This is a genomic window from Microcoleus sp. w1-18aA5, assembly GCF_036701705.1.
Taxonomy (GTDB): Bacteria; Cyanobacteriota; Cyanobacteriia; order Cyanobacteriales; family Microcoleaceae; genus Microcoleus.
The window spans coordinates 56,866-102,796 of sequence record NZ_JAUPTE010000015.1 but is presented as its reverse complement, the minus strand read 5'-3'; the positions used below and the strand labels follow the sequence as shown (position 1 = coordinate 102,796).

The window sequence follows — 45,931 nt, the reverse complement described above, 5'->3', positions numbered from 1 at the left end:
GGACATTTTGACCTGAACCCTCAGTGAGATTAATCTGTTATTCTATCAGGCCTTACACTAGAATGAAATAGCCCTGCCCTCGCTATTACTTCCGGTTGTTCGCCGCAAACTTGAAAAAAGAAAGGTTCAAAAGCGTGAATTATCCCAGCGCGACGCAACAATTCTAAACGGTATTGCGAGTCTGGTAAATGGCGGAGGGCTTTTTCAACAGCAGCTAAATCTGGTTGGCGGCGCATGACAGCAACGCAAGGAATTTGCAGCCGCGATGCTAACTCAGGAAGGTCAATAATATTGAAGCCTCCGAAAGCAATTCCGTCTAGCAAAACCAGATGCAATTGCGGCAGAAATTTGCCTCCGAGGAGTAGCCCAGAAATAGCATCCGTGGCATCTAATCCGTCTGGGAGGACTTGTCCCCAAACCATTCCTTCAAATCTAGTTCCCCCACAGACTATGCCCGCGATCGACACCAGACTGCCACTTCTACGAGAAAACGGAGCATCGTCAAAGCCAATAACCTTAATTGTGCGATCGAGCCTCAGCAAATCTGCCAGTTTCAACTTGGGGAATTCCGTAAGCTAAAGTTTTTGACATTAATTTGACTTCTAGATATAGTATCATATACGTTAAAGACCTCATTACTAAAAATATTTTAGACAATTGGTAAAAAAATACGTAGCAGCGATCGACCAAGGAACCACCAGCACCAGATTTATCGTATTCGATCGCCTGGGACAGATAATTTGTCGCAACCAACAAGAACACCAGCAAATATATCCGCAGCCAGGATGGGTTGAACACAATCCCGATGAAATTTGGCAGCGCACCCAAAGCGTGATTAAAAATGCCCTCGAAATTGGCAATATTGACCCGGAAGATATTGCTGCACTCGGTATTACCAACCAGCGCGAAACTACAATTGTTTGGGACAGAAAAACTGGCAAACCTTACGGCAATGCCATTGTTTGGCAAGATACCCGCACTCGCTTTATTTGCGATCAATTAGCTGAAATTGAGGGCAAAAATCGATTTCAAAAACGATGCGGTTTGCCGCTGACAACTTATTTCAGCGGGCCGAAAATTAAGTGGATGCTGGACAATATTCCAGGATTGCGGGAAGCGGCAAATCAAGGGGATGCGATTTTTGGCAATGTCGATACTTTTCTGATTTGGCACCTGACGGGCGGCGCGCACATTACCGATGTTACCAACGCCAGCCGCACGATGCTGATGGATTTGCAAACCCTCGATTGGGATGCCGAAACTTTGGAAATAATGGCAATTCCCCGCCAGATGCTGCCAGAAATTCGCCCTTCGAGTCAAGTTTTTGGAACTGCAAAAGGATTGCTTGCAGGTGTTCCAATTGCTGCTGCTTTGGGGGATCAGCAAGCCGCTCTCGTCGGGCAAACTTGTTTCAGTCCGGGGGAGGCGAAAAATACTTACGGTACGGGCTGTTTTATGCTGCTGAATACCGGTGAGGCGATCGTCCCCTCAAAAAACGGGTTACTAACAACAGTCGCCTACAAGATGGGGGAATCGCCCGCTGTGTATGCTTTGGAAGGCAGTATTGCGCTTGCCGGGGCTTTAGTGCAGTGGCTGCGGGACAATTTGGGTATCATCAACACATCTGCAGAAGTAGAAACATTAGCAAATACAGTTGAAGATAGCGGCGGAGTTTACGTTGTCCCGGCGTTTTCTGGACTCTACGCACCCTATTGGAAAGACAGCGCCAGGGGAGTAATTGCAGGTTTAACTCGCTACGTGACTAAGGCACACATTGCCCGCGCCGCATTGGAAGCTACAGCGTGGCAAACGCGAGAAGTATTGGAGGCGATGAATCAGGATTCTGCTGTGCAGCTTTTGTCTTTAAAAGTAGACGGAGGTATGGTGGTAAATCACACGCTGATGCAGTTTCAGAGCGATGTTTTGGGAGTGCCTGTGATGCGGCCTGTGGTAGCAGAAACTTCTGCACTCGGTGTGGCTTATGCGGCCGGTTTGGCGGTGGGTTTTTGGAGTCAGCTAGCCGAATTGCGGGACAATTGGGCGGTGGATTGTACTTGGGAACCGAAAATGCCGATCGCACTTCGCGAGCAAAAATATCGCTTTTGGAAAAAAGCAGTTTCCCGCACCTTCGATTGGGAAGAATGAATCGCTGAGTTAAGTCCAAAATGCGTATTTAGTGATATCATTAAACCCAGCACTATTTTTTACCTGGCCAATAAATGATTTCGCTAAAGAACTTAAAAAATTTTCTCACCGCCTTTCTATTGATACTGACACTGGCATTTGTAGAAATCGCTACTAATTCCCAAATGGCGATCGCAGATACAGCTACAAATACCACAACCGCAGCCGAAGTATTCAGCACCAACTGTGCAGGCTGTCACATCAACGGTGGCAACATTATCAGGCGCGGCAAAAACTTGAAACAAAAAGCTTTAAAAAAATACGGCATGGATTCCATCGCCAACATTTCCAACTTAGTAACCAACGGCAAAGGTATTATGCCCGCTTACAAAGATCGTTTGTCAGAACAACAAATTATCGATGTTTCAGCTTACGTACTCTCCCAAGCTGAAACCGATTGGAAATAAACCAGATTATGTACATGGTAAGACCAGGTTTAGCGCCTAACTTCAGGAAACCAAGCCGAGGTATAATGTAAGGGCTGGTTTAGCGCGTAACTTGGTCATCGATGAATAATCTTTATACAAAACCTGCCTGCTTCTTGTCTTTTATTGTTCATCCCTTAATCATCTCAATACAAACCTGTCCTTTTTGCGGTTTTTTGCTAAGAAAGTGTAAATTATTGGAGGTATTGCAAGTTGAAAAAATATTATTGTTGGCGTAAAACTTTAACTATTATTAGCTTGTGCTTTTATCTAATTTTAGCGGTTAGCCCGCCCGCTTTCGCCTCGATTCACAAATATCCAGAAACTGCTGAGACAGTAATGTTCCGATCCGTACAAAGCCTGCGCGATACAGACGATAAAGCATGGCAAGTTGTTTTGTACAAGCGAGTAAAGTCGGGAGTAGTAAAGTCTTTAAATCTGAGAGTGGTAGGATTTCCGGGAACAGAATTGCAGCACCCGGTTCCGCTGAAAGTGGCGGCGGGCAAGCGGGAAATGGGCAAGGCTAATGATATTTGGAACGAGTCGGGTTTGCCAATTAATGTCGGAGAATACGATTTTAAATCAATAATTGCACAATTGGAAAGCAATCAACCTTTGCTGTTGAGTTTGCCCGTGAAAAATCAAAAAGAAACAGAATTGCTGGTTCCTCCTTTTGCTGTGAGACAATGGCGGCTTTTGTCTGACAAAAACTAAAGATACCAATTTAAGCGCACTCTACATTTAAAAGCCATACAATTTCCCATGTCACAAATCGCTATGTTTAAATATGCCTTAAGGTAGATTTAACGTATTTGAAGAATAATTTGGTCTGGCAAAAACTAAAGATACCAATTTAATAGCACTCTACATTTAAAATCGCTACGATTTCATCAATGTATCAAAAATAACTTTATTTACATAGACCTTAAGGTAGATTTAACCTATTTTAAGGGTAATTATGAAACAAACTAAAAGCTGAGTTAGTCGAGTGACAAAACTTCAGTGTTTTAACGTAGGTGTATTCAGGGTAAATCTACTATGACTTTAATCAGTAAAATTGTCCGCAAAGCTTTGGCAACAGGTTACTTAACGGTTGAGGCAGAAGAACAGTTGCGACAGCAGTTGCAGATGACTAAGTACGGTTTAGAAGATTTTGAGGCTTTTATTAATTTGCAAAAAGAGGTGATGGAGGGTAGGGTGAAACAGCAAGCTTTGGAATTGTTACGATCGCGCAAATGTTCTGCGACGGCTTGAATCCCGTTCGATCGACCTTTTGGATCAAGGGGATAAAAAAGTTACAGCATCTTCTATTTTTATCCCTAACAGGGCTTACGCATGTAAGACCGAAGGAAGAAACCGGGTTTTTTACCTAATCTCTGGCTGAAAACGAAGAATTTTCGTAAAAACACCCGGTTTCTGACCACCGGTGCGTAAATCCTAGCTCATTAGAAATTTCCGGCGCGATAGAACTTGACAAAACTACAACAATCCGCAATAGTAGTAGATTGTCTGTCTAAATCCGGCTCGGATCAGGTTAAGACATTCCAAAAGCTGGAGAGCAGTCAGCAGTCAAAAGTCCACAACGACCAATGACCAATGACTCATCAGCTACCTGTACGGCAATCTCAACAACCATCCCATGACTTACGCAATCATTGAAACCGGCGGCAAACAATTTCGGGTAGAACCAGGCCGCTTCTACGACATCGAACTGCTTCACGTCGAAGCTGAATCCAAAGTCACCATAGACAAAGTATTTCTGATCCAGCACGAAGGCGAGGTTCATATCGGCCAGCCTCTACTAGAAAATGCCACTGTAGAAGGAACGGTTCTCCGGCATTTCCGGGGCCGCAAAGTCCTCGTCTACAAGATGAAGCCGAAAAAGAAAACTCGGAAGAAAAAAGGGCACCGTCAAGAAACAACTCGCTTTATGATTGACTCGATTAGCGTCAACGGTACAGTCTTGGCCGCCAGAGACTTAACTGCAGCAGTTGTTGAAACCCCCCAAACCGCCGAAACTGATTCAGAATAAAAAATAGTAAATACAGTTGAGGATATTATGGCCCACAAGAAAGGTACAGGCAGTACACGTAACGGACGCGACTCTAATTCTCAGCGTCTGGGTGTCAAAAAGTACGGCGGTCAAGTTGTCAAAGCTGGCAACATTTTGATCCGTCAACGCGGCACTAAAGTTCACCCTGGTAATAATGTTGGTATCGGCAGAGATGATACTCTGTTTGCCATGATTGACGGTGTGGTGACTTTTGAAAGAAAAGGCAAAACTCGCAAGAAAGTCAGCATTTATCCTGTTGTAGCAGCACCTGTGGCTGAGCCCGTGGCGGAAGCTGTCGCAGTTTAATTGCGATATTTTGGGGCGTTGCTTAAGTCTCTTTTGTTTGTCTCAAAGTCTCGATCCCCCCTAGCCCCCCTTAATAAGGGGGGGACAAGATTTTTCTTAAAGTCCCTCTTAATTAATGGGATTTAGGGGGACAAGATTCTTCTCAAAGTCCCTCTTAATTAACGGGATTTAGAGAGACAATATTCTTCTCAAAGTCCCCCTTAATAAGGGGGACTTAGGGGGACAAGATTCTTCTCAAAGTCCCCCTTATTAAGGGGGATTTAGGGGGATCTAGACTTGACTGGAAGCGACAGTCCTAGGTTCTGTCAATTGGTGAAAATTTAAGGCTTAATTTGTCACCAATTTGTGGCTAGCCTCCTCCGACAATTGTGACAACTTCTAAAATGTCGCCCTCTTGCATCTGTGTAGTTTCCCAAAATTGTTTGTGCAGAATTTCGCCGTTGTACTCCACAGCCACCAAGCGCGGGTTTAATCCCAATTGTTCTAGTAATTTTGGTAACGGTGTGTCGATCGCACAATTGCGGGTTTCTCCGTTAACTTGCAGCGCAATTTGATTTATCATAAGTAAAATATCAGTTTTCAGGGCGGGTTTTGTAACAAAATTATATTTTATGCACAGATTTCCTGTGCTAAACCCGCCCTACGAATCGCAAATAAACCTAGCTTTTCCCGTGCAAAGCTTTCTGAGCTTTCAGATTCTGCATCCGAATCAACTGCGAGATGAAAAACTGCGTAACTAAAGTAGGCTGTTCTGCTTCCATAATTGCGCGTACTATGGCAACCCTTTGAGCTCCGGCATTCAATACTTCATCGAGGTTGTTGATATCAATTCCGCCGATCGCAAACCACGGAATCGGCGACTTAGTAGCAGCATACCGCACATAGTCCAAACCCGCCGCCTGTTTATCAGGTTTAGTAGGAGTGGAGTAAACCGGCCCAACTCCAATATAGTCTGCTCCCTCTTCAATAGCTCGCTGCATTTCCTCGCCATTCGTAGTAGAACGACCGATGATCCGTCCCGGGCCGAGCAACTTGCGCGCTTCCGCCACAGGGAAATCTCCCTGTCCTAAGTGTACGCCGTCGGCATCTGCTGCGATCGCAAAATCCACGCGATCGTTCACAATCAGCAAAGCATCGTAGCGGTGACAAAGTTCGCAAAGCTTGCGCGCATTAGCCAGCTTGGCGCCGTCGTCTGAGCTTTTGTCGCGGTACTGCACCAAAGTCAGCCCGCCTTGCAAAGCAGCTTCCACGACTCCCATCAAGTTGTCTCTCGGGGAAGTTACAAGGTATAACTGCGATCGAAGTAACTGCTGGTAGCGCCGGTAAGCCAGCAAATTGCTTTCGAGAGTATAAACCCGATAGCGCATCTGCTTAAAAGCCGCGCCCATATTCCGATCGTAAATTTTGCCATACTCTTCGAGTACCCGCAGAGCTTCTTCCACCCGACAGAAATTCGCCTCCAGTAGCTGCTGAATGCTCGAACGCTGCTCTTCCTGCGGGTGAGTCAACTCCGTACCCGGATCAGCCGGCGTATCCCTAGCACTGCGAAGTTCTGCGACGTGCCAAGCAGCCAATTCTTGACGCAGTTGCTTGCACTCGCCAGCTAAATCGGCGTTGTTGAGACCAAACCTGCACCATTCTTCAATAATTCTCAACCCTTCGCGCGATCGATCTAAATTTGCATCTAAAATCCGGCAGAGGGCTGGCTGTGCCGGTAAAGTTCTGTTTTGTTTGTCGGTCATTCACAACCACCCTAATTATAATTAATCTTACCAATCAACCCGCTATATTCTCCCACGCCGTCAAGATTGTGGCAAAGCAGGCGGCTTAATTTTGGCATAAACCAATGTAAATTCGACAATAATTTTTTAAGTTTTATTGAATTTGATGAAAACAAAGCATAATAGATCAAACTTGATAAGAGTGGAATCGTTAAACTGCATACCACACTTCGGAGGAGAGCCGTGAGGTTAGCAGAACAACACAAAAGATTAACGGCAGAAAACCCCAGCAGGCGGGTGAAATCAAAGTTCGATCGCAAAAACCCGACACCGAAATCGGGAAGCGGAACTCGGATCGCAAATCAGTGGGGTTTATTTATGCTCCTAAATTCTCAATATAGCGAGTGCAAAGAAAAGCGATCGCAAAAATTTTGTTTGAGTTCTTGCCTTCTACTCGTCTTTGCGATGACCGCCCTTTGCAACCATCAACCGTCAGTTATCGCTGCCGGGATACCGGGAGTGCAGCTACTTTCTCAGACGCTGCAGAGCGACATCAACATACTCTACGTCAGCTCGATCGGGGGCAGCGACACGGGGGGCAACGGCAGCGATCAAGCTCCGTTTAAAACCCTTACCTACGCCTTAAGCGTGGCCCCGCCCAAAACAGCGATTTTGCTAGCGCCCGGTACTTACAGCGAGCAAACCGGCGAAAAATTTCCATTAATGCTCAGGCCCAGCGTGACAGTTCAGGGAAATCCCAACACTCGCGGTCAGAATATTGTCATCAAAGGCGGAGGATACTTTATCAGTCCGACTTCGGCGGGTCAAAATATCGCGATTTTAGGCGCAGATGGGGCGGGACTCAGCGGGGTGACGGTGACGAATACCAACTATCGCGGTTACGCTTTGTGGATCGAATCGAGTTCTCCGACAGTTGTTAACAATACTTTTTCTGGGAGCACTCACGACGGCATTTCGGTAGTGGGTACATCCAGGCCGACGATTGGCGGGAATGTTTTCTCGAAAAATGGAGCTAACGGCATTACTATTTTTGGCAGTTCCCAGCCGGAAGTTCGAGATAATGTGTTTGAAAACACCGGATTTGGGGTGAATGTAGCGCAGAACGCTTCGCCTCTGCTAATCGGCAACAAAATTACTCGCAATAAGGACGGCGTGGTGGTGCAAGCTAATGCTAGACCTGTGCTGCGTAACAATTATATCGAGAGTAATCGCCGGGACGGAATTGTGGCGATCGCGAGCTCTCTGCCCGATTTGGGAACTGCCGCCGAACCGGGGGGCAATGTCATTCGCAACAACGGTCAGTACGATGTCAACAATGCGGCAAAAGGTCAAGTAATCCCAGCTTACGGCAATCAATTGTCGAGCAGCCGGACGACGGGATCGGTTGATGTGGCGGGAACTTTTACACCGCCGCCAATGGGGGGAAGTGCTTTGCAGCTAACGGCCGATCGACCTCCCAGCATCGGTGGTCCAGACACTTCTCTCCCGGCTTACACTCCCGGCCGGCTAATTCCCAGAGTTGAAAGAGCGCCACTTCCCCCGCCTGCGCCCGTTTCAATGCGATCTGTGCAAAATCGACCCGCACCGCGAAGCGCTGAGTTGCGACAAGAACTTTCTCCGAGGAATGCCGCTGCTTCATCGGTAGCCCAAGGGGCGAGCGCAATTCCTGTGCCCGATCCGAATTATCGATCAATTTCGGAAATTTCGGTACAGCAACCAATGATTCCTCCCAATTTTGATAGTTCGAGTTCGGTTGCTTCCGAGGGTAGATTGCCGGTTCCGGGCCGCAACATTCCGATCGGAAGGGGCGGCTATGTACCTGCACCTTTAGGGGGTAATTCTTTGCCCGATGCCGCGGATAATTCGCCGTCATTCGATCGAGCCAGAGCTTTGGGTTTCCGGTATCGAGTTGTGGTGGATACCGACAGTTGGCGCGATCGACAAAAAATGCAATCCCTCGTTCCCGGTGCTTTTCGCTCTTTTTCCAGCGGACGATCGGTGATGCAAGCCGGTGCTTTTCGGGAACTAGAAAAAGCTGAGGAATTGCTACAAATGCTCAGCGCTAACGGTTTGAATGCTCAAATTGAGGAGATTAAATGAAATGGTCAGTAGTCAGTAGTCAGTAGTCATTAGACCTCTTTCAAAAATAACTAGGAGGGGCAAGATGCCCGTTCCAAAATTTTATTAAAAGGACTTTTGCAAGAGGTCTATTACTTTGTTAACTGTTAACTGTCAACTGTCAACTGTCAACTGTCAACTATCAAAAATTTTAGGGCCTAGCATATCGGATGCCAGACCCTAAAAAGTTTGTAAATTCAGTTGATTCAAGTGGGTTTTTAGCTCTGCTGAGTTTCAGCAAACTACAACTAAGGTGGACTTTTTTGCAACTACTCTGCGGACGAGCTAGCTATCAGCGGAGTCTATTCAGACTTCTGTCTTTGACTGTTGTGCGATCGCAACTTTTGATTCATGCAATAGCCTCAAGCTATTTGACAAATCCCGATCGCAATATCAACCTTTCTTTGCTAATAAGCTACACGGTTCAGGCGTTGCCTGCGGACTAGAGCAGATCGGGACAAATACTCTAATTCCAAATTTTTATCCAAGTTTTTTGTGCTTCTTGGTTTTGCCCCTCATGTTTTTAAGTTAACACCAACTGCGTGCATAAAAACACTTTGTTTACCAAAGTTGACACTTTTTGACGTGCAGAAATACTTCCCAAAGCGATTATTAACAATTTGTACGATCGCCCGATACCGCAACGTGCATAGCCGGCACTTTTGGCTTGCTGTCAACGCAGCAGAGCTTCCCAAGTTGCGCGGCCGACAATGCCGTCTGCTGGCAGTTGATATTGTCGCTGAGCAGCCTTGACAGCAGCTTGAGTTTCCGGGCCAAACACGCCGTCAGCACTCACCCGCAAAAATCCCTTGGCCCGCAGCCGCTCTTGCAAATCTCTGACGGCTTGCCCGCGCATTCGTCTTCTCAAAACCGGGAAATTGGTTGGCTGCGCTTCGGGGCTAATCTCTGAGTTGTCGCCAGTTACAGGATCGTTGGCGATCGGGTTTTCGATCGCGCTCGGAGTCGCAGGAAACAGCCGGTTCCAAGTATCTTGACCGACTATTGCGTCGGGAGGCAGGCCTGCTGCTTCCTGGAACTGAGACACAGCTCTAGCGGTGCTTTGTGAGAAAATCCCGTCTACAGTGTCAGGGTAAAAGCCCAATAATTTAAGAGCAGCTTGGAGTTCGATCACTTCCGACCCTCGGCTGCCCAATTTGAGCGTGGGACGGACGATCGCACCTGTTTGAGCGATCGGATTATTGCTGTTACTCTGTTCGGAGGTAGGTAGCTGTGCGACAGCAGGAGTAGGGGTGATCGAGCTCATTGCCAATAAACCGCACAAACTCCAGCCGAAGAGCAAACTCGGAACCTCGCGGGCTTTATTCCAGCTTGCTGTCAAGTTTTGGGACATTGGGAATTTGACCTCTGGAAAACTGGTAGCGATCGTACATCAAATCTGGAAAAAATTTACACATCGGGCATGGGGCATGGGGCATGGGGCATGGGGCATGGGGCATGGGGCATGGGGCATTTCTGATTCCCCTCCCTTCCCTTTCCTTAAAATAATTTATCCCCTGAAATAGCTGCAATTGGCAAAAAAACTGCTAGATTGCCCTACAGAAAACATTGAACCGCGTTCATTGGGCCCCAGCAACACCATGTCCGAATTCAGAACCGCCAGCCAAATAGACATCGGCAACGTCAACATCGGGAACTTCCAAGTCGGCAGCATCAGCGGCACCAAATACAACGATTTTAACGCCAACGGCCGCCCTGATCCCGGAGAAGTCCCCATTCCCAACTGGCAAATCTACCTCGACCTCAACAACAACGGCCAGCCAGAATTTAACGAACCTTCCACCGTCACAAACGCGCAAGGCAACTACATCTTCGCCAACCTGCCACCGGGAACTTACCAAGTTAGGGAAGTCCAGCAGCCGAACTTTCGCCAAACTACCCCAAATCCCGCACCCATCACGATTACCAGCGGCACAAACGCTGGCAATATCAATTTTGGCAACAACTTTAACGCAGGGACGATCGCAGGCACAAAATTCAACGACATCAACAACAACAGCAGCCGAGATCCCGGCGAACAAGGGCTAGCTAACTGGCAAATTTACCTCGATCTCAACCGCAACAACAGGCTCGACGCCGACGAACCTTTTACTTTTACAAACGTTGAAGGCAATTACGCTTTTGTCAATATTCCCGCCGATACATATTTGGTGAGAGAAGTCCAGCAACCGGGTTTTCTTCAAACCACGCCTGACCCCGGCCCGGTTAACGTTACTTCCAACGCCACTGTCAACAACATCAATTTTGGCAATGTCTTTTTTGTCGGCAGCATCAGCGGTGTCAAGTTCAACGACCTCAATGCCAACAGCGTCAGAGACGCCACAGACCCGCCCCTGGCAAACTGGCCAATTTACCTCGACCTCAACGGCAACAGCAGCTTTGATCCGGGCGAACCCAATACCATCACAAACCCCCAAGGCAACTACACTTTTGCCAATGTTTCTCCCGGCAGATATTTGGTGAGGGAAGTTCAGCAACCGGGATGGGTACAGACTACGCCAAATCCAGGCCCGATCGACATCACCGGCAATACCAACGCTGTCGGCGTCAATTTCGGCAACAATTTTCCTACCGGCAGCATCAGCGGCTTCAAGTTCAACGACCTCAACGCTAACGGTATCAACGAACCGACGGAACCGAGAGTTGCCAACTGGCCCATTTACCTTGATTTCAACAACAATGGCAGTTTAGATCCGGGCGAACCTTCGACTTTAACCAACCCCGAAGGTAATTTCTCTTTTATCAATTTGCCTCAAGGAACCTATGTCGTGAGGGAAGTTCCGCAGCCCGGTTTTCTCCAAACCACGCCTAATCCGACGCCGATCACCGTAGGCAACGGCACAAATGCCACTAATCTCAGCTTTGGCAATGTATTGGTGACTGGCACCATCAGCGGTGTGAAATTTAACGATTTTAACGCCAACGGCATCCTCGATGCCGGGGAACCGCCGATCGCCAATACTCAAATTTACATCGACCTCAACAACAACAGCAGTTTAGATCCGGGCGAAGCGAGTACCTTAAGCGACCTTCAAGGCAATTACAGTTTCCGCAATGTTCCGGTAGGTAGTTATGTTGTCCGCGAAGTTCCGCCGCCCGGTTTCATTCAAACGACTCCGCCTGCGGTGGTTGTTGTCTCGGCAGAGATTGGGGCTAGCAGCATCGATTTCGTGACTGGAGAGGCTGAGGGTAGGTCGGCTAAATCCTGGAAGGGCGACCCGTTAACTGATGCCAACAGCTATACGAGACCCGAACCTGCGGGTAATATGGGGGCGGATAGCTTGCTTTTGAGCCAGGGTCGTGATAGTGATCAAATTAGTAAATTTTTGAGTGATGGATTTTTTGCAAATTTAGGCAATATTCCTAACTTTGGGCAACAGAATGTCGGTCTGGAGCCTAATGCACAAGTTGGTAATTGTGTCAATATCAATGAATTAGATAATGGGGTGATAGCTGACTGGTTTGTGCCGATGGGTGTGAGGAATTTCCCGGTTAAGTAGGGTGAGACAAAGCTCGATCGCCCCGAATCCAAAACCGCAGATAAAAATTAGGAAGAGGTTAAAGGGCGATCGCGTGATACCCTATTGTTGGCAACCTCCAAAGCCAAGCCAGAGTTCCGGGAAGCCCAAAGCTGGCTTGTATATGAGGAGCAAGATTCAGAGACAGTATCATACCTGTTTTTAGGAATTATCAGACAATTCCCCAAGTGCGATAGCCCTCGTGGCATGGTCGCTCAAGTCACCGAGGTGCAGTGAGTTTTAACGTTGTTCCAGCTCAAAACAGCAAGTGTCCACGGGCAGAAGAACTCCGGGCGCAAATCTTGAAGATATTGCGCTCAAATTGCCACAGCTATTCAAAACCTGATATAATCTCGTGCGACAAAGCTGGAGTAAGCCTGATGTTAGATGAGGAACCTTCGAGCAACGTAGACGTATGTATGATTGAGTAGCGATCGTCAGTCGCTAGCAGCAGCTAACTGCTGATTGACAAAGTGATACAGTAGCCTGTAGCTTACGTAGATTTAGGTGTGAAGGAACAGAAAATCATGGCAGAAAAAAGTGCTAGTCAGGTAACTCCTGTATTATTTCCAGTAGTGTTACCGCCAACCATCAATTTTGGCAACGCTCCTGCGGGTATCCAGGGTACCAAGTTCAACGACCAGAACCTCAACGGCATTCGAGAACCCGGCGAACCGGGGCTCCCCAACGTCCAAATCTTTATTGACACCAATAACAACACCACTGTCGATCCAGGTGAACCCTCGACGTTGACAAACCCCAGCGGAAACTTCGTATTTCCAGGCTTGCTTCCAGGCACCTATACAGTCAGGGAAATCTCGCCAGCCGGTTTCAGCCCGACAACTCCCAACCCAGTCGTCGTCACCCTCGCGGGCAATAATGCCACAGTGTTGTTCGGCAATGGTCCCGTCCCGGAAGGTCAGATTATTGGCTGCAAATACCTCGACGTAGACAACGACGGCTTTCGAGACGGGAGTGAACCCCCGATGGAAAACGTCAGAATCTATATCGATGCCAACAACAACGGTCAGCTAGATACAGGGGAACGCACTACCTTAACCGATAGAAACGGCGAGTTCCGATTCACTGGTTTGTCGGCTGGGCTGTACCGGATTCGAGAAGAGCGCGCCAACGGGCCCGGCACTGAACCGTTAGAAAGAGATTTTCCCCAAAGCACTCCTCCCGGCAACACCCCCCTGCTTGACGTGAACCTCGGCCCTGGCGAAACCTGGGCCTGCGCTCAAGTGGGCAACACTCCCCTGTACGAAATCCCGATCTTCAAATTCCGGGACAACAACGCCAACGGCATACAAGACTCCGGCGAAGTTGCCCTCGAGGGCATCCCGTTCATCCTCGATTTGAACCGGAACGGCAGGACAGACGTGGGCGAACCGCGACTGTTAACTGGGCCTGATGGTAGGGCTACCTTCAGAGATTTGAAAGCTGGCAGCTACTCTGTATTGGAAACCTTTGAAACATTCATACCCAACCAGCCGCCAATTGCAACTACGCAGAACCCGGTAGAAGTCACAGCCCCCGGGCCCCAATCGCGACAGCAGGGAACACTGCCTTTCATAGTGGCAGATCCAACTGTTCCAGGTGGTCAGCGGGTCGTTGCGGCGAACTTTCCGCCCCCCTTCCCGCCGGTCAACCCGGAACCCGCAGTCTTCTTCACCCCGATTTTGGTAAATCCAGGTAGCGGTGCTGTCGGGAATACGCGCCCCAACATCACGGTCTTCAAATATAACGATCAGAACGCTAATGGTCGTTACGAACCGGCCAACACTCTACAGGAAGTGGGCATTCCCGGCATCACGGTCTACCTTGATGCCAACGACAACGGCGCCCTCGACACAGGGGAACAGTCGCTAGTAACTGATGCCAACGGGCGCGGTGCTTTCACCAACCTAGAACCTGGCAATTATGTGGTTCGGGAAGTGCCACAAGCTGGTTTTAGTCCTACTACTCCGGATCGGGTGCAGTTCAACCTCAGCACTCAAGATGCCAACGTTGTCTTTGGCAACACCCCCAACAGCCGCATCACTGGATGCAAATTCCAAGACTTGAACGGCAACGGCTACCGGGACGGCTTTGAAACGCCGATCGCAGGGGTCACAATCTACATCGACAGCAACGGTAACGACGCCATTGATGCCGGAGAAGCAAGTACCGTCAGCGATCAGTTCGGCCGCTGGGAGTTTGGCAATTTGACTCCCGGTATTTACCGAGTCCGGGAAGTAGTGCCTTCCAATTCTTTCCAAACTACTCAACCACTGGACATCGTTTTGGGCGCAAACCAAACGTTTACTTGTGCTTTGGTGGGCAACGGCCAGTTCTTTAACTATCTCGGAGGAAAATTCCGGGACGACAACCGCAACGGCCTTCGAGATGAGGGCGAACCTCCTTTGGAGGGCATCCCGTTCACCTTGGATTTCAACAACAATGGTCGCTACGATGCTGCTACCGAGCCTCTGGTGAGGAGTAATGCTCAGGGCGAGGTTCTGTTCACCAATTTAGCTCCGGGTACCTATTCGCTCTTGGAAGTTTTCAACGCTCCGGGCGTTGCCAACCCGTTCCCCATTCCGACAGGGCCTAATCCTGTTACGTTCTCGGTGCCGGGGCCAAATACTTTTGTAACACCGATCGTGCCGGCGCCAGTACCGACGGAACCAGAAAGGGTTATTGACAGCATCGATCCGCTGACCGGCGGCACGGTGACTGCTTCTAGCATCTCCGATGATAATGATCCGCTGAATAAGCCCGTCCCCGGCTCAGTCCCTCAACCAGTCAGCAATTTTGGCAACTTTGTAGTAGATCAGAGTCCAGTTGTTAGCAGCTTTGTTGACAGCAACGATTTGCAAAATTCGGCGAATTACCTGATTGCAACATTTTTAGAAGAGAATGGTCTCGATGAATCATTGTTCGTCGTTCCTCCTAGTCCTACGAATTCGCTTCTTTAATCTTAAGTTGGGTCTCTAGTTGGAGACTCAGCAATTAGCAACTAGCTTGTTTAAACTGCACGTCAAATGATCTTTTGGCGTGCTTTTTGCTGTTGTGACAATAATTAGAGGCTCGCGGGGCGGGTTTATGGATTTCTTTAATTACCGGAAATATTTTTCGTGAAACCCGCCTCTACAACAAATATATCCCCATACTCGTAGAGAGGGTTTTACCGACAATCTTTGAAGGAAAACTCACAATTTATATAAACCAGCCCTCCACAATCATGGGCTCGGCTGACGGGTTTATTTATCTCTTTAATTACTGTCTTTAGTCGTAGAGGACGATCGGCAAAAAGACCGATTCCCCGCCTCAATAAAACCTTTATTTATAGAGGTAGAACGTAGAGGAATATGTTATGCCAACTCAACAACAAACCAATCCGGCTCAACATCAAGAACAGCAACCCGGTATTGAATCGCAAATGACCCCGCAACCCCAATCCTTCGCGGAGGGATATCGAGGTAGCGATAAATTGCGGGACAAAGTAGCCTTAATTACTGGCGGAGACAGCGGTATCGGGCGTGCAGTGGCGATCGCCTTTGCCAAAGAAGGCGCTAACGTGGTCATCAGCTATCTTAATGAAGATGATGATGCCAAAAAGACCAAAGAGGCGATCGAACAACAAGGCCGACGCTGTATTGCGATCGCGGGCGACATCGGCGATGAAAGCCTCTGCCAAAATCTTGTAGAACAAACAGTTAAAGAATTCGGACACCTCGACATCCTCGTCAACAACGCCGCCGAACAGCATCCCCAAGAAAGCATCGAAGACATCACCGCCGAACAATTAGAGCGCACCTTCCGCACCAACATTTTCTCAATGTTTTACCTCACAAAAGCCGCTCTCAAACATCTCAAAGAAGGAAGTGCAATTATCAATACTACCTCTGTCACCGCTTACAAAGGCAATCAACAATTGCTAGATTACTCCTCCACAAAAGGAGCAATTGTTGCCTTTACTCGCTCCTTGTCTCAAAGTTTAGCTGAGAAAGGAATTCGCGTCAACGGAGTCGCCCCCGGCCCGATTTGGACCCCTCTAATTCCTGCAACTTTCCCTGAAGAAAAAGTGGAGAAATTTGGTGCAGACACGGCATTGGGACGCGCCGGTCAACCCGATGAAGTTGCCCCCAGCTACGTGTTTTTAGCTTCAAAAGATTCGTCTTACATGACGGGTCAAATTTTGCATCCCAACGGCGGATCGGTGATTAACGGATAGATTTGTCGCGAGTTGAGATATAAATAACCGCATTTTGTGGGGGAACTTTCACCCACAATCTCTGACTATAACTCACAATCTAAATAAACCCGCCCCCACAACCACCTTACCTAGGGCGGGTTTATTTAGATTGTTTTTTTATAAAAAAACAGTAATCCCGCTACGTGGGTAGCGGGATTGATAGGTTGCAGTTTAACTATTCTCTAGTTTTGCTAGAGTTGTAATTAGGTGACTGCTGAATTAGCTCAGGTTAGCCATTTCTTGCTGGATGGTGCTTTTGGCTGCTTTGAATTCAGTAGCCATTTGTTCCATTTGTGCTTCGCTCAGGTTGCGGCGAATATGAGGGAACATATCGTTTTCTTCTTGTCGAATGTGATCTTTAACCGCTGTTTGGAGCTGTTTAATTTGGGCTTTGAAATCAGAAGAAGTGGCGTTGAGAGCCTTAATTTGGGCAAGCATCTGCTTCATTTCTGCTTGCTCGCTGTACAGTTCTTGAGTATTGCCGTAGTAGCTGCGAACTGCGGGATAAACAACTTGTTCTTCTGCTTCTGCGTGAACGCTGAGGTCTTTGTAAAGTTGACCGAAGAATTCTTGCAGTTTTTGAGGATCGTCGGTGCTTGCGATTTCCATAAATAGGGTATCGGTTTTGCGGTGATCCATTGAGATGATTTCGGTGATGTTCATCTCATCTTTGCTGCGGGTAACTGCACCGCCGATGATGCCGGTCATAGCTGCCATTGCATCTTGTACGCGAGCCCAAACGCCTTGGTCGGGGTCTTTGCCAGTCAATTCGCGTACGCCTAAAATTTCGAGAACTCCTTTGAGTTGTTCTTGGTGAGCGCGGTTCTCAAAGTTAACTGTGTTGAGGGGGGTAATGGCAGCTTCGATGTCAGCGCCGACTACTTGAGCAGCTTTGTGAATTAACAAACCGGCCATTGTTTGTTTGTGTTTGAGCAGTTCGTGCTGAGCGACTTTTTCAAACATGGTGAGTTCAGAACCTTGCATGAGTTTCTGAACTTCTTCAATCATTTTTGTGCTGGTTTCTTTGGGTTCGGTTTGAATGCCGTATTGCACGATCGTAGTTTCTAATACGCCCAAGTTTTTGCGATCGTCTTCGAGCATATCCCGGAAGCGCTGGGCTAGTTCGGAGTCGTTGCAGGAATTGATGAACAATTGCTCGTTGGCTATCAACAGGTTTTGCAGCGCTTTCATGTCTGCTAATTTAGTTGCGATCGCTTGGCGCTTGGTATCTTCTAGGGTAGCTACCATCTGTCGTTTCTCCTCTCAATGTATTTAGTGTTCTTACATCTCTTAATTTATTGATATATTCTGATAACATCCTCTTTCTCCCGACTGATTCATTAATATCCCGCGCAACCTATTGACTTTTAAACCAAGAAATGATAGTTAATTAAGGCTAAGGTCGTTTTTTAAAAAAGCAAAAATTACCCTTAATCACTGCCAACTGACCACTGACCACTGACAACTGCCAACTGCCAACTGCCAACTGACAACTGAGTTTTGTATCAATTAATCCCGATCGCAGAGCTGTAAAGCGCTACCATAGTTGCAGCCGAAGTTAACTAAAGTTTAAGAATAACTAGCTTGTCTCAACTGCTCACTGCTTTAGAGTTCCCAGCCAATGTCTGGAAGCTGAATAATGGGTTAACGGTCATTCACCAGCGGATTTCGGCCACACCGGTGGTCGCGCTAGACGTGTGGGTGAGGGCTGGCGCTACCCTGGAGCCGGATTCTTGGTCGGGAATGGCTCATTTTTTAGAACACATGATATTTAAAGGGACGGATTCGATCGCCCCTGGAGAATTTGATCAAGTAATAGAAAATCGCGGCGGTGTCGCGAATGCAGCTACAAGTCACGACTACGCGCATTTTTTCGTCAACGCTGCGGCCGATTATTTAGCAGAAACAGCGCAGCCACTGGCAGAATTGCTGCTGCGGGCTTCGATTCCCGATCGGGAATTCGATCGCGAGCGAGATGTGGTGCTAGAAGAAATCCGCCAAGCTCAAGACAATCCCGATTGGCTGGGTTTCCAAGCCATGATGGAAACAGTTTACCAGCGACATCCCTACAGGCGATCGGTATTGGGCACGGAAGAACTGCTGATGTCGCGAACTCCCCATGAAATGCGCTGTTTTCACCGATCGCACTATCAGCCGGAAAATATGACTGTGGTGGTAGTCGGGGGAATTGATGAACAACAGGCCAGAGATGTTACGGGGAAAGCATTCGAGCAGTTTTCGGATCGGTGGGATTGTCCCAAATTAACCGCAGAGGCGGAACCGCCACTGATAGAAATTCGCCGTCAGGAATTGAGCCTCCCGCGATTGGAACAAGCCCGCCTGATGATGGCCTGGACGGGCCCGGGAGTTGAACACTTGCAAAGTGCTTGCGGCTTGGATTTGCTGTCGGTGTTGCTTGCAGACGGGCGGACTTCGCGTTTAGTCAGGGAACTGCGGGAAGAATTACAATTGGTAGAGGCGATCGACAGCACTTTCTCGCTGCAACGGGAATCGAGTTTATTTACTATCAGTGCAGTCTTGGACGCCAAGGATGTCGAACAGGTGGAATCTCGGATTTGCGATCGACTTTGGCAATTGCAGTCTGAGCCAGTTTCCGAGGTAGAATTGCTCCGCTGTCAGCGTTTGCTGTGCAACGATTTTGCTTTCTCGCTCGAAACGCCGGGACAGCTAGCCGGTCTTTACGGATATTACAATACGATCGCCACTGCGGAAGTAGCGCTCAGCTATCCCACTAGGATTAAGGCATTTGGGCCCTTAGACCTCCAGCGCCTAGCTCAACAATATCTCTCTCCTCGGCGCTATACAGCAGTGGTACTCAAACCAATCTAATAATAGTTGACTGTTCACTGTTCACTGTTGACTGTTCACTGTTAACAGCAACTAGGTTGAGTTGAGACATGAAACCCAAGTCTATTAATTGGAAATTTGAGATTTGTCCCTCAATCTAAAATCTCAAATCGCCAATCTCAAATCGGATGATCGGTAACGCTCACGCTCTACCCATCCTACGAATAATCATGACTAACAGCCAACAGTCAACAGTCAACAGTCAACAGTCAACAGTCAACAGTCAACAGTTAACAAATAATTCAATGAAAAATGAAATCCAGCGCACGGTTTTAGACAACGGTATTGTTGTCTTAGCAGCAGAAAATCCAGCAGCAGATATTATTGCAGCTAGGATATTCCTGCGGGCCGGCAGTCGCTACGTGCAGCCGGAACAAGCAGGGTTGTGTCACTTGCTGTCGGCGGTAATGACTAAGGGAACCGATCGGCTGTCTTCGCTGGAAATTGCCGAGTGTGTAGAATCGGTGGGAGCGAGGTTGAGTGCCGACTCTACTACAGACTATTTTTTAGTGAGTTTGAAGACGGTTTCTGCGGATTTTGAGGAGATTTTGGAGTTGGCGGCGCAATTGACGCGATCGCCGAATTTCCCGGAAGCTGAAGTCGAACTCGAACGCCGCATTGCCATATCGGCAATTCGATCGCAACAAGAACAGCCATTTGCGATCGCCTTCGAGCAATTGCGGCACGCGATGTACCAGGAACATCCCTATGCTTTCTCTCCCTTGGGCACGGAAGCTACTATGTCAAAGCTCACCAGAAACGAGCTCGAACAGTTCCACAAAACCTATTTTCGTCCCGATAATGTAGTTATTTCTGTAGCCGGCAGAATATCGACCGAAGATGCGATCGCCCTGATCGATCGAACTTTTGGGGACTGGAAAGCGCCTTTAACACCCCTGCCAACTTTAACCGTCCCCCCCTTATCACCATCCCCTCAATCGGTCGTTACAGCGCAAGATACGCAGCAATCAGTGATTATGCTGGGCTACCTCGCACCCTCTGTCAAAAATCCCGACTACGCAGCGATTAAGTTGCTGAATACTTATTTGGGTAACGGTTTGTCGAGCCGATTGTTTGTGGAATTGCGGGAAAAGCGGGGCTTGGCTTACGACGTTTCCGCGCTCTACGCGACGCGCTTGGACACGGCTCAGTTTGTCGTGTACATGGGTACGGCGCCGGAAAATACGACGACTGCTTTTGAAGGATTGCGCGCAGAAGTCGATCGACTCGCCAACATCGAACTAAGCGAGGAAGAATTGCAAGCTTGCAAGAATAAAATGCTCGGTCAATATGCTTTAGGAAAACAAACTAATTCGCAAATTGCCCAAGTTTTAGGCTGGTACGAAATTTTGGGATTGGGAATTAAATTTGACCAGCAATTTCAAGAAGAAATTGCACAGGTGACCGCTTCACAAGCGCGGGATGCTGCTAAGAAATATTTTGTAGAACCGTATGTTTCTTTGGTGGGCCCGGAGGCGGCGATTACAGAGTTGGGTGTAGTGGCTGTTTGTTGAGGAGGAAATGGGCGATCGAACTTTTCAAAAGTTCGATCGATGCGATCGCAGATTAAAAGACTTTTCGCTTAACAATTATTGGTGGTTTGCGATCGCTTTTAATTTTTCCAAACTTAACAACAAAGCCAACTATTCTTGCTGGCATTATCTAGAACTGAAACCGACCACCTCAATGAACTTTTCGCTGCTGGTATAACGTTCAGGTTGAGCGGTTGCAAATAGCACTCCTAGCACCACCAGCGACTTTCAACAATCTCCTCCAACCGAATTGTTAGGTTGCGCCGTTAGCTTAACGATTTCACGATCCCGCCTTTGCTAAATAGACAGTAGGTGTAGATCGCTAGACATTACCTTAATCTAACTCAAATCGTTGCCAATCAATGCGATCGCACAAAGGTTATGATTGTCATCCCTGCTCACCTGAACGTTTGCAATGGCTTCTAGGAATTTTTTGGTATCACAGGGTCTTGCTTTGGGGTCATTCTCAAATCGTCGCCAATCGATGTGATCACACAAAGGTTATGATTGTCATCCATAACCACCCGACCTTTTGCAATGGCTTGTCGGAATTTTTTGATATCACAGGGTCTTGCTTTGGGGTCAGGTGTCTGCTGATCGATAAATACCCTTGAGTGTTTAGAGATGAGCCAACCCAGAGGCAACTTAACTCCATCACCTGACTTTTTCAGGAACAAGGTTCTGAATTTATATTTGAGTGGATCGTCAATCCCATCATTGACCGTGAACGTAGACAACTCAACAGCACTGCGGCTGCGGGACTTGCGCGCACTAAACAAGGCACGAACTGGGGATAAAACCTCGTTCAGTCCTTCACTCTTGAGTTGAGTTGTAGGCTCGTTAAATTGCCCATCAATTAAGGATAGGTAGACAATTTCAAAGGTTGTTCCGTAACCATTAAGTCGCTGTAAGCTCCGCCCAATGTCCAAAGCGGTAGGAATACCAGAATTATCAAAATAGCCGCCATCAGCCAAATGCAATTTACTTTTGTCCTTACTGCGTTGGTACCACCCTACAGGGGTGAAGTAGGGAAAACGAGCACTGAGGCCAGCCGCTGTACTCAGTTTCAAATCTAGATCGGGTTCATCAATGGCAATATTTTCTTTGTTGGGCAAGTTAATCTGAAAGGGGCTGATCACCAGGCGATCGCCAGTTTCGACAACAGTTGTGTTGAGAACCAGTGCAGGGGCAATGCCCTGGGGCTGCCAGTGTTGGTAAAAAGACTGCCGCAAGGGATTATCTTGATTTGGAAGAGACAGCTTATCCCAAGCTTTTTCAAACGCAACTTCCAGACCTCTTCCCCGATCCCAATCGTATATTGGAAAAAAGATAAATCGTTGAATCAGGTCAGGGAATAGCCCCATCGTTAGGAGGGGCGTAAGCAAGTCACTGCTAAACAGTTTGCTAGCCGTTTGGCTAAGGGATTTACCACTAATTCCACCAAATTTCACCAAACTTGAAAAGGCAGAAGCCCCCAAGCTACCGCCAGAAACACTACTGATTGCAAATATATGCTGAGGAAAACTTGGAAAATATTCTGTTAGCTTTGTGAAGGCTGTTGCTGCATGATAAGCGGCATAGATACCCCCACCTTGAGCCGCAGCGATATAGACAGGATAGGGTTTATTTGAGAATTGATCGAGATCGGGGCGATTAGCTAACCATTGCTGAAAACTAGATTCTAAAGCTGGAAGGACTGACTTTTCGGGTTTGCTAAATTGTCGAAAGCGATGATTGTCATTAAAATTAAAATTGCTAGAAACAACAATCAACACGATGAGAATCGTAATCCCAGGTATTTTTGTTTGCAGACCCCAGTCGTAAATTGTTGAAAAAACAACCACCAGAATCGTCAATGATATTGCCACCACACTAATTGATCCCAGCAGATCGGGAAGAAATGTCGGAGGCATTATCAACCCTAATGCGAGGGATGCCAGCAGAGAAATTGAACAAGTCCTAACAACTGTAATTCGTGATTTTATCGTGGGTTGCCAAGAAAACAGCGCCATATTAAAAAATACGAGCAACAGAAAAACAGCAACTAAACCAAAAGACAAATGTGAATCTTTTGCTGCCACGATCATAGGCAAAGATAAAACAATAAAAACAAAGCAGGAAATATTAACAAATACATTTTCAAATTTTTTACCAAATAGACCTTCACCCTTTTTGCTAGAGGCAAAGGAACCTAGGTACTTTGAGTTTTTTAAAAGTTCAACACGTTTAATTATTAAATAAGATAAAATTCCTAATAAAACTATATTGCTAAACATCCACACTAGCAAAAAAATCTTGGGAGTAGGATCTGATAAGTTCTGCAATGTTTTTTGGGTAGCCCAAGTGCCATAAGCAAGGCTACCCAGTGGTATAGTACCTAGCAAACGAGGTGCATTTTTGTATAAGCAATCGAATTTTGGCTTGTAGAAGTCAGGAAGACGAGCTTCATAGCATTTCTCAAGTAAACGTGCCGCGAACCACACACCAAGTGAAAGAAAAACAACCAATACTGTAGAAAAAACTGCCTGAGCTACATTATTATCGAAAGCAATTACACGATAGACCTCAATGGTTTGATCGATCTGGGTATAAAAATACCAAGATACCACTGCGATTGTCAGAGGTACTCTTAAATATATCAAAAACTGCACGATGGGTTTAAGCTGGTTTTCAAACCAATTAGAAATTATTTTAATTAATTTATTTCTGTTATCACTTTCAAGCATATATCACTAACTAATGACTTTAAGGGAACATCTCTATCTTGACATAAGTGCAACCTAACGGCTAAATTGAGCGGAAAACGATCGCCTCTGACTCAAACCTCAAATATTGCGATTTTGTCAGATCCAATGATTCGTTAGGCATCGATCGCTTAACAATTATTTATGCTTTGCGCTCACCGATAACTTCAGCTTGACTAAAATCATAGGTGTTTGTCCGCTCCAATGATTTGTTATACCTTGATCGCTTCAATAGTCCGGACTGTTTTTAGTTCTTAGGCTGAAAACCACGATTTTCCGTTCGTAGCGAACTTGCCTTGGAGCTTTGAAACCCTTATTCTACGGTTGGCAATCAAAAACTGTCCGAAGTATTGTTAACAATTATTTATGCTTCGCGATCGCCAGCCCAAAATGCTCACTCATCCCAAAATTCGTGGTGTGACACGCTCGCGGGTGCCAAAGGTGGGATCAATTTTAGCGTGAGGTTCTTTCTCTAAAGTCATGTTTAAGTCGTCCAGGACTGTGAGTAACTTGGCGCCACCACAAACGCAAAAACTCGCTCAGACTTCAATTGAACCTTTTCTGTTCCCGATCGGTCTAAATTCAAGACAGACCCATCAGGTCTAATTTATATGTACTTAGTAAAGCACTTTCAGATTAAAAAAGAGTTGACTCCGTGGCTTAGCGGACTCCTGGCCACATCCCTGCTTGCAGGAGTCGGCTACACAGCTTACAGCCAGTTAACAGTCAAATCCAGCCGCGAAACCAGGCGCAAGGAAAAAACCGTTGCTATCGAAAGGGTGAACCTGCCGATTACTATTTCGGCAAATGGCACAATTGTGCCTGAACGTTCCGTTAACGTCAGCCCCAAAACTTCAGGAATGCTCAAAAGTTTGCTTGTCAAGGAAGGAGATAAGGTTGAACAAGGGCAGATTCTCGCCTACATGGACGACTCCAACCTCCAAGGCCAACTTACCCAAACTCGCGGACAACTCGCAGCCGCGGAAGCAAACCTGCAAAAATTGCTCAACGGCACTCGAACCCAGGACATTGCCGTGGCTAAGGCAGTGTTAGCAGAACAGCAGGCAAGTCTGGAAAAATTGCTCAACGGCAATCGAACCCAAGACATTGCTGTAGCTGAGGCACAACTAGCTGAACAACAGGCAAGTCTGCAAAAATTGCTTAACGGCAATCGAACCCAGGATATTGCTGTAGCCGAGGCACAACTAGCTGAACAACAGGCAAATTTACAAAAATTGCTTAAGGGCAATCGGCCTGAAGACATCGCCCAAGCGATCGCCAAACTCAGAGATGCCGAATACGCCAAAAACCAAGCAGAGGAAGACTTTCAGAGAAATCAGGAACTCTATAATGCCGGAGCCATTGCTTTGCAAGTTGTCAACAACTCCCGCACCGAGCGCGATCGAGCTCAAACGCAAGTCAGGCAAGCCGAACAAGCTGTAGCTTTGCTGCAAGCGGGTGCTCGCCCCGAAGAAATCGCTGCGGGGCGGGCTGCTGTGGAGCAAAAACGGCAAGCTTTGACCCTGGCGCGATCGGGTGCTCGCCCCGAAGAAATCGCTGCGGGGCGGGCTGCTGTGGAGCAAAAACGGCAAGCTTTGGCCCTGGCGCGATCGGGCGCACGCCCGGAAGACATCGCTGGGGGACAGGCTGCCGTCGAGCAAAAACAGCAAGCTTTGGCGCTACTAGAAGCCGGTTCTCGCCCGGAAGACATCGCCCAAGCCCGCGCTCAAGTTCTCGCCGCTAGAGGCAGCCTGCAAAGCGTTCAAGCGCAGATTAACGACACTGTGCTGCGGGCTCCTTTCACCGGCACTGTTACTCGCAAGTACGCCGATCCGGGCGCTTTTGTGACTCCCACTACGGCAGGTAGTGCGGTTTCTTCGGCGACTTCTTCTTCGATTTTGTCCTTAGCTTCAAAAAATCAATTAGTAGCAAACGTAGCAGAAACAAATATTTCTCAGATTCGGATCGGCCAGGCTGCGTCTATTCAAGCTGATGCTTTTGCGGGAAAGACTTTTGTAGGTAAAATCAGTCAAATTTCGCCTCAGTCGATCGTCCAGCAAAATGTGACAAGTTTTGAGGTTAAAGCGGCAATTATTAATGATGATAAACAAATGCTGCGATCGGGCATGAATGTGAATGTTGAGTTTAAGGCTGGTGAACTCAAAAATGTTTTGGTAGTTCCGACTGCGGCAATTGTCCGCCAACAAAGGGAAACGGGGGTTTATGTTCCGGGTCCAGAAGATGGTAAACCTGCTTTTATGCCGATTAAGACTGGTATGACGGTGGATGATAAGACGGAAGTGCGATCGGGTTTGAAAGGAGATGAAAAAGTGCTGCTTAGTTTACCCCCCGGATTGCGGCCTAGATCCCAAAATCCATCGGGTGGGATTCCGGGTTTGCAACCGGGTGGGGGAACGCGCTTGCGTTAGGGTTTTGATTTTTTTATTGAACCGCGAAGGCGCGAAGGGCGCGAAGGAGGAAAAGTTCGGCAACGGATTCTGTAACGGATGTCAGGAAGAAGGAAGAAAGTTTTAATTACCGATGCCCAATGCCCAATGCCCAATGCCCAATGCCCAATGCCCAATGCCCAATCAATAATAATATGAAATTACAGACTCGCCCCCGCACCAACAAAATCTCTAATGTTCAAATCGCGTTCATGGCGACAGAGGCGCTGTGGAATAATAAGTTGCGTACCAGTTTAACTATGCTGGGCGTAATTATTGGGATATCTTCGGTAATTGCTATTACTTCGGTGGGACAGGGAGTACAAAAATCAACTGAAGAACAGTTAAAGGCTTTGGGTACAAATGTGCTGTTGGTTTTATCGGGCGCTTCGCGATCGGGCGGTGTCAGTCAGGGAAGCGGTTCTGCTACTACTCTTACTTGGGATGACGCTAGGGCGATCGGCAAACAAGCTCCCGCTGTTAAGGCGATTTCGGCTTATTTGCAGCGCCAAGTGCAAGTGGTTTACGGCGGACAAAATTCATTTACTTCGATTTTGGGAACGGATTTAAACTATCCAGATGTGAAGAACATTCAACCCCAAGAAGGACGGTTTTTTAACGAGGATGAATTGAATGCTGCTGAGCCTGTAGTTGTCCTCGGTTCTAAGGTGCGGGACGAACTTTTTGGAGCCGGAGTTAATGCGCTATCCTCCGATATTCGCATTCAGGGAAACCGCTACAAGGTCATTGGAGTGATGGAAAGCAAGGGGTCTGTAGGGGGGACTGATCAGGACGATAGAGTGTATATTCCCCTCAAAAATATGTCTTCGCGGATTGTGGGTAGAAATTCTTTAGCGGGGATTGCGATATCGGGTTTTTGGTTGGAAACTGCCGGCGAAGCGGATTTAGCGGATGCTCAATTTCAAGTGGAAAATATCATGCGCTTGCGCCACAATATTTATCCGCCACAACCGGATGATTTTCGAGTTGTCAATCAAGCTGAAATAGTCAATACTTTTAGTAATGTGATCGGTTTATTTACGGTTATGGTGGGCGCGATCGCCGGAATTTCTTTGGTGGTTGGAGGCATCGGTATTGCTAATATTATGTTGGTGTCTGTTGTGGAACGGACTAAGGAAATCGGGATTCGCAAAGCGGTAGGTGCTACTAATGCAGCAATTCTAATTCAATTTATGGCGGAATCTATTTTAGTTTCCACGGTGGGGGGAACGGCGGGTATTGGGTTGGGAGTTGCAATCGCGTTTGGGGCTTCGACAGCGTTCAAATTTCCGTTTGTGGTTTCTGTATGGTCGATCGCGGCAGGTTTTGGGCTGTCTTTTACTGTAGGCTTATTGGCGGGAGTATTGCCGGCTCGGAATGCGGCTCGCTTAGATCCGATCGCAGCTTTGCGGAATGATTGAAGTTACTGACATTCAACCCCGTTAAATTCAACAGTCTTGGACGCAGGAGTGGTCAGAAACCAGGTTTGATGGACGATCAGACTTCGTTTTAGGCTACAGATGCGCTAACGGGACTTAAACAAAAATCAGCTCAAAAATGGCTGCAAACTCAGATCGGTAAACCATTTGAGCTTGAATTTGCTTGGATCTCGAATTGACAAGGGTTTTAGCTCTGACGGGGCGTCAAACTCTTTCCTTTATCTAGACTGCGTTTCAGGTAAGGGAAAGAGCTTGACGCCCATTATAAATAATATACGCTCATTCAAATATAATAACAAAAACCCCTTATCCAACACGCAATTTCCATGTTAGAAGCATTGGTATTGGCAACAGTATTTTGCGGATTTTTTGGTATCATCTTTAAAAAGAACCTGCTCATGAAAATCGTCTGTATGGATGTCATGAGTACAGGGGTTATCGCCTATTACGTGGTGGTGGCATCGCGAGCAGGCTTGCTGACACCAATTATTTCAAAGGGGAAAAATGTTGTCGCTTACGCCGATCCAGTTCCCCAGGCGGTGATCTTAACGGCGATCGTGATCGGCTTTTCGATTCAGGCTTTAATGCTGGTCAGTGTGATGAAGCTGGCACGAGATAATCCGACATTAGAAAGTAACGAAATCGAGATGAATAATACCCCATGAATACCCTGACGCTAGCCTGGATTGGACTCCCGTTTTTTGTCGGGTTTAGTATTTATTTGATTCCGAAGTTTGCCAAGTATCTGGCAATATTCGGCGCGATAGCGTCCGCTGCCTATGCGTTCCAGCTTTTTGCTATGCCGTCAGCGGTGACGCTGCAGTTACTGGATAATTTCAGTGTCACGTTGTTAGTCGATCGCTTGAGCGGCTATTTCATCTTAACCAATGCCTTAGTCACAGCAGCGGTGATTATCTACTGTTGGCCCACAGATAAGACGGCATTTTTTTATGCACAAATTCTGATGTTGCATGGCAGCCTGAATGCGGCTTTTGCCTCTACTGACTTTATCAGTTTATATGTGGGGTTAGAAGTCAGTGGCATTGCGGCTTTTCTGTTGATTGCCTATGCTCGCACCGATCGCTCGATTTGGGTGGCTTTGCGCTATCTATTTATTAGCAACACGGCAATGCTGTTTTATCTAGTCGGTGCCGTGCTGGTTTATAAGGCTAGTAATTCGTTTAGTTTTGCCGGCTTGGGTGCAGCGCCCCCAGAGGCGATCGCTCTGATCTTTATGGCACTCTTGGTTAAGGGAGGTGTGTTTGTATCGGGGTTATGGCTACCGTTAACTCACTCGGAATCAGAAACGCCTGTGTCGGCTTTGCTGTCAGGGATTGTGGTCAAAGCGGGGGTATATCCCCTCGTGCGGTGCGCGCTGATGGTGGAGGAGGTGGCACCAATCGTCCAGATTTTCGGAGTCGGGGCGGCGTTTATGGGCGTGTTCTATGGCATCTTTGAAAAGGATACCAAGCGGGTGCTGGCGTTCAGTACGGTTTCACAGTTAGGTTGGATTCTCGTAGCCCCGGAAGTAGCAGGCTTTTATGCCCTCGCCCACGGCTTGGTCAAATCGGCGCTGTTCCTGATTGCGGGTTCTTTACCCAGCCGCGACTTTAAGGAATTGCGACAAAAGCAGATTAATACTACGCTTTGGATTGCCTTAGTCGTGGCTAGCCTTTCGATCTCAGGCTTTCCCTTTTTGGTTGGCTTTGGGGCAAAGATGTTGACTCTGAAGAATTTGACACCCGCTTATGCGATCGCCATGAATGTAGCAGCAGTAGGAACGGCTATCCTATTTGCTAAATTCATCTTTCTGCCCCGTGGTGGAGAAGCAAAAAAATCAAAACCTGGTTTTTGGCCTGCGGTGTTGCTGTTGCTAGGTGGGCTGATTGCAGCCAATGCTTTTGATGTTCAGGCTTATACGCTGGAAAATATGCTTAAGGCGATCGCCATCATCGGTGTTGGTTGGTTAGCCTATTTTCTAATTTTTCAACGCACGGCCATCAAACTGCCACGTATGCTTGAACAATTCGATCATTTGGTCGGTTTTATGAGCTTGATTTCGCTCCTACTATTCTGGATGGCATTCTCAACATGATTGGACAGCTAATATTAAGACTGACGATCTGGTTTCTACTGACAGCCGATTTTAGTTTGGCAAATATTGCGATCGGCTTCATCATTGCTTTCCTGTTGCCGCGCAGCTACGCACCCCCGGAACCTTTGAGGGAATGGTTGGGAGTGTTGGGTAAAATCTTCATGGCGATTCCGATAGCTTATTTAGAAGCATTTGAACTCATCCTCCGTCCCCATAGGCACGAAGATGTGATCATGGAAAAAGTGCCAAACCATCGATCGCCCTTGCTGATCTTCCTAGATGTCTTCCTGATCACTTTTACTCCCAAGACGATTGTTGTGAAATATCACGAAGAGGGTTTTTACGAAGTACACCGAGTGCGACGGACATCAAACACCTAGTTCAAGTTTGTTTCTGAATGATTTAACCGCTTTTGGCGCCGAGTCAGAGAAGAGAAGAGAGAAATGAATAATTCCGATTTAGCTAAGTAAGAAAAATCAGGAGTGAACACAATTGAACAACTTGAACAACTTGATTCTAATTGCGATGATTCTGGCTCTGCTCATACCCATGTACGAGGTATGGAAAGATCATGATATCTGGCAGACAATGTTGGCCTTTGCAAGTATTTCGAGCAAGGCGGCAATCATCGCTCTCGTCATATCCGTCTGGCGCGATGATTGGATGATCGGTGTGGTGGCGGCGATTATCCTCAGTGTGGGTAATGCTGGATTGATGTTGTTGGCACATATAATCAAACGTATCAGTGAAGCATGATCGTAATAGATGTATTGAGCTATACCTGCATCGGTATAGGGATTTTTTTCTGGTTTTGGGGTACTTCTTTCCTACTTGGGAAGCGATCGGTTTTATATAAACTGCACAGTCTTTCGGTAGCAGATACGCTGGGTTCGATCGCGATCGTCGTCGGATTGCTGCTGCAAATACCCAATAAATGGCCCCTGCTGATTCTGGCGATCATTTGCTTAGCAACCTGGAACACCATGCTGGGATATGTGTTGGCCTATTGTTCCAAAACAGGGAGTAACTATGAACGATAATAGCTACATTTATGTCCTCGTCGCTCTGCTACCCTTAGCTGCTGGTATGGTGGTATTTCAGGTCAATCCATACCACGCATTGCTACTGCGGGGGGTATTGGGAGCGATCGCCGCCTTGGTGTATACAATTTTAGGCGCGGGGGATGTGGGCTTGACCGAAGCCTTGATGGGTACTCTGCTGGCGATTACACTTTATGCAGTGACGGTGCGTTCATCCTTCGTGCTGCGTCTGGGTGTAATCGAAGAGGGGACAGAGGGCGATGCTATACCAAACGACAAAACCGCAGGTGATTTTAAGCAACTGATAGATGACATCCGCACAATTTTTCAGAAACGCCATATGCGCCTGGAACTCGTTCCCTATGCGACTACACAGGCATTGCAGCGGGCGCTGAGGGAAAAAGAAGTTCATGCAGCTTGTGCGCCACAAAGCCTATTGGAAAACAGCGGCGAAGCGCAACTTTATAACACCGCAACCAGAGTTCGGCGTGTCTATGACATCATGCAAACCGAACTTTCATCACCAGGGACAACCCTAACCTATGTAAATACACCAGACGCAGAGGACAAACATTGATGAAGTGGGTTTACTTTTTATCAGGGATAGCGCTGTTTGTCAAAATGCTGCTAATCGCCAATCCCACAATGGAGTTATCGCAGCAAAGTTCGATCGTCGAATTGGTTGTTCAAGATAGTGGAGTAACCAATGCGGTTTCCGGTATCATTTTGCGAAATCGGCTGTACGACACGATCTTTGAAGTTGTGGTATTTACGATCGCCATCTTGGGTGCAAGTTTTATGCTAGCAAATGAAAAGCCGTCCTGCGCCATATATCAGTTTACCGATCAACCATCGATTATTTTGGCGCGATTGGGAGCGACGATTGCCGCGTTGGTGGGTATCGAACTAGCAATTCGCGGGCATTTAAGTCCTGGCGGTGGTTTTGCTGCGGGTGTAGCGGGGGGAACTGCAATCGGCTTGGTGGCGATTACCTCATCACCGCAGTGGATGCAAGAAATCTACCAGCGCTGGCACGCCGCGACTTTGGAGAAAGTTTCGGTACTTGTTTTCATTGTATTGTCCGTTATCACTCTGTCAGGATATGAGTTACCCCACGGAGAGTTAGGCACGCTTTTCAGCGGTGGCATTCTCCCCTTGCTGAATATCCTGGTTGCAGTCAAAGTCGCATTAGGATCGTGGGCGGTGATGTTGGTGTTTATTCGCTATCGCGGATTGCTATGACAAATGTTCCGATCTCAAATCCATTGACATCGAAATTAATCATCTCTCTCAATCTCTGACTCAGTGTCCTCTGTGTTCTCTGCGGTTTAATCATTCAGAAACAACCGTAAACGATATTTTACGTTTATAAGGCTTACGCACGAGTAGTCAGAAACCGGGTTTTTTTGCGAGGTCAAAAACCCGGTTTCTTTGCTTTTGATAAGAAATTCCTGTGAGCTCATCTGCGTTTATCTGCGTGCATCTGCGGTTAAAAAATCCCAATCTGTAAGATATCAGCTTACACTAAACCAGCTTGAAAAATCTGGTTTGCAGTGAGGTTCAAATCAGGAAAAGTTTGCGACACAATGCGATCGTTCTCTCGAAACTTGAGGATTTGATATTCACCATCAACCAAGTTACAGACAGAAATTGTCGGTTGTTTAGGATTGCCAATAAAATTGCGTCCACCCAACGCAGCATAATCCACAATCCAATATTCAGGGATACCCATCTCTTCATAATCAGCGTATTTCAAATAGTAATCATCGCGCCAATTGGTTGACACAACCTCAATTACCAACGGTATCGATGCACCCCAAGTTAGGATAGATTGTTTTTTCCACAATGTTTCGTTCGCCAGATTTCCACGATTCAGCACCAACACATCAGGCAAATAACCAGAATCTTTTTCAGGAGGTCTAACTATCACTTGGCGGGGGATACCGTAGGGCAATCCCAGACGTTTGATTTCAACAGGAATTTCGACTGCAAGAAAGCTTATAACTTCCTCGTGTTCGCCTACTGGTTGTGCCATCTCAACAATATCTCCATTATGCAGTTCGTAGCGTACCGCCGAATTTTCAGGTAGCCACTCCACAAATTCCTCGAAGTTTACGAGTTTGGGTAAAGCTTGAGTCATAGGTTTTCAGAATCACCGATAATATAAATTATATCTCTATCTATCTGCGTTTATCTGCGTGCATCTGCAGTTATAAATTACAATTTTTTATAAAGTCCGTAAGTTATTGTGCCGCTTATGCTGTAACCATTTCGGGTTTGATATCAGGTGATGCTGGCTCAAAATACAACACCATGATTTGCTCTGGATACAACCCGACAGATTCATAAGTGCGTCCGTTGCGATCGCTAAATTCAACCTCAAACGCTGCACCATCAGCCAACAGTTCAACTACAGTCCCTACTTGTCCGCGCCACAGATTGTATTCAGGAATGTCAACTGTCAATGCAACGACATCTAGTAATTTAATTGTATTATTTTCCACTTTTTTTTATAACCTCCAGGCACTGCTGATACGAATAAGTAGCCCTCCGTTTATCTCATCTCAAAGTCCCCGTCTTCTGGGTTTTTTTTGCGCTCGTTGGAACTCATCGGTTAGATTTATAAACTATGAATTACAACTTACTATTAAATAAATAACTTAGTTCCGACCACATTTCGCCATTACTCCAAAACAAAAATTTACCGGGATAGCTAAACCTATCAGCTAAACCCACAGCAATATATTCCTTATAAACGGGATGGAATTTATATTCCAAGGATCTAATTTTAGTTACGAGTATCGTATCGATAAAACAAAGTCTACTGATAAGTTCTATGTAAAACTCTTCTGTTTTTCCCCAATCATCTAATTCCTCTCTACCTGAAGTTCCTAAAAATGTTTGAACGAAATAAACTAAATTATTATAATATTTTAATAAATTTATTTCATCATGATGACCATCTCGAAGTCTTTTTATTATCTCCTTTAGTTGATCTATTTTTGCAAGCAGCAGATTAATTTCCTCATCCCCATTTTCAATTTCCAAAATCTTAATTTTTTCCTCAAGAAGTGCAACTTTATTTCTCTCGTCCTTAAGCTGTAGCTCTAAACTTATTTTGGCTTTTTCTAGCTCTCTGGCATTCTCTTCTAGTTGCTTAACTTTTGTTTCTAATTGACGTGAATTGGAGTTTAATAAATTTAACTCATAAACCTTTCTTTCTAGCTGTAGCTCTAAACTTATTTTGGCTTTTTCTAGCTCTCTGGCATTCTCTTCTAGTTGCTTAACTTTTGTTTCTAATTGACGTGAATTGGAGTTTAATAAATTTAACTCATAAACCTTTCTTTCTAATTGGGTTTTTTCTTGCTGGAGCTGGTTATTATCTATCTCTAAAGGTTGAACTCGGTCTAGTTCTCGTCTTATTTCTGACTCTAAAGAGTTTTGGCTAGCTCGGAGTTGTAGATTATCTTGTGTCAATCTAGTATTATTATCTTTAACTTGATTTAAGTCTCTTCTCAGAACGTCTATTTCTTGCTGTAAATCCGTATTTGTTTTAATGAGGGATTGATTTAGGGCTATGACTTCATTAAGCTGGCTAGTAACCTCTTTAACTTTCTCGATTAAAAATTCCCACGTTATAAACTCTATATCTTGACTACTGAGAGAACCCCCCAATTCTTGAATAAGAACTTTTTTATGAGCTTCTAGTTCTTCAATTTTTTGTTCAAAGTAAATATTTTCAATACGAAGATTTGTTGAAATTTTCCTTACTTCATCTCTTTCGCTCTCAACGCTTGCTAACTGTTGTTGTAGGCTTTGAACCGTCTGCTTCAAAGAATTGTTCTCAGTAGTAGCTGCCTTGAGTTCTGCCTCTTTTTGCTTAAATCTTGCCAGGATTTGAACTATAAAGGCGGTAAATAGGTTATTTGCTTGTTGTAACTGCTGGTTTATTTGCCTAAGCTCAACTGTCTGTGCTTCGGGCCTGTTATCCTCTGGTTTGTTCTTACCCCTGCGAAGTTGCAGGTAAACTATTACTATGCTTAGTAAAGCTATTAAACCAGCAGTTTCGTAAACCATACTAATACTTTTTTGAAAATAGCGTTTTTGGACATCGGTTCCCAGGCAGAGCTGAGGAACCAGTTAAAAAAAACAGAGGGCGAGTTTCGCATAAAACTTAACCCCAAAAGTCAAATTTTATGCTCTACACCCGCCCTCGCAAAACTCCCTTAATAAGCGTCTTGCAATTCGTAGAAATCAGGGGAAATGTAATCTTTCCGCAGCGGCCAGCCTACCCAATCTTCGTTCATCAAAATCCGTTTCAGATTCGGATGTCCTTCGTACACAATGCCGTACATATCGTAGGATTCCCGCTCTTGAAAGTCGGCTGCTTTCCAAATCCAGTATACTGATGGCACTCTGGGATCTTCGCGGGGTACGAATACTTTGACGCGGACTTCTTCAGGCTTGGAAGCATTGTCTGTCAGTTTAACCAAGTGGTAGACGCTGACTAAATCTTGTCCCGGCCCTTGGTCGTAGGCGCACTGGCACTGCATATAATTAAACCCGTAGGCATACAGTGCTGTTGACATCGGAATTAAGAAGTCTCGATCGACCTTTAATATCTCCACGCCCAAATTATCGGCCGCTAAAGCTTCGTGTTCAAAGCCATTCTGAGTCAACCACTGGGAAACCTTCCCGGCTTCAACAATTGAGGTTTCTGTCTCAGCCACGGTTTACCTCCTGTTTTTGTCCTGCAAGCAAAGCCGGTGGTACTGGCATTCCCATTGCTTCGGTCAATTCCTTCGGCGGCGCCATCCGGCCGGGAATTGACAAATATTTGCCGTCCAAAATGTCGTCTACTACCTTCATTTTGTGGGGTCTGGTGTAGTAGCGGTGGGTTGGCAGCAAATTGGCCCGTTCTTGCATGGAATCGTTGGCGATTTTTTTCCGCAGTTTGATAATTGCGTCAATAATCGCTTCAGGGCGGGGGGGACAGCCGGGGATGTACACGTCTACGGGAATCAGTTTGTCAACGCCTCTGACTGCTGTGGGGGAGTCCATGCTGAACATTCCGCCGGTGATGGTGCATGCGCCCATCGCGATGACGTATTTGGGTTCCGGCATTTGTTCGTACAGCCGCACCAAGATGGGGGCGTACTTCATGGTAATTGTGCCGGCGGTGATGATCAAGTCGGCTTGCCGGGGGCTCGATCGCGGTACTAGACCGAATCTGTCGAAGTCAAAGCGCGATCCGATCAAAGCTGCAAATTCGATGAAGCAGCAGGCTGTGCCGAAAAGCAGCGGCCACAGGCTGGAAAGTCTCGCCCAATTGTAGAGGTCATCCACTGTTGTCAGGATGACGTTCTCTGAGAGTTGCGATGTGACTTCCGGGCGCTCGACTGGGTTGATCAGCGCTTTTTGTGATTTGTCAGAACTTAAGACCATTCCAAGGCTCCTTTGCGCCATGCATAGACAAGAGCAATAACGAGGATCGTGATAAAAAACAAGGCTTCGATGAAAGCCAACAGTCCTAGCTGGTTGAAAGCAACCGCCCAAGGATAGAGGAAGACGGTCTCTACGTCGAAGATGACGAAGACTAGGGCAAACATATAATATCTGATGTTGAACTGAATCCAGGCTCCGCCGATCGGCTCGACGCCGGATTCGTAGGTAGTGCGTCGGTCGTAGGGACGACTTTTCGGGCGCAGTACCTTAGACGCCGTGAGGGCGAGGATAGGGACTAGGCTGGAAATTAACAGGAAGCCTAAGAAATACTCGTAGCCGCTGAGTGCAAACACGGTGAATAATTACTGCCTAGGTGAAAGGGTTCTGTAACTTGTCTGTTACATTATATAGATTTTGGGTAGCTAAAATTACGAGTTAGTTGAGATTAATCCTCCATCTTCTGCAATAATTTTTAATGTATATTTTAAGATTAGCTTACCTACTCTTTTTGAGCTATGAGCGATCGAGCCACTGAAACCAAAACCCTCGATCGGCACGAGTGCCGCGCCTGCGGCTACGTCTACGATCCGAAAAAAGGGAATCCTAAAAATGACATTGCCCCTGGCACGGCTTTTGAAGATTTGCCCCAAACTTGGGTCTGTCCCGTTTGCGGGGCGCGCAAGTCGGTGTTTCAAAATCTCGGTCAGCAGGAAGGGGTATCGGGATTTAAGGCAAATCAGCGCTACGGTGTCGGTGTCAACGGCATGACCGAAGGTCAGAAAAGTTTGCTGATTTTTGGCGGCTTGGTCGTTGGTTTCTTGTTGTTACTTAGTATGTATGGTTTGCAGTAAAACGATTGTGAGATTTTGGCAACGAATTGTAATGTTATTGGCCGCTGCGCTCATCTGTACGAGTTGCAGCACCATCGGTTCTGTGAGTTACAACCCCTGGCAAGTGATTTCCTTGCCGACGGAAGCTAATTTGCAGGATATTGCCTTTACGGGCAATCCTCAGCACGGCTGGGTTGTGGGTTCTGAGGCGACTCTGCTCGAAACCCTTGACGGTGGCACTAGCTGGAAGTCTATAGCACTGGATATCGACGATCCTCGATCGCGTTTTGCGTCGGTGAGTTTTTCGGGTTCCGAAGGCTGGATTGTCGGCCAGCCTTCAGTTTTGCTCCACACGAACGATGAGGGCAAGTCTTGGACGCGGATTGCTTTGAGCAGTCAGTTGCCAGGTTCTCCGAGTACGATCGCGGCTTTGGGCCCGAATTCCGCCGAGATGACGACCGATGTGGGGGCGATTTACCGGACTTCTGACGGCGGCAAAAATTGGAAAGCTGTCGTGCAGGATTCTTTTGGGGTAGTTCGCAATATCAACCGTTCTGAAGACGGGCAGTATGTTGCGGTTTCCTCGAAGGGCAATTTCTACTCCGTGTGGAAGCCCGGACAAGAAGCTTGGGAACCTCACAACCGCAATAGTTCTCGCCGCCTGCAAAATATGGGCTTTACCAAGGATGGGCGTTTGTGGATGCTCGCCCGCGGCGGTCAAATTCAGTTTAGTGACCCGTCCAATCCTGAAGGTTGGGGAAAACCGTTTTTTCCCGATCGCAAGGCGAGTTGGGGTTTGCTGGACATGGCTTACCGGACTGATAATGAAGTTTGGGTAGCCGGCGGCGGCGGCAATTTGCTGTGCAGTTTGGACGGCGGGAAAACTTGGCTAAAAGACCGCGAAGTTGAAGATGTTCCGGCTAATTTTTACAGGATTGTCTTTATGGGCCCCGATCGCGGATTTGTGATCGGCGCGAGCGGTACTTTACTTAAATATCAAGGTTCCGCGCAAGCTGCTTGATAGTAGAATAGTAATAGAGATTGTCTGTCAATTTGTTGTTGAAAGGAGGATTCTAAATGGCTGGTACAACTGGAGAACGTCCGTTTGGGGACATTATTACAAGTATCCGTTATTGGGTAATTCACAGCATCACCATTCCGGCTTTGTTTATTGCTGGATGGCTGTTTGTGCAAACGGGTTTGGCTTACGATGCTTTCGGAACTCCTCGCCCTAACCAGTATTTCACACAGCAGCGGGAAGAAGTGCCGATTATTTCGGATCGCTTTGAAGCTAAGAAACAAGTAGATCAGTTCATTAACGCCAAGTAATTTAACAAGGATTTGGAAAAATGACGAGCAGAACCCCAAATAATGAGCCAATTTCGTATCCGATTTTTACGGTGCGCTGGTTGGCAGTTCATACTTTAGGTGTCCCAACAATTTTCTTTTTGGGCGCGATCGCAGCAATGCAATTTATTCAACGATAGGAGTTTACAATGCCTGAGCGCGTTCCTAATCCCAACGAGCAGCCTGTTGAGTTAAACCGGACTTCTTTGTATTTGGGTTTGTTGCTGATTTTTGTTTTGGGTATTTTGTTTTCCAGTTATTTCTTTAATTAACTGGTGTCTGAGTTTGCTTTCGATAGTTCCATCGAATTTGTTTAGCTGTAAATTAGTGAGGTGATGGCTATGTTTAGTGAAAGTGGCAGAATTCCTTTGTGGCTGGTAGCTACTGTTGCAGGCCTCGGTGTTCTCAGCATTGTGAGTCTTTTCTTCTACGGTGCTTATGCCGGTTTGGGTTCTTCGATGTAAGGAGAATCAAGCTGATTTTCGGCTTTTAACCCCCCTTTTTCAAGGGGGGTTTTAATTATGCGAATTGTGTTGGTAAATCGGGGATAACTGTTATCGATAGTGTGAATTTTTTGGCCAGTTTATGATATAAGTTCCGGTGGCACCGGAATTATTGTTGACTGTTGACTGTTGACTGTTAACTCGGGGTCGAAAAACTGAATGATAGTTGAGTCTTGACTGTTGATTCCATTTTACAATTCCGATGCTAGCGGAGTTGATATGAGAATTTAATCCGGCGTTGTCAGATGAAGATTTTTGGTGGTTGGGTGGAGATTTGCTCAATCAACTGCTGGCATTGCGGGTTCACCAATAACCCCAAAATCGAGCGCCACTAGCCGACGATCGCTAAGAGAGTGTGAGCCGATCGTGAAATTAGCCAAAAGTTGCGAGTAGAATGGTGCAAGAGCCGATCGCTCGATCGTAGTGCACAGCGAAATATGACCCCACCGCCGCCGCCCCGCAAACCTCAAACCGTCTTGGGTGCGATTACCCAAGCAGTCCAGACTATTGCTAAGGTTAATTTTAACCAGCTAGCGCTGAAACCTAATGCCAAAGTACCCGAATTGTGGGTACAGGATGCTGGTGCAGCTAAAGCTGAGGTTTATCCGCTGTTGGGCGATCGATATTTGTTAGGTCGATCGTCCAAATCTTCAGATATAGTAGTTCGCAATCCCGTTGTCAGTCACGTCCACTTATCCCTGTCGCGCGATACTCGGCGGCGGACTCCTTTTGTCATCAAAGATGAAGACTCCACAAACGGCATTTACAATGGCAAAAGGCGAGTTAAAAGTATGTCCCTGCGTCACGGAGACGTGTTCACTTTAGGGCCGCCGGAACTAGCCGCCGCTGTCAGAATTCAGTTTGTATATCCGCCGCCTTGGTATTTGCAACTTGTGCGTTACAGCTTTTACAGCGTCAGTGGAATCACCGCTGTGATTGCCGTGTTGGTAGGCATGGAATCGACAAAGTTTCAAGTGCGGCCTCTGCCAAGAAGTATCAATGGCCCCGTGATTGTTTACGCCCGCGATGGGCAAACTCCCCTGCGTCCTCCTCAGAATAACGCTCACTTAGAATTAAAGCAATTACAGGATTTTTCGCCTTATTTATCCAAGGCGGTACTTGCTTCGGAAGACAGTCGCTACAATTGGCATTTGGGAGTAGATCCGATCGGAGTTTTGCGCGCGCTTTTGACCAACGTTCGCGGGGGAGGAATTCGCGAAGGCGGAAGCACTGTGACGCAGCAGTTAGCGAGAAGTTTGTTTCGAGATTATGTGGGAACTCAAGATTCGGCAGGACGTAAGTTACGGGAAGCTGTAGTTGCGTTGAAACTGGAGAATTATTACAGCAAAGATGAGCTGTTGCTGACTTATTTAAATCGGGTGTTTTTGGGAATTGACCTTTACGGTTTTGAGGATGCGGCTCGGTTTTATTTTGGGAAGTCGGCGAGGGATTTAACTTTGTCAGAGGCGGCAACTTTGGCAGGGATTTTGCCTGCTCCCAACAGTTTTAATCCGATTCAAAATTATCAGTTGGCGGTACAGTACCGCGATCGAGTGATCGAACGGATGCGGGCACTGGGGACGGTTTCTCAGGAAGAAGCCGATCGCGCAAGGCGATCGCGAATTGAGATCAATCCTAAAGCCCGCCAATATCTGCAAAGTACGATCGCTCCTTATTTCTACAGTTATGTATTTGACGAATTGGAGTTTTTGCTGGGGGAGCAGTTAGCCAGAGAAGGCAATTTTATTGTAGAAACAGGTTTGAATCCCGGCCTGCAAAAAGTGGCTGAAGCTTCCCTCAGAAATGCTGTTGAAAATGCCGGAGCCAGTGCAGGTTTTTCTCAAGGAGCCGTGGTAACTCTCAATAGTACAACCGGGGAAGTCTTAGCTTTAGTTGGGGGCGTAGATTACTTGAAAAGTCAGTTTAATCGGGCTACTCAAGCTTTGAGACAGCCTGGTTCTACATTTAAGATTTTCACCTATGCAGCGGCCCTGGAACGGGGAATCTCACCCGATAAAACTTATTCTTGCGCTCCCCTTTCCTGGGGCGGACAAAGTTACAGCGGCTGCGAAAGAACCAGCGGCAGTGCGGATATGTATCGGGGTTTAGCACAGTCGGAAAATGCAGTTGCTTTGAGAATTGCACAAGATGTCGGTTTAGACAATGTAGTGGGAATGGCAAGACGTTTGGGAATTACTTCGGAACTGCGTTCTAACCCTGGTTTAGTATTAGGTGAAAGTGAAGTTAATGTGTTGCAATTAACGGGTGCTTTCGGGGTTTTGGCAAATCGGGGTTTGGGCAATCGCCCCCACGTAATTAAGCGAATTATTGACAGCAGCGATTGCAAAGATCGAAATGATTTTAAGAGTTGCCGGGTGATTTATGAGTATCAAAAAGATGGCATTGCCAATCGGCAGTTAGTTTCGGAAGCCGTAGCGGATACGATGACTGATATGCTGCAAGGTGTTGTGCGGGGAGGTACGGGTAGCAGTGCTGCTTTGGGGTTGGGAGAAGCTGGAAAAACAGGTACGACTAATGATAATAGAGATTTGTGGTTTGTCGGTTATATTCCGAGTCAGCAACTGGTGACTGGAGTTTGGTTGGGAAATGATGATAATTCTCCGACTGGGGGAGGTAGTTCAAATGCCGCTCAGTTGTGGGGGGAATATATGCGGCAGGTGGCGCGTTGAGTCATTAGTCATTAGTCATTAGTCATTAGTCATTAGTTAGTGGTTGGTTGTTAGTTGTTGGCGAGCATAACTAATCGCCAAAAAAGATTTAGCAGTAAGGTGCGCGGCCCGGCGCACCCTACGAGGATTTAGGGGGAATTTCTGCGCTTATCCTAGAGTCTGAGAAACTGGCCGACAGCCAGACAATATTGAGTGCAAATTGACAACATTTCCGATGACCGCGATCGCAGGTGCTGCAAATCCGGCAGCCTCAACTTGCTCTACAATTGTACCCAAAGTCCCGATCAATTCTTCTTGTTCCGGCCGCGTTCCCCAGCGCACTAACGCTATGGGCGTTTCTGCACTCAATTCGGCTGCTGTTAACTGACCGATAATATAAGGCAAATTGTGGATTCCCATGTATACTACAATGGTTTCGGAGCCGCGGGCGATCGCCTGCCAATTTACCTCCGGTCGATATTTGCCCGCTGATTCGTGGCCGGTGACAAAGGTGACAGAGGAACTGTACGATCGATGTGTTAAAGGAATTCCCGCATAAGCAGGGGCAGCAATCCCAGAAGTTACGCCGGGGACTACTTCTACTGACACTCCAGCTTTTACCAACTCTTCCATTTCTTCGCCACCGCGGCCGAAGATAAACGGATCGCCGCCTTTAAGACGAACTACGATCGCATTATCTCCAGCTTTTTCTATCATTAACTGAGTGGTTTCGTCCTGCATTAACGAGTGACGCCCTTTGCGTTTTCCGGCATCAATTCGTTCTGCTTGGGGGTTGATTGCTGCCAAAATTTGAGGGCTGACTAAAGCGTCATAAATCACCACATCCGCACACTCTAACAAAGCTTTTCCCTTCAAGGTCATCAAACCCGGATCTCCGGGCCCCGCACCTACTAAATACACTTTTCCTAAAGACATCTTTCTTGCTTCCTTTACCTCTTCTGTGCCTCTGGGGTTCATTTTTGAATTAAATTCCCAATTAAGTCTGCTAATTGTACACTTGCGCCTAGAGGATTCGCGAGATGAAGTTCCGCCGCAGGAAATTGCTGCTTTAGCTGTGCGACATTTTTGGCGATCGCATCTGTAATTCCTCCATTAAATAAGAAGTATGGCACAATCCCTATTTGCTGCTGTCCACCACGAACCAAACTGTCAATTTGCTCTGACAAACTCGGCTTTACCGACCAATAAGCTGTCAGCGCACCGAGTTTACTGGCGATTTCCTCAACTGTCGAGTTACCTCCGGGCCGACGGCTGCCATGAGATAATAAAATCCATTTTGGCAATAGCAGATTGGGGAGAAAAGCAACCTCTTCCATCTGACTTTTCACCAATTTTGTTAAGCCTGCTTCCTGGGAACCTAAATGCGGGCGCAATGCAATTTTTAGCTTGTCACCAAAAGTTTGTTGGGCAATTGCCACCTCTGCCGGTATGTCTTCAGCGACGTGAACTCCCGGCAATAAAAATACAGGCAGTATTTGCAATTCTGTCAGTCCCAGCGACAAAGTACGTTCGCCAAAACTGCAAATTTGTTCGTGCAGCGGTGCGGGGCCGAGTTCTAAGGTGGCGGTTGCGACTGCGGGGAATGAGTCAGCCAATGTTTGAGACAGCAGTTGACCTAGGTTTTCCAAAGCTAGTTGGGGTCTGGGGTCGCGGCTGCCGTGAGAAACTAATAAATAGGTCGATCGCAATTTCAATATAGATTTGATGTTAATGTTCGAGCCGGATTTAAAATAATTATAACACCGTGGGGCGCGTGAGTTGAAAAATACTCAACCCTCAACCTGAAGCTTGCGAGTCACGCGCCTCTAACAACTAAAGCAAAGTACCCGGCTTGGAAATTAATCAACACAGGGCTTAAATCTTCTAAGCCGCGCACCTTACAAAAGAAGGTGGGCGGCTTAAAAATTACTTAATACAGGGCTTAAATCTTATAAGCCCCACACCCTAAACAACTCACAAATTAACCTTGGGGAGCGGGATCGGCGATGTATTTGAAAGTAGGTTCCGAGTTCCAAGGGCCGCGTTCATCCTTGCCATTTGTGGACAAGTTAAAGTAGAGATCTACGGTGTTATCTGGCGGAATGTTGCCGAACATCGGATCGGTGAGTTTACCCAGCGATTCCAGAGCTTTCATGAACATTTGAGTGTGAGAAATTTCGCGAGTCAGCAGAAACTGCAACGTCTTTTTCGTTCCCATATCCGGTGCTAGTTTAATCAACTCTTCGTAAGTTTGGCGGGCTCCTGCTTCCGCGCCGATATCAGCGCGCAAATCGCGCACCACATCCCCGCCTTCGTTGATATAAGCTGCTGTCCAAGCTTGACCTTGGCTGTCCAACAAGTGTGGGCCTATGCCACGCACGGCAAACAAAGTGCTTTTGTAAGCTTCTGTTTGGTCAACGTTTTTGGTGTGCATTTCTATGAGTTGGCCCACCATTTCTAAGTGGCTGAATTCTTCGATAGCAATATCTTGAAGCATATCCTTAATCCCTGGATTTTCACAGTGGAATGACTGCACCCAGTATTGCAAAGCTGCTGTGAGTTCTCCGGTTGCTCCGCCAAACTGTTCTAGCAGCAATTGGGCAAAACGGGGGTTGGCTTCGTCTACTGTGACTGCAGCCATTAATTCTTTTTTATGAAAAAACATGGATCGGTACCTCTTTTTAGTTCGGTTGTTAAAGTCTGAAGGATTGCAGACTTTATCTGTGTTCGCCTTCAGCATCCATTGTGCGACAATCGATCGCACCGAGCCTCGGTCGATGGATACATCTAGCTCGACAAATTTCTCTGCTTTCAGGTAGAGTTTAAATATGAAATTTTACTTAGTGAGTCGGTAGACCAAATTACAATTTACAAGCTGCATTATTGTCGCACTCGGTTAATTTTGCTGACAGGGCATCGAGATGCCGCAGCCACTGAACGCCACCAACCCAAGTGCGAGAGGGGAGGTGTCCGATTGGTGCTTGCTGACTAAATTTAATCTGCCCTAAAGTAGTAGCAGAATTGTAGGTTTGCCAGTTGACCCGATCGCAAAATCTGATATAGTCTCCCTTAACGCTTTCGTAAATCTGTTTTTGGACGCTGAAGCCAAACCGACCTTGACTGTAGTGCAGCCAAAGGCGATCGACTGTTTGCAAATCTTCGCAGGGGATCTGGTAAATTTGGCTAATTTCTAGCTGAGTTCCCGGTTGCTGGGAAAGAGATTGACACATCAAGCCCCAAGTTTCGCGATCGGCTTCTTTCCAATTTTTGTTTGACAAAAAATCTCGCAGTTTGGTATAATTAATTCCCCGGGCAGAAATCAGGGTATGATCTAGATTTGAAATAACAGAGAAGGGAAAATTTTCTGCGGAATTGGCTACGGCATTTGTGGGTAAAATCGGAGAATCAGGAGTTGGTAGCGCGTTGAGATCAGAAGAGTTGTCGCTATGATTAAGAGCAGGAGCGATCGGCTTTTTGGGCGAAAGCAAATGTTGATGGCGAATATCTAAAGCTGCTTTGATATCATCCAAAACTTCCGTAGCAAAACTGTACCGCTGAGTGAGACGAGTTTGTAGCAATTTATCTAAAATTTCACCTAACTCGTCGCTAATACTCGTGGCTTTGGGGAGAAACTCGCGCCACCACCAGCGCTCGTTGTTGCAGTCGTACATATCCAAGGGAGGAACTTGCGTCATCAGGCGAACGCAAGTAACCCCTAAACTGTAAAGGTCGCTAGCAGGAAATACTTTGCCGCGCATTTGTTCGGGAGCTACATAATCTTGACTGCCGATGAGCGTTGCTGAACGGAGTATCGCTGAATCAGTCAGCAGTTTGGCTATGCCGAAATCGATCAATACGAGTTTGTTGTCCGACTGTCTGCGGATAATATTTTCGGGTTTGATATCGCGGTGAATGACGCGCTTGTCGTGGATAAATTGCAGCACGGGCAATAAGTCTTGCAGCAGTTGCCAAATTTGATTTTCATCGTAGACACTCTTGTCTAATTCTTGTTTAAGAGTCTGCCCCTCTATAAACTCTTGAACTAAATAAATATGACCTTCTTGTTCAAAGCAGGCTAATAATGTGGGGATTTGCGGGTGTTGTCCGAGTTCGTCTAAACGGACGCCTTCTTGCCGAAATAATTCAACTGCTTTGTTGAAAATTTCGGGGTCGCGGTCGTAAAAATAAAATTGCTTGACTGCACAGCGGGGTAGAGATGGGATGTCTTCATCAATTGCTAGGAAAGTTTTACCAAATCCGCCTCTACCTAAAAGTTCAATCGGGCGATATCGCTGTCTCAGCAAGAGGTTAAAGCCGCAGTTTAAGCAAAATTTGGCGGTGTGGGAGTTTTGAGGATTTTGACATTCT

Annotated in this window: 45 protein-coding genes (1 of these 45 cut by a window edge); 29 read left to right on the top strand and 16 right to left on the bottom strand. The window is 46.8% G+C overall.

Going from position 1 to position 45,931, the window contains the following annotated elements; genetic code table 11:
- Positions 1-29: 29 nt before the first annotated feature.
- Positions 30-557 (bottom strand): endonuclease dU, encoded by a 528-nt coding sequence (locus Q5691_RS08310; protein WP_333344432.1) that lies wholly within the window; start codon positions 555-557, stop codon positions 30-32.
- A 100-nt stretch (positions 558-657) separates the two neighbouring features.
- On the opposite strand from Q5691_RS08310, the gene glpK reads away from it, so the two are divergent.
- The 6 genes from glpK (at position 658) to rpmA (ending at position 4,968) form a co-directional block, all read left to right on the top strand.
- Positions 658-2,145 (top strand): glycerol kinase GlpK, encoded by a 1,488-nt coding sequence (gene glpK, locus Q5691_RS08305; protein WP_333344430.1) that lies wholly within the window; start codon positions 658-660, stop codon positions 2,143-2,145.
- A 74-nt stretch (positions 2,146-2,219) separates the two neighbouring features.
- Positions 2,220-2,591 (top strand): c-type cytochrome, encoded by a 372-nt coding sequence (locus Q5691_RS08300; RefSeq protein WP_333344428.1) that lies wholly within the window; start codon positions 2,220-2,222, stop codon positions 2,589-2,591.
- Positions 2,592-2,822: 231 nt separating this feature from the next.
- Positions 2,823-3,323: a DUF3122 domain-containing protein gene (locus tag Q5691_RS08295; RefSeq protein ID WP_333308009.1), complete on the top strand. Its 501-nt coding sequence runs from the start codon at positions 2,823-2,825 to the stop codon at positions 3,321-3,323.
- A gap of 324 nt (positions 3,324-3,647) precedes the next feature.
- The gene (locus tag Q5691_RS08290) at positions 3,648-3,863 is read left to right on the top strand and encodes a hypothetical protein (protein ID WP_015176895.1); all 216 of its coding nucleotides are present in this window, start codon (positions 3,648-3,650) and stop codon (positions 3,861-3,863) included.
- 385 nt (positions 3,864-4,248) lie between these two features.
- On the top strand, positions 4,249-4,641 hold the full coding sequence (gene rplU, locus Q5691_RS08285; RefSeq protein WP_172190164.1) for a 50S ribosomal protein L21: 393 nt from the start codon (positions 4,249-4,251) through the stop codon (positions 4,639-4,641).
- A 27-nt stretch (positions 4,642-4,668) separates the two neighbouring features.
- Positions 4,669-4,968 (top strand): 50S ribosomal protein L27, encoded by a 300-nt coding sequence (gene rpmA, locus Q5691_RS08280; RefSeq protein WP_190738131.1) that lies wholly within the window; start codon positions 4,669-4,671, stop codon positions 4,966-4,968.
- Between the two features lie 349 nt (positions 4,969-5,317).
- Here the strand turns inward: rpmA and thiS are convergent, their stop codons facing one another.
- A complete protein-coding gene (thiS, locus tag Q5691_RS08275) occupies positions 5,318-5,530 on the bottom strand; it encodes a sulfur carrier protein ThiS (protein WP_015176890.1) in 213 nt (70 codons plus the stop codon).
- A gap of 97 nt (positions 5,531-5,627) precedes the next feature.
- The gene (locus Q5691_RS08270; protein ID WP_333344426.1) at positions 5,628-6,710 is read right to left on the bottom strand and encodes a thiamine phosphate synthase; all 1,083 of its coding nucleotides are present in this window, start codon (positions 6,708-6,710) and stop codon (positions 5,628-5,630) included.
- Positions 6,711-6,932: 222 nt separating this feature from the next.
- On the opposite strand from Q5691_RS08270, the gene Q5691_RS08265 reads away from it, so the two are divergent.
- Positions 6,933-8,810, top strand: coding sequence for a DUF1565 domain-containing protein (locus tag Q5691_RS08265; protein ID WP_333215596.1), 1,878 nt, complete (start codon positions 6,933-6,935; stop codon positions 8,808-8,810).
- Positions 8,811-9,501: 691 nt separating this feature from the next.
- Here the strand turns inward: Q5691_RS08265 and Q5691_RS08260 are convergent.
- A complete protein-coding gene (locus Q5691_RS08260) occupies positions 9,502-10,179 on the bottom strand; it encodes a peptidoglycan-binding protein (RefSeq protein WP_333344424.1) in 678 nt (225 codons plus the stop codon).
- Positions 10,180-10,426: 247 nt separating this feature from the next.
- On the opposite strand from Q5691_RS08260, the gene Q5691_RS08255 reads away from it, so the two are divergent.
- From Q5691_RS08255 to Q5691_RS08245, 3 genes are all read left to right on the top strand, one after another.
- Entirely contained in the window at positions 10,427-12,346 is a 1,920-nt protein-coding gene (locus Q5691_RS08255; protein ID WP_333308001.1) for an SdrD B-like domain-containing protein, read from the top strand.
- Positions 12,347-12,891: 545 nt separating this feature from the next.
- Positions 12,892-15,324, top strand: a complete 2,433-nt coding sequence (locus Q5691_RS08250; protein ID WP_333344422.1) for an SdrD B-like domain-containing protein — start codon at positions 12,892-12,894, stop codon at positions 15,322-15,324.
- Positions 15,325-15,722: 398 nt separating this feature from the next.
- Positions 15,723-16,583 carry an SDR family oxidoreductase gene (locus Q5691_RS08245; RefSeq protein ID WP_333216432.1) on the top strand — a complete coding sequence of 287 codons (861 nt, stop codon included), beginning with the start codon at positions 15,723-15,725 and terminating at the stop codon, positions 16,581-16,583.
- A gap of 240 nt (positions 16,584-16,823) precedes the next feature.
- Here the strand turns inward: Q5691_RS08245 and Q5691_RS08240 are convergent, their stop codons facing one another.
- On the bottom strand, positions 16,824-17,852 hold the full coding sequence (locus Q5691_RS08240; protein WP_333344420.1) for a hemerythrin domain-containing protein: 1,029 nt from the start codon (positions 17,850-17,852) through the stop codon (positions 16,824-16,826).
- 336 nt (positions 17,853-18,188) lie between these two features.
- Here Q5691_RS08240 and Q5691_RS08235 point away from each other — a divergent pair, with 336 nt between their 5' ends.
- From Q5691_RS08235 to Q5691_RS08225, 3 genes are all read left to right on the top strand, one after another.
- The gene (locus Q5691_RS08235; RefSeq protein ID WP_333307995.1) at positions 18,189-19,454 is read left to right on the top strand and encodes a pitrilysin family protein; all 1,266 of its coding nucleotides are present in this window, start codon (positions 18,189-18,191) and stop codon (positions 19,452-19,454) included.
- A gap of 263 nt (positions 19,455-19,717) precedes the next feature.
- The gene (locus Q5691_RS08230; RefSeq protein WP_333216440.1) at positions 19,718-20,986 is read left to right on the top strand and encodes a pitrilysin family protein; all 1,269 of its coding nucleotides are present in this window, start codon (positions 19,718-19,720) and stop codon (positions 20,984-20,986) included.
- A gap of 7 nt (positions 20,987-20,993) precedes the next feature.
- Entirely contained in the window at positions 20,994-21,182 is a 189-nt protein-coding gene (locus Q5691_RS08225; RefSeq protein WP_333344418.1) for a hypothetical protein, read from the top strand.
- A 244-nt stretch (positions 21,183-21,426) separates the two neighbouring features.
- Here Q5691_RS08225 and Q5691_RS08220 read toward each other — a convergent pair whose 3' ends face one another.
- Positions 21,427-23,730 (bottom strand): patatin-like phospholipase family protein, encoded by a 2,304-nt coding sequence (locus Q5691_RS08220; protein ID WP_333344415.1) that lies wholly within the window; start codon positions 23,728-23,730, stop codon positions 21,427-21,429.
- 629 nt (positions 23,731-24,359) lie between these two features.
- On the opposite strand from Q5691_RS08220, the gene Q5691_RS08215 reads away from it, so the two are divergent.
- The 9 genes from Q5691_RS08215 to Q5691_RS08175 all read left to right on the top strand — a co-directional run bounded on the left by Q5691_RS08215 (position 24,360) and on the right by Q5691_RS08175 (position 32,011).
- Positions 24,360-26,177: an efflux RND transporter periplasmic adaptor subunit gene (locus Q5691_RS08215; RefSeq protein ID WP_333307989.1), complete on the top strand. Its 1,818-nt coding sequence runs from the start codon at positions 24,360-24,362 to the stop codon at positions 26,175-26,177.
- 173 nt (positions 26,178-26,350) lie between these two features.
- Positions 26,351-27,616, top strand: a complete 1,266-nt coding sequence (locus Q5691_RS08210; protein WP_333213779.1) for an ABC transporter permease — start codon at positions 26,351-26,353, stop codon at positions 27,614-27,616.
- Positions 27,617-27,960: 344 nt separating this feature from the next.
- On the top strand, positions 27,961-28,299 hold the full coding sequence (locus tag Q5691_RS08205) for an NADH-quinone oxidoreductase subunit K (RefSeq protein ID WP_333307987.1): 339 nt from the start codon (positions 27,961-27,963) through the stop codon (positions 28,297-28,299).
- Positions 28,296-29,729 (top strand): cation:proton antiporter, encoded by a 1,434-nt coding sequence (locus tag Q5691_RS08200; protein ID WP_333307985.1) that lies wholly within the window; start codon positions 28,296-28,298, stop codon positions 29,727-29,729. The genes Q5691_RS08205 and Q5691_RS08200 overlap by 4 nt, the downstream gene beginning before the upstream one ends.
- Positions 29,726-30,109, top strand: coding sequence for a Na+/H+ antiporter subunit E (locus tag Q5691_RS08195; RefSeq protein WP_333230471.1), 384 nt, complete (start codon positions 29,726-29,728; stop codon positions 30,107-30,109). The genes Q5691_RS08200 and Q5691_RS08195 overlap by 4 nt, the downstream gene beginning before the upstream one ends.
- Before the next feature lie 145 nt (positions 30,110-30,254).
- Positions 30,255-30,485 (top strand): hypothetical protein, encoded by a 231-nt coding sequence (locus Q5691_RS08190; protein ID WP_333308098.1) that lies wholly within the window; start codon positions 30,255-30,257, stop codon positions 30,483-30,485.
- Positions 30,482-30,769: a monovalent cation/H(+) antiporter subunit G gene (locus tag Q5691_RS08185; RefSeq protein ID WP_333307983.1), complete on the top strand. Its 288-nt coding sequence runs from the start codon at positions 30,482-30,484 to the stop codon at positions 30,767-30,769. Before Q5691_RS08190 ends, Q5691_RS08185 begins: the two co-directional genes overlap by 4 nt.
- On the top strand, positions 30,759-31,346 hold the full coding sequence (locus Q5691_RS08180; protein WP_333213789.1) for a DUF4040 domain-containing protein: 588 nt from the start codon (positions 30,759-30,761) through the stop codon (positions 31,344-31,346). Before Q5691_RS08185 ends, Q5691_RS08180 begins: the two co-directional genes overlap by 11 nt.
- Entirely contained in the window at positions 31,346-32,011 is a 666-nt protein-coding gene (locus Q5691_RS08175) for a Na(+)/H(+) antiporter subunit B (protein ID WP_333213791.1), read from the top strand. Before Q5691_RS08180 ends, Q5691_RS08175 begins: the two co-directional genes overlap by 1 nt.
- Before the next feature lie 277 nt (positions 32,012-32,288).
- Here Q5691_RS08175 and Q5691_RS08170 read toward each other — a convergent pair whose 3' ends face one another.
- The 6 genes from Q5691_RS08170 to ndhC all read right to left on the bottom strand — a co-directional run bounded on the left by Q5691_RS08170 (position 32,289) and on the right by ndhC (position 36,567).
- Complete coding sequence (locus tag Q5691_RS08170) at positions 32,289-32,909, bottom strand: Uma2 family endonuclease (RefSeq protein WP_333213793.1); 621 nt, start codon at positions 32,907-32,909, stop codon at positions 32,289-32,291.
- 115 nt (positions 32,910-33,024) lie between these two features.
- Entirely contained in the window at positions 33,025-33,273 is a 249-nt protein-coding gene (locus tag Q5691_RS08165; RefSeq protein ID WP_333213795.1) for a DUF4926 domain-containing protein, read from the bottom strand.
- A 130-nt stretch (positions 33,274-33,403) separates the two neighbouring features.
- A complete protein-coding gene (locus Q5691_RS08160) occupies positions 33,404-34,846 on the bottom strand; it encodes a hypothetical protein (protein ID WP_333213797.1) in 1,443 nt (480 codons plus the stop codon).
- Between the two features lie 149 nt (positions 34,847-34,995).
- On the bottom strand, positions 34,996-35,499 hold the full coding sequence (locus Q5691_RS08155) for an NAD(P)H-quinone oxidoreductase subunit J (protein WP_332960671.1): 504 nt from the start codon (positions 35,497-35,499) through the stop codon (positions 34,996-34,998).
- Entirely contained in the window at positions 35,492-36,214 is a 723-nt protein-coding gene (gene ndhK / locus Q5691_RS08150) for a photosynthetic/respiratory NAD(P)H-quinone oxidoreductase subunit K (protein ID WP_333344412.1), read from the bottom strand. The genes Q5691_RS08155 and ndhK overlap by 8 nt, the downstream gene beginning before the upstream one ends.
- Positions 36,205-36,567, bottom strand: a complete 363-nt coding sequence (gene ndhC, locus Q5691_RS08145) for a photosynthetic/respiratory NAD(P)H-quinone oxidoreductase subunit C (RefSeq protein ID WP_006635500.1) — start codon at positions 36,565-36,567, stop codon at positions 36,205-36,207. Before ndhC ends, ndhK begins: the two co-directional genes overlap by 10 nt.
- Positions 36,568-36,729: 162 nt before the next feature.
- On the opposite strand from ndhC, the gene Q5691_RS08140 reads away from it, so the two are divergent.
- The 7 genes from Q5691_RS08140 (at position 36,730) to Q5691_RS08110 (ending at position 41,584) form a co-directional block, all read left to right on the top strand.
- On the top strand, positions 36,730-37,065 hold the full coding sequence (locus tag Q5691_RS08140) for a rubredoxin (RefSeq protein WP_333323360.1): 336 nt from the start codon (positions 36,730-36,732) through the stop codon (positions 37,063-37,065).
- Complete coding sequence (locus Q5691_RS08135) at positions 37,052-38,065, top strand: photosynthesis system II assembly factor Ycf48 (protein WP_333070732.1); 1,014 nt, start codon at positions 37,052-37,054, stop codon at positions 38,063-38,065. The genes Q5691_RS08140 and Q5691_RS08135 overlap by 14 nt, the downstream gene beginning before the upstream one ends.
- Before the next feature lie 56 nt (positions 38,066-38,121).
- The gene (gene psbE, locus Q5691_RS08130; RefSeq protein WP_333139432.1) at positions 38,122-38,373 is read left to right on the top strand and encodes a cytochrome b559 subunit alpha; all 252 of its coding nucleotides are present in this window, start codon (positions 38,122-38,124) and stop codon (positions 38,371-38,373) included.
- A 20-nt stretch (positions 38,374-38,393) separates the two neighbouring features.
- Positions 38,394-38,531, top strand: coding sequence for a cytochrome b559 subunit beta (gene psbF / locus Q5691_RS08125; RefSeq protein WP_006635504.1), 138 nt, complete (start codon positions 38,394-38,396; stop codon positions 38,529-38,531).
- A 9-nt stretch (positions 38,532-38,540) separates the two neighbouring features.
- The gene (locus Q5691_RS08120; protein ID WP_015176850.1) at positions 38,541-38,663 is read left to right on the top strand and encodes a photosystem II reaction center protein L; all 123 of its coding nucleotides are present in this window, start codon (positions 38,541-38,543) and stop codon (positions 38,661-38,663) included.
- A 69-nt stretch (positions 38,664-38,732) separates the two neighbouring features.
- The gene (locus Q5691_RS08115; RefSeq protein ID WP_006635506.1) at positions 38,733-38,855 is read left to right on the top strand and encodes a photosystem II reaction center protein J; all 123 of its coding nucleotides are present in this window, start codon (positions 38,733-38,735) and stop codon (positions 38,853-38,855) included.
- Between the two features lie 476 nt (positions 38,856-39,331).
- The gene (locus tag Q5691_RS08110; RefSeq protein ID WP_333213803.1) at positions 39,332-41,584 is read left to right on the top strand and encodes a transglycosylase domain-containing protein; all 2,253 of its coding nucleotides are present in this window, start codon (positions 39,332-39,334) and stop codon (positions 41,582-41,584) included.
- 147 nt (positions 41,585-41,731) lie between these two features.
- Here Q5691_RS08110 and cobA read toward each other — a convergent pair whose 3' ends face one another.
- The 4 genes from cobA to Q5691_RS08090 all read right to left on the bottom strand — a co-directional run.
- Complete coding sequence (gene cobA, locus Q5691_RS08105) at positions 41,732-42,541, bottom strand: uroporphyrinogen-III C-methyltransferase (RefSeq protein ID WP_333307968.1); 810 nt, start codon at positions 42,539-42,541, stop codon at positions 41,732-41,734.
- A complete protein-coding gene (locus Q5691_RS08100) occupies positions 42,538-43,272 on the bottom strand; it encodes a sirohydrochlorin chelatase (protein ID WP_333344409.1) in 735 nt (244 codons plus the stop codon). The genes cobA and Q5691_RS08100 overlap by 4 nt, the downstream gene beginning before the upstream one ends.
- A gap of 272 nt (positions 43,273-43,544) precedes the next feature.
- A complete protein-coding gene (locus tag Q5691_RS08095) occupies positions 43,545-44,228 on the bottom strand; it encodes a manganese catalase family protein (RefSeq protein ID WP_333344407.1) in 684 nt (227 codons plus the stop codon).
- A 196-nt stretch (positions 44,229-44,424) separates the two neighbouring features.
- On the bottom strand, positions 44,425-45,931 hold the 3' portion of the coding sequence (locus tag Q5691_RS08090; protein WP_333307964.1) for a serine/threonine-protein kinase. 20 nt of this gene lie beyond the right edge of the window; the window shows 1,507 of its 1,527 coding nt (coding positions 21-1,527); its start codon lies off the right edge, out of view — the gene reads right to left on this strand; it ends in the stop codon at positions 44,425-44,427.

Coding starts and splice junctions, on each gene's coding strand:
- Q5691_RS08205 (WP_333307987.1), top strand. CDS start 27,961: ATGTTAGAAGCATTGGTATTGGCAACAGTATTTTGCGGATTTTTTGGT.
- ndhK (WP_333344412.1), bottom strand. CDS start 36,214: ATGGTCTTAAGTTCTGACAAATCACAAAAAGCGCTGATCAACCCAGTC.
- cobA (WP_333307968.1), bottom strand. CDS start 42,541: ATGAACCCCAGAGGCACAGAAGAGGTAAAGGAAGCAAGAAAGATGTCT.
- Q5691_RS08140 (WP_333323360.1), top strand. CDS start 36,730: ATGAGCGATCGAGCCACTGAAACCAAAACCCTCGATCGGCACGAGTGC.
- Q5691_RS08180 (WP_333213789.1), top strand. CDS start 30,759: ATGAACGATAATAGCTACATTTATGTCCTCGTCGCTCTGCTACCCTTA.
- Q5691_RS08215 (WP_333307989.1), top strand. CDS start 24,360: ATGTACTTAGTAAAGCACTTTCAGATTAAAAAAGAGTTGACTCCGTGG.
- Q5691_RS08120 (WP_015176850.1), top strand. CDS start 38,541: ATGCCTGAGCGCGTTCCTAATCCCAACGAGCAGCCTGTTGAGTTAAAC.
- Q5691_RS08110 (WP_333213803.1), top strand. CDS start 39,332: ATGACCCCACCGCCGCCGCCCCGCAAACCTCAAACCGTCTTGGGTGCG.
- Q5691_RS08245 (WP_333216432.1), top strand. CDS start 15,723: ATGCCAACTCAACAACAAACCAATCCGGCTCAACATCAAGAACAGCAA.
- psbE (WP_333139432.1), top strand. CDS start 38,122: ATGGCTGGTACAACTGGAGAACGTCCGTTTGGGGACATTATTACAAGT.
- Q5691_RS08250 (WP_333344422.1), top strand. CDS start 12,892: ATGGCAGAAAAAAGTGCTAGTCAGGTAACTCCTGTATTATTTCCAGTA.
- Q5691_RS08255 (WP_333308001.1), top strand. CDS start 10,427: ATGTCCGAATTCAGAACCGCCAGCCAAATAGACATCGGCAACGTCAAC.
- psbF (WP_006635504.1), top strand. CDS start 38,394: ATGACGAGCAGAACCCCAAATAATGAGCCAATTTCGTATCCGATTTTT.
- Q5691_RS08095 (WP_333344407.1), bottom strand. CDS start 44,228: ATGTTTTTTCATAAAAAAGAATTAATGGCTGCAGTCACAGTAGACGAA.
- Q5691_RS08230 (WP_333216440.1), top strand. CDS start 19,718: ATGAAAAATGAAATCCAGCGCACGGTTTTAGACAACGGTATTGTTGTC.
- Q5691_RS08225 (WP_333344418.1), top strand. CDS start 20,994: ATGGGCGATCGAACTTTTCAAAAGTTCGATCGATGCGATCGCAGATTA.
- Q5691_RS08220 (WP_333344415.1), bottom strand. CDS start 23,730: ATGCTTGAAAGTGATAACAGAAATAAATTAATTAAAATAATTTCTAAT.
- Q5691_RS08260 (WP_333344424.1), bottom strand. CDS start 10,179: ATGTCCCAAAACTTGACAGCAAGCTGGAATAAAGCCCGCGAGGTTCCG.
- thiS (WP_015176890.1), bottom strand. CDS start 5,530: ATGATAAATCAAATTGCGCTGCAAGTTAACGGAGAAACCCGCAATTGT.
- Q5691_RS08290 (WP_015176895.1), top strand. CDS start 3,648: ATGACTTTAATCAGTAAAATTGTCCGCAAAGCTTTGGCAACAGGTTAC.
- Q5691_RS08170 (WP_333213793.1), bottom strand. CDS start 32,909: ATGACTCAAGCTTTACCCAAACTCGTAAACTTCGAGGAATTTGTGGAG.
- Q5691_RS08190 (WP_333308098.1), top strand. CDS start 30,255: ATGATTCTGGCTCTGCTCATACCCATGTACGAGGTATGGAAAGATCAT.
- Q5691_RS08300 (WP_333344428.1), top strand. CDS start 2,220: ATGATTTCGCTAAAGAACTTAAAAAATTTTCTCACCGCCTTTCTATTG.
- Q5691_RS08160 (WP_333213797.1), bottom strand. CDS start 34,846: ATGGTTTACGAAACTGCTGGTTTAATAGCTTTACTAAGCATAGTAATA.
- Q5691_RS08210 (WP_333213779.1), top strand. CDS start 26,351: ATGAAATTACAGACTCGCCCCCGCACCAACAAAATCTCTAATGTTCAA.
- rpmA (WP_190738131.1), top strand. CDS start 4,669: ATGGCCCACAAGAAAGGTACAGGCAGTACACGTAACGGACGCGACTCT.
- Q5691_RS08195 (WP_333230471.1), top strand. CDS start 29,726: ATGATTGGACAGCTAATATTAAGACTGACGATCTGGTTTCTACTGACA.
- Q5691_RS08115 (WP_006635506.1), top strand. CDS start 38,733: ATGTTTAGTGAAAGTGGCAGAATTCCTTTGTGGCTGGTAGCTACTGTT.
- Q5691_RS08240 (WP_333344420.1), bottom strand. CDS start 17,852: ATGGTAGCTACCCTAGAAGATACCAAGCGCCAAGCGATCGCAACTAAA.
- Q5691_RS08270 (WP_333344426.1), bottom strand. CDS start 6,710: ATGACCGACAAACAAAACAGAACTTTACCGGCACAGCCAGCCCTCTGC.
- Q5691_RS08175 (WP_333213791.1), top strand. CDS start 31,346: ATGAAGTGGGTTTACTTTTTATCAGGGATAGCGCTGTTTGTCAAAATG.
- Q5691_RS08200 (WP_333307985.1), top strand. CDS start 28,296: ATGAATACCCTGACGCTAGCCTGGATTGGACTCCCGTTTTTTGTCGGG.
- rplU (WP_172190164.1), top strand. CDS start 4,249: ATGACTTACGCAATCATTGAAACCGGCGGCAAACAATTTCGGGTAGAA.
- Q5691_RS08185 (WP_333307983.1), top strand. CDS start 30,482: ATGATCGTAATAGATGTATTGAGCTATACCTGCATCGGTATAGGGATT.
- Q5691_RS08135 (WP_333070732.1), top strand. CDS start 37,052: ATGGTTTGCAGTAAAACGATTGTGAGATTTTGGCAACGAATTGTAATG.